Below are 57,671 nucleotides of genomic sequence, written 5' to 3'. Positions count from 1 at the left end.
TCACTGACCGTAATGGTAAATGACTCTTGAAAAGAAGAAGTACCATCATGAGATTGCACACACACAATATAACTGCCAGCGTTGATTGCTGCTTGTGTTTCTAATATGCTGCCATTTATCTGGAAACTGCCGTTGCCACTATTGGCTGTACACGTCCCGCTTGTTGACGTACCAGCATTAACTAAACTGTATGTATGACTACTATCATCCACATCCGTGCTACTTAATGTGCCAACATCAGCCCCCGCACTGGTGCTTGATTGAGTCATACTTGATGAAGACAGTGCAATATCGGTTGGCGTATCATCCACTGCAGAAATCGTGACAGTCGCTTGGTTTGTCCCTGTACTATCAGATGTACCATCATTAAAGGTGTAATCTAATGTCACACTACTTGACGGGTCTTCAGACGTATTAGCATAAGTAAGTGATGAAATAACCGAATCAACAATACTTGACGTTGCACTGCTATTAAATGTGAGTTTAATCGTACCAACAGAATTGGTCGTTACGGTGCCGACTGACACACTATTATAAGTAAAGCTATTACCTTGTGTCAGTGCCCCTAATAAGCCAGTGTTAGCAAATACATCCGTGCTATTTGCACCACCATTTCTTGTTATTGTCAAACTGGCATTATTATAATCGCCTGTATTGCCGTTGAGCGCATCAAGTTCTGTATCAGCAACGGTTACATCACTGTCTATCGTGACTGCACTGCCGTTTTCTGTGTATGTTGCCCCTCCATTTAGTGAAGAAAAAACAGGCACATCATTGCTCGCAATAAAAGTGATCACCGTATTCGCGCCACTGTCTGCCACAGTAAATGATAAATTTGATGCCGGCGCATTTGTCAGCGACAGTGTCAACTCAGATATATTAAAATCCGTTGCATCGGTATCAACTTCTAATGTACTTGAGCCATTAAAGCGTACATTGTTAGTCGATAATCCAGTGACACCTGTTATCGTGATCATGTCCCCAATTGCTAAATCTACGATGGTATCACCCGACAGGTCAGACGCACTGCCTATGAAGTTGTCATTGCCACCGTTACCCGTCATTGAATCCGTACCGCCTCCAGGGCGAATCGTATCGGCGCCAGAACCACCCGTGTACGTGTCTGCACCATTTAAGTCAGTCGCTGATATGGTTAACACATCGCCACTAAAAGCACTTGCATTTAAGGTAATAGCGCCCGTTACAGCACTGCCAGTTGCATTGGTTATATCAACCATCCCCCCATCTGAAGCAAAGTTATCTGTTAAGGTAAGCGTAAAATTACTATTTGTCCCTATGGCAACGCCTTCAACAGATGAAACCGATGTGCTGCTAAAATCAAACGTGCCGCCATCCATTAATTTCAGTATTTCGCTGCCAGCACTACCGGTCATTGACGTACTAAAATTACCAATATTAGCAGCATCAATCGCAACGGTTGCACCGCTACTTAAGCTCAGAGTCCCTATATTAAAGTAGCTCCCACCAGAGACATCTGCGCCATTAGATGCAGATACAGTATCGGTTTGGCTTGCATCACCGGTTAATGTGCCCGTGTAAGCACTTGAGCCTATATCAAATGTTATTGCATCTGTTGATGAATTAGCTGTCACATTCGTTGTACCATTACTAATAGTAACTGTTCGCGTATTAGTACTATCATCACCTATGGTATAAGACTCAACGGAAGAAAATGTGGTTAAATTACCATCCCCACTGATAATAATTGTTTCAGAACCAGGCGCCGTAATTGTGCCACCAAACGCGTTGTGCTGACTGGCAGTCATAGTCACTGAGGCGCCCGACGCTAAGGTGAGGTTGTTCACATTAGAAATAGACCCTGCTGATATATTCGCACCACTGCTTAAGCTGAGCGTATCTGCAACAGTATTGTCACCCGTAATAGTGCCTGTAAACGCAAGCGTGCCTAAATCAAATGTGATTGCATCAGTCGCTGAGGTTGCAGTAACAGAATGCCCTGCGCTGGTGACCGTCACCGACCGAGCGTTCGTACTGTCATCATTTAAGGTATAATTCTCAATGGCCGATACGGTACTCACATTACCATCACCAGAAACAGATACTGTTTCTGTACCGCTGCCAGAAACCGTTCCAGTAAAACTAGACAATTGGGCTGCATTAATTGTTACAGTACCACCAGCAGCAACCGATAAATTCTCAAAGCCACTGACGGTCGCACCCGATATATTTCCGCCGTTTGTAACAGCCAATGTATCTGTGCCACTTCCACCCGCTAAAGTCCCTGTCGCACTCAGTGCATTCACATTAACCGTGTCATCGTTACCACTACCCGTTAGGTTTTGTGACGCGCTGCCTAAAGTAAATGTATTCGCTGTACTCAACACATACGTTTCAACCGCACTGTTCCCCGTTAAGCCATCTGTCGCTGAGCTTATGGTGATTGAATCAGTGCCGCTTGCAGTTACTGTTGAAAAGCCATCGTGTTGCGCTTCTGTCATTGTGACCGATGCGCCACCGCTCAATGTTAAAGATTCGAATGCACTGACTGTTGCATTGCTGATACTAGCCCCTGTACTCATTTGCAGCACATCTGTATCGCCGCCGCCATCTAATGTCCCCGTTGCCGTTAACCCAGAAACATTAACGGTATCTGCACTACTACTACCGGTAATATTTTGCGCCGCACCAGATAAGGTAATGTTAAAGGCCGCATTTAAAACATACGTTTCTATGTCTGCATCAGCAGTAACCGTGCCATCTTCATCTGCACTTGCCAAGGTAAATGTATTAGTACCAGTGCCATTTATGGTTGTAAACGTATCGTGTTGAGACTCACTGAGCGTTAATGAGCCATTATTAAAAGTCGAGAGGGTTTCAAAGGTGGTTAAACTGGTAAATTGCGTCAGATCACTGCCATCTATTACAACAATTTCATCCGTCCCACCACCACCTTGCGCGGTTGATCCTGCAATATGACTAGCGGATGCTATGGTAAGTGTTTCATTGTCACCACTAAATGTTATAGCAGGGCTTAAGTTAGTGCCCGATGTGGTATTAAATGATGCTGCAGAACTACTTGCCGCGGTTACATTGGCCACACTGATTACAGCAGTGCCTGTCTCACTATCGACTGTGCCATCATTAACAACAACGGTGACAGTTCGCGATGTGGTATTAGGTGTATCACTCGAGTTATTATAAGTTATTGCTTGTAAGAATGTTGCCACTTCAGCGGTTGTTGCAGTTGCATTCTCCACTTTTATTTCAATTGCATTTGAAATATCCGACTCGCCTGATACGCCAGCTAAAGCATTTTGCGCACTCGCCGACACATTTATCCCTTCATCTTCATCACCTTGACCATTCGTGAGCGTAACTGTAATTGTTGTTATCGTGTCGGTATCTGTAACCGTTGGACTGGTCATGAAACTAACGGCACCTGACCCTTCAGAAAATGAGGCTGTTGTATCATTACCTGATGTGCCGCTATTTAAATCAAGCGCAGGCGGTTCGTTTACCGTAGTGAAATTAAAGGTGGTATCATCACTTATACCTGCAAAACTATTGCCTGCTGAGTCATCTACTGCGGTTGAATCTACGCGCAGTGCATATTGATTGCTCCCAGTTAAATCATTCGTCGGATTTATATAAATCTTGTCGTTGACAATACCAATGCGGCCCGCACTTGGGCTGGTCGTTGCGCCATCACTTTCAGTCGCAACGTTAAACACCTCAAAATCACTTGACCCAGTGACATCTCGCACCGTTATATTACCCGTGCTTAACGCAATATTTTCACTAAAATCGATGACGATATTATCAGACACCGAGACATTAGTACCATTATCTGTTGGCGTTGAGTTTGCGCTGTCAAATGTCGGCGCCGTAGCATCGGTGCCCGTACCACTTAGAGATACGTTATATGAGCCTTCATCAGCATCATCACTCGTTATTCGCAAGTTGCCTGAAACAGCGCCTACTGTCGTCGTTTGTAACTGAACAACAATCGTGCACTGCATGCCAGATGTTAAAGGTTGCCCATTACGAATACATGTACTTGCATTAGTAATAGAAAAGTCGCTACTGCCACTCGTTATCGAAACAGCTGATGTAGTTAAGGTACCCGTCCCTTCATTTTTAACGGTAAATGTCTTTGTAGTAGATTCAGAGCCATTTGCTGCGACATTACCAAAATCTTCACTCGTTGTTGTTGCCCCACTTTCTTCAACATCTATTTCTGGAGACGCGCCACAAGCGCCAGATATAGCTCCAGGGATAGCACTACAGGCAGTTGTCTCGAAGCACAGACCATTTGTTGTTAAGCAATTTCCACTCGCAAATACTTTTCTTATGAGTAAATCACTTTTTACCTGTGTATTGTCGCCAGAAACAATACTCACTTTCTGCTCATGAGTTTCAACTAACCCCTGCTTCTTTAAAAAGCTTAGTGTATTAGTGCTGTCTGAGTTGACTAAGGCAGGTTGAGTTTCTAGTGCTCGGCTAAATACTGAAAATGGGTTGACTGGTCCAGTAGCCATTTTTGCAACGCTTGCTTCTCGTACCGGTTTTTTTAAGGTTTGCTCTGACTCTAACTGGCCATTCACCGTTTCTGCGTATGCCCCATTCGCTATTATCGCAGGGATGGCAGCCCCTAAAAGAGTTTTATTCAAACTTAAACGTTCCATGGTATTTACCCTCGACAAAATTCAAAAATATGGCTAGACAACGCGTCTGCGCTTTGAAGTAGCTCTGGCTTTTTACTGTTCGGCACAACTGCAATATCGTAAATCTGTTCAACATCACCTAAAAACGTCAAATTACCAATCACCTCACCTGTATTTACATCCACTAACCACACTCCACACTCACTCTGTCCATCTAGTAACCTCGGATGTGCTTTAAAACGAATATGTTCTTCTGATTTACGTAAGGTGCTCGTACCCACAAGCATTAAGTCACCAAAGAACGTCATCCCTCGAGTGAAACCTTGAAGTTCACACAAAACTCGACTAACCCCAAGTTTTGGATCGTAGACGTGAATATCCCCATCCCCAGATGCGCAATAGTATACTTTGCCTGCATGGCACCGCGGGGAGTGTGGCATTGAAATACCAGACTTAACGACTTTATTTGCAACAATATCTATCAGAACCCCATTGCTTCCTAACTCATCTCTCCAGCCTTCTGGCGTATCCGATTCACCAAACGCAGTTGCATAACGAGGCTCACCCTCGAGCATTGCCATTCCATTTAAATGGCATCGGTTATCAGGTTTTAGCTCTGAAATAAATGATGGTGTCCATGCGGCAACAAAACTATGATTAGGACTTAATTTACAGAGGCACGAAAACATTGAATTAACTACCCACAAGCCATCATTTCCCCAACCAATATCATGAATATTAATCATACCGGTTGACAGCGTGGCTCTTTCCATAAACAAACTATCGGCAGCCTTTACGCTTTGAATTTGCTCATCCCACTGTTCTCGAAACTCGGTTATATCTTTAAGTTCACTATCTTGTAGCTTTTTTGGTAACGCTTCGTAGCTATCTAAGTTTCCATTGACTACATCTGCATAACCATTGTCGGTTCTTTGAAAATCGATAACTTGGTTTAGTGTTCCAAGGGTAATTCTATCGCTATCTGCATAAAGTCCCATTGGCCTTGGAAATGCTTTTAGTTTTGTTTCTAATTTACCATTATTTGAGCGTACCAAAATAACACGCTGCGACTGGTAGCTTGTTACAATCAACGATATTCCCAACTCAGATAGTATTTTAGGAAAATTATCGCTATAGGTACTGCTAAAGTCCAAAATATTCAACTCAGAATCCATGAATCTTACTACCTTTAATTCTACTCAAAACCACATACTCACTTTTATTTTTTTTCAACTGTATGCGCAGGATATATATTTTCAATCATACTTAAATTTGCCAACGAATATTCAATTCCACATGCCTTTAACTGCGCCACAATGCCAGAGAACATAGCTGCTGATGATGAAGTTCCTCCAAAATGAGCGTACCCATTCAATGAGGTTGATTCAATTGAAGAAGGGACATAATAGTCAACACATTTTCCATAATTAGAAAACTTTGCGCGCTCACCATTATTAATTGATCCCACAGTCACGGTTGTTGCCAATTTCGACAGTTTATTAATCTCACATGCCTTTTTACCGCTATTACCCGCCGCTGCTACAATTATCGGATTATTTGGCAAAGCAGAAAAATCTTCGATCACTTGAGCTGTTATATCAGACAAAAATGATACAACCCAACTGCAATTAACCACATCTGCATTCATCATTTTTGCAACTTGAAACGCCAATATTAGTGAAGACGTCCAAGTAGATACTTGTCTAATGGCAATAATTTCACTTGTCGGTGCAAGTCCTTCAATACCCCTATTGTCGCGCTTAGCCGCAATCACACCGGCAACAAGTGTGCCATGAAAATCAATTGGCGCCTTTGCTCTCGCTGTCATAACTTTCTGATCTGCATCATACTCAAGCAATACTTTTAACTTATCGAACTCTGGGTGTGTAAAATCGAACCCATCATCAATAATCGCAACCCGAACTCTGTTTACGGGGTGTTTGCACAATGAAAGCTTTTGTAGTTCTATTGCACTACTATCGATTTGTAGCTGTTTTTTGCTTGAGCTAATAAGCTTTCTGACAGGTGCAATATCAGGCTCTATCGCCAGTACTCCTTTATGTTCTTTCAACATGGTGTAGACTTCAAAAAATCTTCCTTCATTTGGTGTAACCCAATAAACAGGCTCCTTACCTATATTCGCAATAATTTGAACTTCATTTATTTGACCATGTATTGATAAAACGTCTTCTACTGACAACAACGACTGTATTATTATCTTTTTGTTATACGTGTACTTATTCCCTTCGTTATCTATTAAAAAATCATCATCATATTTAGTAAGAACAACATTATTTTTAGAATATTCAAATTGCACCTTATCAAAACTTACCTCTGCATATACTCCTTTGACAAACAAACACCCACTTGAAATTAAGCAGCAATAGACTATACGCCAGCTTAGATATTTCAAAATTAATGCATAACTACCCACACAACACCTTAAAAAGATATACATCTTATTTCCTATACGAACAGCGCCTCTTTGTCCGTAATACAAAAAAGCACAGGTTTTAAAATGAAAACCTGTGCTTTTTGCATCAATTTCTTGGTGGATAAATCCCGTCTAATGCAATGCAAAAATTCAGAGCCAATGCAGGTTGCATATTCTCATGCGGCTGACTCCCACCAGATGCAGCTAAGCTGCTACTGCTCATAAGATTTGTATTGTTATCCAATGGCGCTGTATATCGTAGTACGCCACCAGAAGAACCTACATCAATCGCTAGTTGGTTATTACTTGGCTGCTCTGTATTCCCAGCTTGAAACACACCTGAAATAGCATGGTCATGTTCAGGAAGCTCTAAAGGAGTAAGCGAAACTTGACTAACGCCGCCATAAGTAGAGAACACTCGATCTCTCAACCCTAAACCTTGCCCTGCTTGCAATGGCGCTCTTCCCCGTAAATCTGGAATCTTAAATGATGTTCGTCCGTTACCACCAAAATTTGTTCCAAGCAAACTAAATAACGCACTAAACTGCGCTATGCTCATTAATTGACCAGCACAATTAGCCCAAGACTCTGGACTATATACTTGACCAAAAATTCGAATTTCTGCCATAAATGGGTCAGCCATACTATGCCTCCTTTAATTTCTTGATGGAAAAGTACCTGTTAGGCAAATAATAAAGTTTATCGCCAAGTAAGGCATCATATTGGTATGCGCTTGACTCGCTCCGGCAGATTGAACTGCGCCCTCGTTAAGTGCCTGTGTTGCTCCCGTAGGGGTGCCAGATATATAAGTTGATTCCGAAGTTGGGCTCATTGCTAATACGTTCCCAACCGCAGTTGAAGTATTCGCTTGATTATTACTCGCTTGCAAACGATGCGTATGAGGCGGTATTTGCGCTGGCTGAAGCGTAACATTCTCCACTCCAGTTTTTGCCCCAAGTGGATAATTTTGTAGTCCAGGACCTTGACCGAAATGAACAGGCACACGGCCTCTTAAGTCTGGTAACTGAAAAGATGAACGTCCATCACCCCCGTATTGCGCCCCAATTAATGCAAATAAGGCTTGATTTTGGTTGATTCCAAGTGTCGCCCCACTGCAAAATGCCCATTGCCTCGGTGCATAAGTCGTGGCTATCATCTTTATTTCGCCAATAAATGAATCAGACATGCTTTCTCCTTATTAATTTCTTGGTGGGAATATACCATCAAGAGCAATACAAAAGTTAAGTGCTAGTAGGGGTTGTATATTAGTGTGTGATAAACCGCTGCCACTGCTACTAACGACCTCCTGAGAAAGCTCTGTTAAGTTTGACGGTGAGTTATATACAAACGGTTCTGTCGATGTACCTTTCCTATCCTTTGATTCAGAAAAGATACGATCAGTAAACGCAGGGCTATCGGCAGCAATAGTGGCTGTAGCGAGTACTCCATGAGTATGGGCAGCCATTTGGTCCAGCGTTAACGTTACATTTTCCACTCCAACACTCGTTCCGGCTTTAAAAAAACGTCTTTCAGGCTCCGAAACCCCATCCCCGATAGGGGTCCGACCGCGTAGCTCTGGTAAGTTAAAGTTACTTCTACCATCACCACCAAATTGAGTCCCCAACAATGCAAACAGTGCCGCGTTTTGCGAGATCGCGATTACCTCACCATTACAGAAGGCCCAGTCTTTTGGCGCAAAATTGAATGCAAATGGCTTTATTTCTGACATATACGGATCTGCCATATAAATCTCCTTACTCACTTAATTAAACGGATTGCTTAGTCTATTAAATACTGAATACGGCAAGCTACTTTTGTGTCGTAATGTATATCTCATACTCTGTTTCATTATTTGGAGATAAAAATAATTCAGCTTCACCAAATGAATCATGTGTTAATCTATATGTGCCTTGCTCTAAAGGTTCATCTGCTTTGCCTTTGAGTATGACGCGAAATGCATCCCATTGCTCTCCATTGAGTTTCGTTCTATCAACTGTTGATACCTCTAACTCTACTTCACCATCTTGACCAGCTACTTTTACAACTGCTCCCTGTGCACTTTCAACATTTTCAAACGTAAATTTATCCATATTAAACCCCTATGCTTACTTTTACTTAGTTACACACCGCTCATTAACTTCACTGGGTGCGGGTACCACACCATAAATTCATATGGTGGGCTAATAGATTCAACTTGAAACCCTAAACGATAATATAACTGCTTTGCTGCCACATTATTTTGTTCAACAGAGAGCGTTAAAGGTGCACCCGACTGTAATGCCGCACTTTGAAATGATTGAATGATTGCGGAGCCAAAGCCATGTCCACGGGCGCTGGGTAAAAACCCAATGTCGACAATGCGGATTTCGTTTGGGCCAAAATCGATTGTTGCTTTACCTATCGCTTCATGGTGCTTTTCTATAATAAAGTACATTGCATTGGGAAACTTATCTCCATATCCTTCGGTTTGAGCCCGAAATTGCATTTCCACAATCGACTCTACGAAATCTTTTTCTCCATCAATTAGCTGTAAATCCTGGCGCATAGAATGGTGCAGCTTTTCTAAAAAAGGTTTATCTGCTGTATTAGATGGCCTTATATTGAGCCCTTTTGGAATATTAAATTTCATTACCTCGTTATCTCCTTAACTTACTTTTTTACAGCAATATGTTTTGTTTTTAGAGTTCATAATCAAGTTAAATAGCCACTCATTAACATTGCAATCTATGACAAGGTTAATCCTTGACGTATCTCCGGTGTTTTTCACTGAATGTTCCGCATCGGCATTTATATACCAAACACTATTTACAACCATCGGCACAGTTGCGCCGTCTACTTGAAACTGAACTTCTGGAGAAATCTCTAAAGGAATATGAATACGCGCTTGTGATGAAGCCTCAAGACTGAGCCCTTGATCTCTATGAGGTTTAATATATGAATTAGCATGTAAACGCATCAGACGTACAGACAAAACGTCACATTCGAACCGATCAATAAGGGCCCTAATAGAGGGCAAATGTTTCAAATACTGACTTTCTACCCAAGGGCTTTCACAATTGTGTGAAAATGCTTGTAAAATGATATGGCTATCTAGGTGCTCTTTGGGAATTATTAAAGGCAATACATCCCAATCTCCGTCATAGCAAGAGGTATTTACGTGGCTTACCCAGTCATGGCTTTTTGCAGCTTCAATATCAGATGATAGCTCCAAGCCTTCTAACAATAGGTCTAACGGTGCAAACGCCAAGATAGGCTCAGACATCCAACTTCCTTATAATTATTTGTGAGATAATGTATGCCTCTACATAATCTATCCATAATCATACAATACGATTAATTGCTTTAATATAAATAATTACACAGTTTGGCGTAATTCCAAATTACAGCGCATTACACTGGCAAAAACTGCCCAAATATGTGCTTAACTCTTTCTCAATATTACAAAAAGCGTATTGCTATCTTTTAGTAGCTGCATCAAAATATAGCCTACTTCTAGCCATTATCAACTATTGATAGTCCATTTCAATCGCATGTATTTCTTGCTCCGACACCGCTTTCAGTAAGCCACTTAGTATCACTGCCTTTTCATGATTTTGATCTGAATAACCTATAAATTGTCTTTGTGAGTGAACCAACTCAGGTAGAATTGAGACAGGTAAATTAAATTGAGAGATGATCTTTTCAGCCCAGCGTCTGTCTACTAACACCGCACCTACACGATTAGATGACAAAATGTCAAACAGTGCCTTGGCGTCTTCATCTGAACCTTCATAGTAAGAACGTTTAATAATAACCGCGTTGATATCCGCCAAGGTCTTTAGCGCTGCTTTTGGGTAGGGGTATTCTTGTGCTATTACTACACTGAATAAAGGTAACGACTTAATTTTTTGTAACGTTAAAAACTGATTATTAACGTTTACCGCCAATGCCATTTCCCATACAGATACGCCATGCTCTACGAGATTTAAAGAGTCTGAATGGTCTAGATGTAACGTAAAGTCATATTTACCACTTAAAACATCATCAATACAACGCTTGTAAGGAAGTTCAGTAAACGAAACAGAAATGTTGTGATTGTTTAATACATACTTAAGTAAATCAACTTGAATGCCTTTAGCTTCACCTGCGTCTTCGACAAAGCTAAATGGCCACCATCGCGAAAAACAAAAGCTATACGTGTCTGACTGGGCAATTACATTACAATGAAATAGCCAAATAAAAATTACCACCCATTTCATGCCTAACAACCTATGAACTGCGCTAATACTTAATTAAGCGTAATCGGTTTTAGACTAGGTGCAAATAAACACACTGTATTTTATTTCAATTACCCCAACCTTCAAGGCTAGCGTATGATCGGCAGGGTATTACTTAGCAGCACACATAACACAACACCCAGTGACATAATAAACCATAGCTTTGCAAATTTTGTTTGTTGACATGCATTGTAATAACACTGGGTGGGGTTATCCGGGTCAATCAAAATAAACGTAGGTTCGTTGGCACTAAATGAGTCACATAACTGGGTTCTATAAGCAGTTTGACAACTATATTGTTTCTCTAAAAAAGTAAATTCAACTAATAAACTTTGCTCAGACAACATTTCCATCGGACCCGTTTTATGCTGCTTCACTTTTATTAAATTATTGACTTGTACTTGTCGCCACACGCGTTTTTTTAATCGCTTTCTTTTACCTTGCCAGTATAATAACGACGCCATAACCAGCATTACTGCGCCTAAAACCAATAACCAGTTCATAAAACCAACCTATACACTAAATGCGCCGTTAGCAAATCACTTAACGCCATCCCGACTGATTTAAACACAGTAATATCATCACCTGAACGTACAAAACTGACATCATGTAGCTCACTTAGTTCAGCAACAACAAACGAGCTATCGATCAGTCCTTCCGAAATCGGAATGAGTACTTCCCCCGCTTCATTAAGCACGTTTACGCGGCTATCTACAAACAATTTAGAGCGGGTAACCGTTATCGAGTCACATTCTCTGTGTTGTTTATGGTGATTACCTATCAAATCAACATGGGCTCCAGGCTTTAACCAAGCGCCATCAAAAAGTGGCTCATGAGATCCGGTTGCACAACTGACTATATCTGCACTGTTTATTGTGGCTTCGTTTGCATTTTCAGATATAAATTCAATACCTTTAAACTTGATAGAAAGCGTTGAAATTAATGATGCTACTTTTGCTTTATCACGAGCAACCAAGGTCACTTTTTCTATCGGTCGTACGGACAAATGCGCTTCTATCATATAAAGTGCCAAATTACCGGAGCCAAAAAATACCAAATGACGGCTGTCAGGGCGAGAAAGGTAAGAAGATGCCAAAGCAGACACGCTTGCGGTACGCCAAAACGTCACGCTTGTACCGTCAATCAATGCTAATGGTTCACCATGTTGTCTGTCGAAAAGCATAATTTTCGAGTATAAGCTTTTAAAGCCTTTCTCTGTATTACTTGGAAAATAAGTGAATGACTTAACCCCAATGACTTCATTGTTCCATGCCGGTAACACCGCAAAAGCATCATGATTGTTCGCATCTTCTGTAAGAGGAAACACCTGTCTTGGTGGCGTACCAGCAGGCTTTGCAAACCCTATTTTTAGTGCTTCAATCACAGCCTTAAAACTTAAACTGCTGTGTACTTGTTGCTCTGAGATGATATGCATATCTCTGTTACTCCACTATAAATTGTTTCGGTGCATGAGTTAAACACTCAAACCCCTCGTGCGTTACCAAAATGTCATCTTCAATCCTAACCCCCCCTAACTCTGGAATGTATATCCCGGGCTCTATCGTAATTACATTTCCAGCCTGTAATACAAAATGTGTTTTCGGTGTGATAAATGGTGTTTCATGCAAATGTAGTCCTAAACCATGTCCGAGCCCCTTACCTGCATACTCCTCATAGCCTGCACCAAACAAAACGCGTTCTGACGCTGCGTTCAATTCAATACAATTAGTGCCAGATTTAACCAGTTCAAGACTGGTATTTTGCGCCGCAATAACCGTGTCATACATATGCTGCTGCTTAGCTGTTGCTGATTGATAAACATAGGTGCGAGTCATATCTGAGCGATATCCATTAACCACAGCGCCAAAGTCAATGAGGATCATGTCACCCTCTTTAAGCTGTGTGTTGCCAGGCTTGCCATGAGGCAATGCACTACGAGATCCAAATAATAATATTGTATCAAAGCTAACACCGTCAGAGCCCAGCTTCTGCATCTTATAGTCAAGCTCAGTGGCAAGATCCTTCTCTGTTACACCCAAACGCACATGCCCTAGCATGTCAGCAAGTGCAAGATCAGCTATTGCAGCCGCTTTTTTAATGTTTGTGACTTCCCATTCACATTTTACCGTTCTAAGTTGCTCTATCAGACCTGTTATCGGTCTAAGTACCCTATCTAGTGTGGTTGCGATTTCTTGCCATAAATTCACTGTAATATACGCGGCATCAAACCCTGTATCGCCGCTGGGTAAATGACGTTGAATACACGCCCCCAATGTTTCACTACTGCGATCTCGGCACACAATATCGCAATGCTGGCACTCCTGCTGAGCTCGCTCAAAGTAACGGTAATCTGTGATTAAAATGTATTTTTTTGGGCTAGCAATCAGATATGCTGCGTTACCGGTAAACCCTGTTAAGTAGTTAATATTTTCAGGGCCAAACACCAGCATGCTATTGAGCTTACCGTCGTTCAAAGTTTGATTAAATTTGGATTGTCGAGAAGTGTACCTTGAGATCATTGCGCTATTAGAGTCGTTTTCCATGCGACACAACATAGCGCAATATTAAATTGCATACAATATTAAATATTCAATAAATTTACATATTTGTTATTTTGTTTGCTCTGTTTTTAGTAATAATTGCTTAATGTCATCTTTGGCAGCACTAATATGCAGTTTCAAGTACTGGCATGCTTTTTCTGCATCTTTAGTTTTACATAATTCAAGTAAAGTACGGTGCTCTTCCGGTGCCGTTTTAATACCACCCGCCAATAATATATGCATGCGCACGTAACGCTCCGAGTTTTTGCTATACATAGCAACTAGCTCCGCCGTTTGCGGACGATTCGCTCTGCTATACAACTTTACATGAAACTCGGCATTAAGCTTACCTGTTGCTAATTGTGTATCACCAGCTTCTGTGGCTTCTTCTAAGTCGTATAATATAGCTTCAGCTTCAAGTAAGTCTCGAGGCGTTAAGTTAGCGATTGAATGACGTAATAGCTCTGCCTCCAACAATGCCCGTAAATCAAAGATTTCATCAATTTGATCTGCGCTCAGCATTGTCGCCGTTGCACCTTTATGCGCTTCAAAATTAACTAACCCTTCTGCTTCCAGTTGTAACAAGGCCTCTCTAACAGGAATGCGACTCACGTTTAACTCGTCCGCTAACGCAGCTTGACGTAATGGGTCGCCGGCTTTAATTTCTCCTGAAAGAATTTTCTCTCTTATTGCTTCTGCGACAAGTTGTGTACGTGTTTTATGCTCAATTCCCATGAGTGCCCCTATATTTTGCATTTAGCATACATTATACATATATCAGCTATTGCTGCTACATTTGACTGATAAACATCACAAATGCTGTATGATTTAATTATTCTTAAGCTACAACGCGCTGGCTTAATTTATCTTCTGCCAAACCTCTCGTTCAACCAGTTTACCATTTTTATGAAGTGTATGGTGCCACAAGTCTTGCTCTATTTGATACGTAAATGCCATCGACTTACCTATCAAATTGTTTACATTGCCATATTCAACGTGCTCGGTGAAATGGGTATTATCCAATTGGTACGATCCACCTCCTGCATACAAAAATTTTCCGTTATTTTGTGTTATGTAACTAAAGTGACTTTTTGAAATTATCTTTACGGAGCTTAACTCAGGCGCGCGTGCTGTAACCAGCCCTTTATCAGTTGCGTACTCTCCTTTAACAAACTGCCACGTGCCTATTAATGGATTTGCTATCACAACATTGATATTTAAAACAACCGCTGCCAGTCCTAACTTTAACCTTATCATAAATTAACCTCTTGATTTTATTAAAAAACAATCAAGATATTAGAGCATACTCCATCAATTTTATCACTTGAGATACTTTCATATACTAAGCAAGCTCTCAATATAATGTAATTTTTATATAAAACACAGGTCTATTATTAATTAGTCGTAGTTCAATTAACAATAGCGAAAAATAATGTATATGAACCTCAACAAACTACTCATGCTAGTGCTTTTTATCAGTTTTATTTCACGTGAGGCACTCAGTATAGAATTGAAGTATCAAAACTTTGATGCGCTATCTACTCAACAACAGTCTGTTGTTAAATCTTGGATAGAATATGGCGTACTGGCTAGCGAAAATACATTGGGACCATTATCCCAAGATTATGTTCCCGTTAAATTAAAACCACGATACTTTGCATTTGAGCCAGTTCCTTGGGCAACAGTAAATAGAGGTAATCCTGACGGTATTGAGCTACACTTCAATCGCTACGCAGCAGAATCTACCTTAAAAAAGGATTGGACGCTCTATCACGAAATTGCCCATTTGTATCATCCACTATTAAACTACGAAGACTTTTGGATAAGTGAAGGGTTAGCAACCTACTTGCAAAATATTACCATGTTAGAAAATGGCATTATTTCTTACCATGATTTTAAGAATCGCTTATGGTCTGGCCTCTCAAGAGGAAAACAACAAACTAAAAGTAAGCAAGGTAAATTATCCAGCGTATCAAGTAACATGTGGTCACTACGCGCACAGCAAAGAGTCTACTGGAGTGGTGTAGCATTTTTTATTGAAGCTGAAATTGCGCTAAAATCCAAAACACCATCAGCGCCCTCAGTTGCTCAACTGATCAAGCAATACCAACTATACCGCAAAGACCCCACCCAAGATACTAACCACTTTATTAGTAAGCTTGATCAGTTAAGTCACAGTGCTGTTTTTACAAACTTATATCGTAAATACATACACAGAAAAGACTTTCCAATCATTACTCGAACTCAAATTGATCAGTTGAGGCATTAATAAATGATAAAATATCATGGCTAAAAGCAGCCAACGACTGCCCCGAATCAGCACTTCTTTCGTATATGGTAATATTTATATAAAGAGTAGAGCGATGGATTATAAAGAACCAGACATTTCACGAATAATTGAAATGGCGTGGGAAGATCGTACCCCTTTCGAAGCAATTGATAATCTATATGGGCTATCTGAGCCTCACTTAACTCAGTTTATGCAAAACCACCTGTCTCGTCGCAGTTTTGTTACATGGAGAAAAAGACATCGAGGTCGCAAAAATAAGCACTTTCACCTGCGCCTTACAACAGTAACTCGTAGCCACTGTAAAACTCAATACAAATTAAAATAGTCTCTCAAAAAAATTCAGTTCAATGGCGCTTCATATTATTGACTGGCTTTTTTACAGATGGATTGCCTCTGAACAGCATCAAAGCATTCATTTTGAGTTCAGAATGCAATTTAAAAAAGATTGTTTCGGTCTATTACACTATAATTGCAACACTTTTGCTAAGATTACAATTAGTTGCGCTTCATTCAATCTTATATGGGTATCAAATTGGACTATTTATCAACTTTAAAAGTAAAAACACGATTGGGAATAGGGTTTGGCTTTATATTAAGCTTGCTGATTCTACTCACTATAATGGGTATCATTAAAGTTAACTTTATTGATCACACTTTAGCAGAGATTACCGATGTTAACTCTGTTAAACAACGATATGCCATAAATTACCGAGGCAGTGTACACGACCGAGCTATTGCAATCAGAGATATCGCGATGGCACGTTCACCTCAAGAGATAACACGTTTTCAAAACGAAATTAAAGAACTCGCCGAATTCTATTTAGAGTCTGAAGAAAAGATGTCAAAAATGCAAAGAGACGGCATACACTTTTCCAGAGATGAACTGCGCATCCTCAATAACATTGATAAGATCCAATCACAAACCTTACCTCTGATTGAAAGTATCATTAATGATAAACGCCGTGGAGAGGTCATGACGACCACCATTTTAGACTCGGCCCGTCCCGCGTTTATTGAGTGGTTAAATGCAATAAATGAATTTATCGATTTCCAAGAAGTTAAAAACCAACAGCTGACCCCTGAAGCTCGCTCCGTTGCTGGTGGTTTCCAAGAGCTCATGTTGTCCCTTTGTGCACTTGCCATCGCAATATCCATTTTCGTTGGGCTTATGATAGAGCGTAGCTTTAGATCTTCCTTGGGAGGAGAACCGTTTGAGGCAGAACAAGCCATAAAAGCTATGGCCAATGGTTCCTTAACACATACTAATACGGATCACCCTACAGGCAGTATTCTCCACTCTTTGTCCGAAATGAGTAAAACACTCACAACCACAGTACGCAACATCGTCACAGCATCACAAAATGTATCAGTGCAAGTCAATGATGTCGCTCAAGGTTCAGCTTCTGTGTTAGACGCGGCCCGCCAACAAGCATCCTTAACTTCCGATACGGCATCTAAGCTCTCTGACATGCGCCACAGTATTGACCAAGTCTCTCAAATAGCGCATCTAACGGAAAACAACTCCTCAATGACTACTGACAATGCCAAGCAAGGTCGAGAGCTCGTATTCGATGCAGCCCAAGAAATGGAAAAAATTGCCACGACAGTTGATGAAGCAGTAAACCAAGTAAAAAAATTGGAAGAAAGAACCAAAGAGATTGGCGGTATTGTTAATGTGATCAGTGGCATTTCTGAACAAACCAACTTACTAGCGCTCAATGCTGCTATTGAAGCGGCCCGTGCCGGAGAAACTGGTCGAGGATTTGCCGTTGTCGCCGACGAAGTTAGGCAGCTAGCACAAAGGACAGGTGAGGCAACCTCACAAATTGAAACAATGATCTCTGAAGTGCAAGCCGAGACAGCGGCCAGTGTATCTGCAATGGAAACAACCCAACCCCAAGTGGAAAGTGGTAAAGAACGTACAACTAAAGCAAGCGAGCTTCTCGCTAATATTGAAGAGCAGGCTGCTGATTCACTTAACAGAATAAAAGAAGTCGCCAAAGCCACTTCGGATCAAGTTAATGTAGTCAGTGATATAGCCACTGCGATGGAACAAATATCCGCGATGTCATCAGACGCTATTCATTCAATGCAAAATAATGAAAAAGCCGTAGATTCGCTGAATAACCTATCTAGTCAGCTTAAAGGGGAAGTGGACTACTTCAAAATTTAACATTCGACGCCTGAAATCTAAATAAGCATTCAGGCGTCTTTTTCCACTATACTTGGGTCTAAACAACCTAACTGGATAGACTATGGGATTGAATTGGATACCTTGGGTTATTTCAATGACGCTTTCTCCTGCACCATTATTTAATGCGCTAAATGAAATTAAATCGCTTAACCGTACCGAACCAAATAAAGCGCTGCAATACTATGAAGAAATCATAGACCGCATTCCAACTATCCCTTCAAAAGGTTCAATGGAACTTCACTTAGCTGGACTGGAAGCCGCGATTCGAACCAATAATAGCCAACTCATCTCACATTCGCTGGATATCATTACTCAGAGCCGCTGGCTTGATACAACTGTACATAGCCATTTTCGCATATTCGTACCAATGGCTATCCATCATCGCAGAATAGGTGATTATGACTATGCAAAATATTTAAACTTATGTGCACTTAATTGGGCTGCAACAGCCCGTGACTATACCAAAGTAGTTGGTAATTTGACGGTTGTATATCGTTATACAGGACAACATAAAGAAGCGGTCACATTACTCAAAAAATCACTACTTCGCGCCAGCACTCAAACTGTAAAAGCTGGAATTTATAACAACCTCGGTAACTTTTATCTGCTTGAGAAAGACTATAAACAAGCCGAGTCTATGTATAAAAAAGCATTAAAAATTCATAATTTAGAGAATGATATCTTGCTATCGTCAAGTGTCGGTTTAAACCTTTTATACATCATGACCCAACAACAAGATTGGCAAAACTTTGCGCGTTACAAAGACGCTATACAACAAACCGTTACACACAGTGAAAAAGCTGATTTTATTGAGTATCTAAATTGGCTATTACTCGTATTTCGCACGCGCGGTGATGGCGCATTATTAACAGCTGATGAAGTTGACAGATTAAATACACATATGCCTATGTTAGTCACGACTGAAATTGCACCGTCAATTGCCGAGTTTGTATTATTGTTTGACCATAAAAAGTTAAACGCGGCGTGGGACCAAGTCTACCCTTTACCTATCAACAAAATAATTAGCACTGGCAAACGTGCTCCTATTGAACTCTCATGCTCACCTCAGGCCCAGTGAATTACTGCTATAACGGTTTCAATAATCATAAATAGTACTTATAATTACATTAATTTATTTAAAAACTCAGTGAGCAAAGATGAACAACAAAGATCTATACCGGAGCAATCCATTAACCGGTGTTAAACTTGACCAAGTGATTAACGAACTTGTCGAGCAGTATGGTTGGGAGCTTCTTCACGCTTATTTACAGCTTAACTGTTTTAAAAATAACCCGAGTACTGAATCAGCCGTAAAGTTTTTAAAAAAAACAGTATGGGCACAAGAAAAAGTGGAAAATTTTTACTTGTACCGCTTAAAAAACCTACCTAAGCCTGATGATGTACAATACGAGCTGCCGCCACGCGACCGTATTATTCCTGAAGGTCATGTACCAGGCACACCGTGCGAGTTAAGCTTTTCGGATGCAAAGCGTATCCAAGAAAAAAAAGCAGCTAAAGATAGAGCTCGTACAAGAAAGCAACGTTCGTCTGCACAAAACCCTTGGGGTAACTAATCATGTATCGCTGGGCAGCTGCCCAGCTTATTTTTGTATTAATGTTACGTTTTATAAAAGCAGCAGTATTTAGCAAAACCTCACCTTTTACCCTTGCTCATAACGTTCCACTAACTCATCAATTTTAGGCTTTAAGCTCTTGATAATATAATTAATTTCTTCAATTTGCTCTAAGGTGAAACGCTCTTTCCTAAGTAGGAAGTGCACATCATTGTCATGTACTTGATATGGCCAAACTTTCAACTTATCTAGTGCCAGTTTACTTGCTATGTATTGACCCGTAATCTTATCTTCAATAATGTAATCCACTCGTCCTATCGCTAAAAGCTCTGCTCTGCGTTTAATGCTAGCAATCGCAATAAACTGCTCTTGATATTTATCTTGATTAGCCAAATCTTTGACTTCTTCTCCATAATACGAGCCTAAGCTCACACCGATACGAATGTTTTGCGTTAGAATTTGTTCTAAAGAAGTGATATTAACCGGTGAATTAATTGAAAATAATCGCATTTTTTCTGTGCGATAAGGCGCGGAATAGAGCCCGAGTTTTGCCCTTTCTTTCGTATAACTGGTCATCAGAACAACATCGACGGAGCCGCGCTCAAGTTCATTAAAACTGCGAGCTGAAGAGGGCAATTTTACAAAAAATGTGCACTGCCCCCATTGCTTGAAAACCATTTTTGCGATATTCACATCTAAACCATCAGCTCCAGATGCCGTCAACATGGTGAGCGGAGGCCACTCTACCACAAACCCCACTTTAACCGAGTCAATACATTCCTTTGCTATATTTACAAATGAAACACACAAAAGCAAAGTTGCAATAATAAATTTAAATATATATGTAGTGATTCGCATAGCTTTAGATACGAGGAAAAGCGACGCCGCTTTTCCTCACAGTACCTTAAAACTGCTTAATTACTTTAACTTGATCTGTCACTGCACCTGAAGAAACAAATCCGATTGTATCAGGGTTAGCGGCAATCATTTTCAGCACTTCGGCATCATTAGACACCTCTTTTGGCGGCGTTCCTTTACCAGTAAAAATTAATTTTGACCAATACGCTTTAAGTTGCGCTGAAGATTTATTCAACACTTTATCGTTAAACTCATCGGTTACCGCGCTCCCCGCCCCTTGCGAAATTGGGATAACTTTATTGCCATTAGAAAAAGACTTCTCTTTACCTGTATAAATACGCTTAATTGTCGAAGCCTCAAAACTACTTCCGTTACTTGGATGAACAATAACAGACACATCAGCATATGCATTGATTGCACCGGTTAATAGCAGTAAACATGTTAACTTTTTCATGAACTATCCTCCTAAAAAACCACATCGATACCAAGTGTCAGCGCTTTACTGTCACCTGCAACAGCCAGTGATACTGAGTCATCGTTAACTTTATCATATTGGACTTTAAATGCCGCAGATGGGTGAAAATCCCACCGCACACCGACAGCTTGCGTATCGTGCTTTTCTGCATCTTGACCTTCACCTTCAAAGTTAGAAACCATCACATATGGGGTGAAATCATTGATACGATACCCAGCACTAATCATGTAAGTATCTAAATTGCCGCCTAGATCTAATCGATTAAATTCGGATAAGATAAAGAAATTACCAAAGTCAGCATTAGCAGCTAGCCCATAAAACTTGCCATCTCTTGAGTCTTTGCCATCCCACATGGTCGCTTCACCGTTACGGAATCGTTTGTTGGTATATTGCATATGGGTAAATCGTAGCTCTAACCAATCGTAGCTTAACTGGACCACGCCTCCCAAAATATCTTCCCAGATTTCTCGCGTTGGCGTTTGAAAAAAGAAATCAGATAGAAGTTTGTTTTCGCCATCATCTTCACGCCCAGTATAAACGTTTGCAGATATCCCCCAATCTCCAATTGAGCCGTTATAAAGTACGTTAATCCCTTCATAATTAAATATTTGCCACGTATAATTATCAGCTGGCGCGCGCATCCAAACGTAAGCATAGCCTACATCGTAAAAATCTGAATAATAGAACAAGGGTAAGCGCTTTTTACCTGCCTGAATTGTCCAATTATCATTAATATCGTAAGACACATACGCCCATTCAAACTCGGCGTCATAGTCATTGGCACCACGCGCAACAATTTGCCCTGTTACACTTAAACCATCTCCTAAATCACCGCTAACTTGTAAGCCTATCAGTGATTCTGGCGAAAATGAGAAATCCTCTTTATATGCACTAACTATTGGATAGTCAGCAAGAAATGTGGGTTCTAAACCGAATTGAGGAACCCCTGTTCCACTCAAAACTTTACCACCATTGATACTTGCAAACCCGGATATATTTACCTCTGCGTGAAGCGCTGTTGAGGTCAACGCTGCGAGCAAGAGAGTTGATTTTAATTTCATAGATAGCTCCGCTAATCTAGTGTTATTGGCAGAGCTAAGTATAGTTAAACATCCGAAAAAGAAAGTTTTATTGATAAAAATTGGATTGGGACTAAGCTTTATTCAGATGACGGATACATCCGATATAGGCACTCAGCCTTATGGACCGACTCATCTGGTCGTATATCACAACTAATATGTTGTAATATTGTTAGCTAATAAGGTGTTATATGTCTTCACTATTGCATTTAAAAAATCTTAGTATCTCCAAAAAGATACACGCAATAACGATCGTGGCTGTGACGGCATTTGTCGTACTGGTTATGATTAACTACAACTCTATGCAAGCAAATCAGCACTCATTGGATGAGCTTGAAAACCAAACCTATAAACTCCTCATACTCACATCAAAAAATGTGACAACGATGCAGGCGTTAGATGAAACCTACACGCAATCAGTCACCTTTGGTGATGCCGAATTGATTGATAAAGCGGAGGGAATGAGCGATACGTTGCTTGATAATTTAGAAGAAATACCAGCACTTAATCGTAATTTTCCAACAACGAGCACCATTAATGATATTAAAAAGTATGAGGTTATCGCAAAAAACATAGCGAATAGCATGATCGATGGTACGGCAGACTTTGCCACACTTCCTCAAAAAGCAAAACAAAAAAGTGATTTGTTTGACGAGGTGATGGCCCAGCTCAGCAGTGACCAAAAAAGAGCTGATGAGCGATTTTTCGAGCTGATCAATAATACCAAAGTTAATGCTGATAGCGCACTGACGAAAATGTTTATCGTCACGATTATTTCTTTAATTATTGTTATTATGCTGGCTGTCATGATTGCGAAAGGGATCAGTTCTGCTGCGAAAGAGGCAGCCGGTAATTTGAACTTGCTCGCTGAAGGAAAAGGTTCTTTGAGCTCTCAATTAACTGTGCACTCAGCCGATGAAATTGGTCAAGTCTCTCGCAACTTCAACGCTTTTGTAAACTTGTTACGCGCAACTGTCGTTGACGTGATAGCCGTTGTTGAACCACTTACACAAAACTCAACAAGGCTAGTTGAAGGTATGCAATCTGCAGAACACGCCACCCAACAACAATCGAGTGACGCTGAGGTTGTACGTCAGTCTATGGAGGAAATGAAACAAAGCGTTGGGGATATTTCACAGTCTGCAGCAAATGCATTCCAAGCTGCTGAGCTCGCTGAAAATGCAGTTGATGAAAGTATGAAACAAATCAATGTATCTGTGGCTCAGTCTCAGGATTTAAGCGAGGAAATTAATAAGGCAGCGAATACAATCAACAAGCTTGCTGACGACACCCAAAATGTTACTCAAATCTTAAACGTGATCACTTCAATTGCCGAACAAACCAATCTACTTGCTTTGAACGCAGCTATTGAGGCTGCTAGAGCCGGTGAGCAAGGCCGAGGCTTCGCGGTGGTTGCTGATGAAGTTCGAGAGCTTGCATCTCGTACAGCTAAATCAACCAACGAAATACGCGAACTGATCAGTATTTTGACCGTCGCAGCGTCAGATTCAGTTACAGCAATGAATAGCGCAAGAGATATGGCAACAAACAATGCTCAGGCTGCAGAAGCAACAGGGACATCAATACAGTTAATTTCTGAACAAATTTTAGCCATTAACGGAATGAACTCTCAAATTGCAACGGCCACTGAAGAACAAACATCTGTTGCCGCAATGGTGGTCGATAACGTATCGAGTATGCATAGCTCTTTTGAAGAAACAATGAACTCTCTTTCTCAAGTTGGTGATGTGGCTCAAAACCTACATAAGCTATCTGACAACCTGCTCGACTCTACATCTAAGTTCAAAATTTAGACTATTTTTATTAACTAAAACCCCAGTACTTTTATCTGGGGTTTTAATTACGAAAATTCAAAGTTTATGCCGTTTTCTATCGTGTTATCATCAATACTAGACAAACGATTGATTGTATTCCCAATGCATTTTAAAAATGATCACCTAAGTGTCAGGCTGCATCAATCACATTAAACATAGACACTCTATTTGCACGATAAACATCGTATAATCACCAGGAAAAAGTTGGTTATAGATAATGCGTATTGATACTACTGTTATCCGCACCCACAAAAAATGACATTTTTGAGTGTATTTTAATCGACCAGTCTCTTACTCTGCGAACGATTTAAGCATGCTGTTGTCATCCATAAAAATAAACAAAGATAATAGTAGTGAAAAATTTTAAAAGAAGTTAATCCAAAAGTGATATTAAAGAAGTAGAATTGAAACGGGCCTAAATAAATGGATTAAGCCCGTCAAATGCGCTGTTTTTATTACTTGATTAGGTCTAAACCACCCATATATCCACGTAACGCTTCAGGCACAATAATACTGCCGTCGGCTTGTTGATAATTTTCTAAAATTGCAACAAGTGTACGACCAACAGCTAAGCCAGAACCATTTAAGGTATGTAGCAACTCTGGCTTTTTTTCACCCTGTCGACGGAATCTAGCCTGCATGCGACGAGATTGGAAATCCCACATATTTGAGCACGAAGAAATTTCTCTGTAGGTGTTTTGTGCTGGCAACCAAACCTCAAGATCATAAGTTTTACACGCGCCAAAGCCCATATCACCGGTACACAATACAACCTTGCGATAAGGAAGCTCCAGTATTTGCAAAATTTGTTCTGCATGACCGGTTAGCTCTTCTAAAGCGGCCATTGAATCTTCAGGCTTAACTAACTGAACAAGTTCTACTTTATCGAATTGGTGCTGACGGATTAAGCCTCGTGTATCACGGCCATAACTGCCGGCCTCACTTCTGAAACACGGAGTGTGGGCTGTCATTTTTACTGGCAGCTCCTTTTCGTCAAAAATTTCGTCTCGCGCACAGTTGGTCAGCGGCACTTCCGCTGTTGGGATCAAACTAAAACCATCCTGTTCAACGCCATCATCGCTAACCAATCCTTTCGTGTGAAATAAATCTTCAGCAAATTTTGGTAATTGACCTGTACCTAGTAAACTATCTTTATTAACTAAATAAGGCACATACATCTCTGTATATCCGTTTTTATCTGCGTGAGTGTCTAGCATTAACTGTACTAACGCACGATGCATACGGGCAATACCACCACGCATTACCGTGAAACGAGAGCCGGTAAGTTTCACACCAGCTTCAAAATCTAAGCCCTTACCTAAAGCTTCACCGAGGTCAACATGATCTTTCGGCTTAAAGTCATATTGCTTAGGTTCACCCCACTTCAATATTTCAACATTTTCATCTTCATCTTTACCTTCAGGTACATCTTCAGCTGGTAAGTTTGGCAACGTCATTGCTATATTGTTTAACTCAGCCAAGATCTTATCTTGCTCTGCTTTTGCAGCGCTCAGCTGGTCTCCAAGGTTTGCAACAGCATCAAGTAACGGCTGAACATCTTCACCTTTGGCTTTCGCTTGGCCAATTGCTTTGGAGCTACTATTTCGTTCACTTTGTAATTCTTGAGTTTTTGTTTGCAGTGCTTTGCGCTGTTCTTCCAACGCATTTATTGTTACTACATCCAGATCATAGCCACGCTTCGCTAAGCGTGCAGCTGCTTCTGTAATGTCTTGACGTAAATATTTTGAATCTAACATTTGCTATTTCTAACCTTTTTGCATGACCAAGCAAAGGCCTAACCAAGCCATAAAAATACACACAACCACGTTGAGTGTGACATTAAGAGCCATTTTCATAATGTGCCCTTGTTGTAATAACAACACAGAGTCCATCGAAAATGTTGAAAACGTTGTCAATGCGCCTAAAAAGCCAATCCCGAGTAAGGATTTAGCTGGGCTTACAGTAATTATTTGTTTTTCGATAAGACCATATAATATACCCATCAACAGTGAACCAAGAATATTAACGGTCAACGTGCCAAAAGGGAATCCCCTTCCTAGCAGTTTTAAGGCCATATCACTAATGAAAAACCGTAAACACGCACCAAGCGCGCCGCCAAGTGCTATTGTAAGGTACATTTTAATCATCTTGATATCTTTTTCTATTACTTTGCAAATTTTGTTGCCGTAAATATTCTAATTTCGATTTTATTTGTTTTTCTAGCCCTCTATCAGTCGGCTCATAATAAGTTCTATCTTTAATCTCTGCAGGAAAATAGTTTTCCCCTGCTGCAAATGCCCCAGTTTCATCGTGCGCATACCGGTATTCTTCACCAAACCCTAATTCTTTCATAAGCGCCGTCGGAGCATTACGTAAATGCGCGGGAACTTGAAAGTCTGCATCCGTCGTTGCATCCCTTTTCGCTTGTTTGAATGCAACATAAACAGCATTGCTTTTGGGGGCACTGGCTAAATACAAAGTCGCTTGTGCAATAGCGCGTTCACCTTCACTTGGGCCTACTCGTTGATAAATATCCCAAGCATTTAACGCCACTTGCATGGCTCTTGGGTCCGCATTACCTATATCTTCTGTTGCAATTGCAAGTAAGCGACGAGCGACATAGAGCGCATCGCCGCCTCCCGCTAATATACGGCACAGCCAATACAAAGCAGCATCTGGGCTGCTTCCTCTGACAGACTTATGAAAAGCAGATATTAAGTCATAATAAATATCGCCGCCTTTGTCATATTTTGCCAAATGGGTTGGTAAGATGTGGGTCAACACTGCTGAATCAATAAAAACGTTATTGCCGTTACGCTGCGCTAAATCAACCGCTTGTTCAAGTAAATTAAGTGCTTTACGGGCATCGCCCCCGCTGGCTTTTGCAAGCGCATTTACGGCTAACGAGTCAATATGAATATCCAATTGACTCAACTGACTGTCCTCTACTATCGCGCGTGATAGTACGGTTTCAAGTTCTGAATCTGTTAATGGTTTTAGCGTATAAACACGGGCTCTAGATAGAATTGCATTGTTAAGCGCAAAACTGGGGTTTTCTGTCGTTGCTCCAATAAAAATAAAGGTGCCATTTTCTATGTGAGGTAAAAAAGCATCTTGCTGTGATTTATTAAAACGGTGTACTTCATCAACAAACAACAAAGTACGTTTTCCTTGCATTAACCGCTCTTTGGCTAGATTCACGGCATCGCGTATATCCTTAACACCTGCCGCCACAGCCGAAAGTTGCGTCAACTCAGCATCCGCATGATGAGCAATAATTTCAGCCAGTGTGGTTTTACCAACACCCGGAGGACCCCAAACAATTAGACTATGACAACGACCTGAAAGTATGGCTTGATACAAAGGTAGCGCTGGATCTAAAATATGATTTTGCCCTATATATTCATTGAGGCTTGTAGGCCTCATACGCGCAGCCAATGGCCTTACATCTGGTGCAAAGTCAAAACCAAGATTTGTCACAATCCGCTACTCACTGCTTGTTTGATCATCGATTACCACCCCTTCAGGGATCTCAAAGCTGAACAGTTTGTCCGTTAGCACTTCATTTATTTGACTGTTTTTAAAAGCAAACTCTGATATTTGACCTGACACATCCGTGACGCTGACTGACTGCAAAGTATCGGACGCGGTAAACGCAATATCCAATATTTCAACTTGCGATTCAACACCCGTCTTCGGTGTTATTCTAAATCCTTTTTTAGTTTTACTAATTTGATACTTTTGCCATTGTTTTTCATCACGTGTCGTTAATAAAATAAAGGGTGTGGTATCAATAAGCCCATTGGTGCTCATTATCGTTACTTGCTCAGCAAACGCATCATAGTAAAATGTTTTTTTACCATCAGAAACAAACAATGTTTCATCTGGCGAGGCTTGTTGCCAGCGTATTTTTAATGGATGAGCTAATGCAATATTACCTGCCCCAGATTGCAGTACTTCACCTTGTTCGTCTTTTACTTGTTGTAAAAATTGTGCTTTAAAGCTATTCATCGACGCCAATTTGGTTTTTAAGTCACCAGCTGCGTCGGCCCAAGACTGTGAACTTAACATCAAACCAACAACAAGTACTGTTGGTTTGATTAAAAAAGAGTTTAAAACTTTAGATTGAAAGGTCATTAATTTACTCCACCTTTTGGCACCAAAACTTCTCTGGCACCGTTATGACCTGGTGAACTAACCACACCAGATGTTTCCATTTGTTCCACTAATCGCGCCGCTCTGTTGTAGCCTACACGCAATTTACGCTGCACGCTCGACACTGATACTTTACCGGTTTCAATAACAAACCCTACCGCTTCGTCATAAAGTGGATCAGATTCATCATCGGCATTTTCTGGTGCCTCTCCAGGTAATAAAATATCTTCTGTCGCATCTCCGCACAATATTTCTTCAATATAATTGGGCTTGCCACGCGCTTTCCAATCACTCACCACCGCATGTACTTCATGGTCGTCAACAAATGCGCCATGAACTCGAATAGGTACACTGGTACCAGGTGGCAAATACAACATATCACCCATACCTAATAAGTTCTCTGCGCCTTGTTGGTCTAGTATGGTTCGCGAATCAATTTTACTCGAAACCTGAAACGCCATTCGTGTCGGTATATTTGCCTTTATCAAACCCGTTATGACATCAACTGAAGGTCTTTGCGTTGCCAACACTAAGTGTATGCCAGCTGCTCGGGCTTTTTGCGCAATACGTGCTATAAGTTCCTCCACTTTTTTGCCAACAATCATCATCATATCGGCAAACTCATCAATAACGACCACGATACTCGGCAATTTATCCAGCTCTTGTGCTTCAGACGCCATACCATCAGTGTCTTTAAACAGCGGATCTAAAATCGGATGGCCTGCATTTTTAGCGTCTTTAACTTTCTGGTTATATCCCTTTAAATTTCGAACGCCCAACGCAGACATCAACTTATATCTGCGCTCCATTTCCCCTACACACCAACGCAATGCGTTAGACGCTTCTTTCATATCTGTCACAACTTCACATAACAAATGGGGGATCCCTTCGTATACTGATAGCTCCAACATTTTTGGGTCAATCATGATCATTCGTACATCTTCGGGCGGTGATTTATACAGTAAGCTTAATATCATGACATTAACGCCCACTGACTTACCCGAGCCTGTTGTACCCGCAACAAGTAAATGTGGCATTTTACCAAGATCTGCCACTACAGCTTCACCTGCAATATCTTTACCCAAAACCATGGTTAGAGGTGACTCATTATCAGTGAATTTTGGCGCACCGATAACTTCAGATAGGCGCACGATTTCACGATGCTTATTGGGGAGCTCTAAACCGACATAAGTTTTACCAGGGATCACTTCAACAACTCGTACACTCACAGCTGACAATGAACGAGCTAAATCTTTTGCAAGACCAGTGATCTTCGCCACTTTAATACCCGGTGCAAGATCTAGTTCAAAGCGTGTTACAACCGGACCTGGATAAACCCCCACAACGGCTGCCTGAATATTAAAATCAAGTAACTTTACTTCTACCAACCTAGAAACAGCCTCTAGTTCTTCTTTAGAAATAGGGTTCTCTTTTTTGTCTGGCCTATCTAATAATTCTAACGAAGGAAGCGGTGCCATTGGCGGCCGCTCTTCTAGCAATGCTTCAAACTGTTCTTTAGCCGTTGGGGGTGGCACATACTGAGAAATTACATTTGGCGCTTCAGTGAGGTTTACCGTTTGTTTTATTGGTCGAGCAGGAGATACCACGGTTGTTTCTCTTGGTACTTCTCGCGATACAACAGGGGCTGCTGATTCATCAAGGGCATTTAATGCAGCCGCCGTATCAAACCCCTCATCATCGATTGCTGAAAAGTTAATCTCTTGCTCTAATATATTATCAAGTTCATCAAATACCGAGGCGTCTTCAATTACTTCAGGCTCTATATGAACAGCCGGTGTCGATTCTTCATTATTCTTTGTATTATTGTTGCCAAATAATTTATCTTTCAATTTTCGAGTTTTGGGATGAGTTGACTCGTTTTCAGCATTTTTTTCGAGCTCTTTATCAGCACCAGCTTGCTCATCTGACACTGTACTAACTGACTCAGTTATTCCTATATCAACATCATTTTCATTTTTTGGCGGTATTCGCTCTGCTTTTGACTTTTGTGTAGCTAAATCGACTACACTCTCTACTTGCTCATCAGACACAGCGTTAACTTCATTGACTCTATGTGCAGAAGCTTTTTGCGAGAGCTTTTTTGACAACCATTTAAAGAACCAAACGACCTTTTCACCCAAATAATCAACAAATTCGACCCACGAAACCCCAGTTAGTAAGGTTAATCCGGCAAAAAAGAAACACAATAGTAAAATGGAGGTCCCAGTAAAATTGAATGCAGGCATCATCGCGTCGGCAATAACGTCGCCAATAAAGCCGCCTGATGGAAACTGAAAAATATCGTCGAAGTTAATACTACTTATGGCACTCGCTGACGCCACAAACAAAGTCATGCCAATAACACGCAAACCCAGCGTGGTATAATCTAATTGCAGTATTTTATGTGGCTTTTTAAATAACAAATATCCAAACGTTTGGATAACCGCGGGAACTAAAAAGGCAAGCCACCCAAAACTCAGCAATAATATATCCGCAATCCACGCGCCCGCAGTTCCTGTTATGTTTTTAACTTTTATAAACTCACCGGTTTGAGACCATGAGGGATCGACGGGATCATAACTGATCAACGCGCATAAAATGAAAATGGCAGCAGCGGTGCTTATAATTAAGCCAGTTTCAAGGAGGCGTTGTATACCATTTAAACGCATACGAGCGTATTCCTCTATTTTATTCTTTTATTCATCATTTTAAGACACACCTTAGCAAGAATTTCCTTATGGTGCACAAGGTTTTATAATTTCCCCTTCCTCTCCTTTTACTTCTTCCATGACTACATATGTTCGGCTTTCACTCACATTGGGTAATTTTAGCAAAATATCACCTAAAACACCTCGATACTCAGACATATCTGTTACCCGTGTTTTTAACAAAAAATCAAAATTACCTGACACTAAATGGCACTCAATGATTTCATCATGCTGTCTAACCGCTTGATTAAACTTATCAAAAACATCTGGAGAATTCTTACTAATGGTGATTTCTACGTATACCAATAAGCCCTGCCCTACTTTAGCAGGATCCACTACTGCTTTGTATCCGCGAATAAACCCTTCTCGCTCTAACTTTTTTACACGCTCTAAGCACGGAGTTGCGCTTAAACCAATGCGTCTAGCAAGTTCGACGTTAGAAACCCTTCCGTCTTTTTGTAATTCAACTAAAATACTTCTATCGATTCGGTCTAATTGTTGATGCATTTTACTAGTTACTTAAACTACACATTCCATAATTAAAGAGTATATCACTACAAAAACACTTTAAAAAGGTGAGACACACTAGCTGGGCAGGAATATAATAGTCGAAAATTTTATCCCGTTCTATTTTAAGGCGATTTATTATGATTATCGGTGTACCTAAAGAAATAAAAAACCACGAGTACCGCGTAGGTATGGTTCCAGCAAGTGTTCGTGAACTAATTAACCATGGCCACCAAGTTTTTGTTGAAACTAATGCAGGTAATGGTATTGGTTTTACTAACGAAGACTACATTCAAGCAGGTGCAGAAATTTTAGATACTGCTGCTGATGTGTTTGCTAAAGCAGATATGATCGTAAAAGTAAAAGAACCTCAAGCTGTTGAACGCGCTATGTTACGTGAAGGACAAATTTTGTTCACATACCTTCACCTTGCACCAGATCTTCCACAAACTGAAGACCTTGTTAAAAGTAAGTCTATTTGTATTGCATACGAAACGGTTACGGACCCGCGTGGCGGCTTACCGCTTCTAGCACCAATGTCAGAAGTTGCTGGTCGTATGTCAATTCAAGCTGGTGCGCAGGCACTTGAAAAATCTAATGCCGGTCGCGGTATGCTACTAGGTGGTGTACCTGGTGTTGAGCCTGCTAAAGTGGTTGTTATCGGCGGTGGTATGGTTGGTAACAATGCAGCTCAAATGGCTGTTGGTATGGGCGCAGATGTTGTTATCCTTGATCGTAACACTGACGTACTTCGCCGTATTGATGCACAGTTTGGTAACCGCGTTAAAGCGATTTACTCTACTGCAGATGCATTAGAGAAGCACGTTTTAGAAGCTGACCTCGTGATCGGTGGTGTGCTAATCCCAGGTGCAGCAGCGCCTAAGCTAGTTACAGCAGATCATATCAAACGTATGAAGCCTGGCGCTGCTATCGTAGACGTTGCTATCGACCAAGGTGGTTGCATCGAAACGTCTAAAGCGACAACACACGCTGACCCAACATATATTGTAGATGAAGTTGTTCACTACTGTGTTGCTAACATGCCGGGTGCTGTACCTCGCACGTCAACATTTGCCTTGAATAATGCAACTCTACCTTACATTATTAAACTGGCGAATAAAGGCTACAAAGCAGCACTTCTTGAAGATCAACACTTCATGAATGGCCTAAACGTACTTAACGGTAAAATTACATGTAAAGAAGTTGCTGAAGGCTTCAACATGGAGTTCGTTGAGCCTCGTGCTGCACTAGAAAACGCGTAATTATTATCGCATTTCAAAAACCTGCTTTCTACTAAGCAGGTTTTTTGTATTTGGTACAGCCATCATCATATCAATTAACTCCTCTAGATTCTCACAGAGTACCAATCTGCGTTCATACATACCTTCGAAAACCCGTAAACGCATTAAAAAATAAAACACAACGGTTATGCAGACTATAATTCGTAGTAAACTCACAGATATAATTGTTTATAGCGTGTTTGTACCTGAAAAAACTATATTTCTTTGTTTCTTATAAAAGAAACTCTGTTACAGTAATCACAGCGAATTGTTGCAAGTTTTTGTTAATGTTTTACATTTAAATGATGTCGAGTGTTGGAGAAGTGCCGTGAAGTTCAAACACAAAATAATAGTGGTATCATCTATAGTGTTATTTCTAGCACTAAGTGTATTGTCAATAAAACAATACTTTTCAATCAAAAGTAATCTCGAAACTCAGGTGGACCAAAGCGTTGCTGAGATTATTCAGGGTATTAGTAATACCGTTACGGCGCAAATGGATGGCAGCGCAGACTTAGCCTCTTTAGCAACCAGTTTAGTCGCTGATATTGACTCTTTGCAAAGTGCTGCACCTTTGTTGTCGCAACCAAAGCTCATCGAGCAATTTATTCTCATTGGATATGGCGAAGAAAATACGGGCAAGTATGTAGCCAGTGACCCATCATGGAACCCCGGACCAACATGGGACCCAAGAAAGCGTCCATGGTATACCGATGCAAAAAGTGCCAATGAGCTCATTGTGACAGCACCCTATGCTGATTCTGTAAGTAAAGAAATTGTCGTTTCTATCGGTACTCCAGTCAAAAAAAATGGTCGTTTTCATGGCGCTATATTTTTCGATGTGAGTCTGTCTAAACTTGGCAATATGATTAACTCGTTTAATCTTTTTGATGCTGGATTTGCATTTATGGTTAGTAAAGACGGCACCATCATTTCTCATCCAGACACTAAATTAAATGGTGAAAAAGCATCCAGTTTCCTAGGTAATCTTCCCTTTGACACAACATCTACTCAATCGCTTGATTTGAACAATAAAGAGCATATTATCGTGTTTCGAGAGGTCGCCGGCTACGACTGGTTAGTTGGTGTTGCACTTGAAAAAGAAAAAGTATTTTCAGCAATAGATAAACTCACCCAAGACTCTACCGTATTTACAGTTTTATTTGTCATCATTAGCATCATTGTCCTATCAATCGTTATCAATATACTACTTAAGCCACTTGCTGATATAAATGAAGCAATGGCGAATATTGCGCAAGGAAATGCAGACTTAACTGTACGACTAAATACAGAAAGTGAACCAGAGTTCGCTTCTTTGGCGACAAACTTTAACCTGTTCACGGCTCGGCTTCAGCAGCTAATCGCTGATATTCAAGTGCTTGGACATGAGATTCTTGCTGACGCTAAACAAACCTCCTCTGGGGCTAACCATGCTAGTACTGCTATATCAAGGCAATTAGAATCGTTAAGTGCACTTGCAATCGCCACTGAAAGCATGTCAACCACAGAACAGCGTGTAGCCAATACTGCGCAAGATGCCGCAGAAGCGATTCAAAACACTGACGGCGTCGCACTTGAAGGACAAAAGATTGTATCCGAAACAACCGATACTATTGCACATTTATCGGAGCAAATTACGACTGCGGTGACTGTTGTCAATGAACTAGAAGTTTCCTCCAGTGGCATTGAGCAAATATTATCGGTGATAAATGGTATTGCCGAACAAACCAACTTGCTCGCCCTCAATGCGGCGATCGAAGCCGCTCGTGCTGGTGAGTCAGGCCGTGGTTTTGCCGTAGTAGCTGATGAAGTGAGAACATTGGCCCAACGAACACAAGAAGCAACCACTGAAATAAAAACCATGATTGATCAACTACAATCGGGGGCTGTAAACGCAGTACAAGTCATGAAGAAAAGCCAAGCCGTGGTTGAAAAAACCGTTGGTAAAGCAGATGAAACCAAGTCATCTTTACAAGCAATACGCAGCGCAATAGAGCATATTGTTGAGCTCAACCTACAGATTGCTAGTATGTTAAATGAGCAGCGGCAGGTGGTTGATGAAGTGAATCATAATGCGTTAGAGATCAGAAATATCTCTGATATGGTATTCAATGAGGCAAACACGGTTGATCAAACCATGCAAAGTCAAGTAGACAAAATAGCCCATCAGGAAAGTATGCTAGAGCAATTTAAGGTGTAATCACGCTTTCCTTCTTATATGGATGCAAACCTGTTCTGAAGGCTTGCATCCTCCCTTCTCCCCTATCATGCGGACTTTTCGTCACGTTCAACAAGTTCTTGAATAATAAATCATGTTCTTTAAATCGCATTAAGTACCTAACCTCAGCTCTGGATAAGCGAATTTGCCCAATAAAGCTTATTTTTCTCACTCTCGGCGTTGCTTTCATTTTTAATAGCCCGCTATTGCTGCATAAAAGCGCCTGATATTGAACAAAATATCATCATTGGATTGTACGTAAGTTTATTTACAAAAACATTTTCTATTCTAAAACCCTTATCCAAACCTGAGGTTAACTATTATTCCAACAATACAATTGCGAATACTTATCATTATTCGTATAATCCGCATGAAAAATACTCTCAATCACATATCCTAGGTTGTAAAAATGCAAAAACTGAAACTAAAGTATCCAAAGCTCCTTGCTGCCTCTCTTGTTGCACTATCAAGCAACGTCATGGCGGAAGATGTTAAACATGATGATATAGAAAAAATTACCGTGAGTGCCAAAGGACTTATCTCATATGTCAGCGCATCGGCAAGTAAATCAGATACACCCATTATCGAAAGCCCTGTATCTGTTTCAGTGTTAACATCGGAACGGATCCAAGACTTAGGTGCTGAAAATTTGCAGGAAGCAATCGGCTATGTGGCGGGTGTATTTAACGGGCCATATGGTGTCGACACCCGAGGAGACTGGGCTAACATTCGCGGTGTTGCGCCTGTTCAATACCTCGATGGCTTACAACTCATGTTTGGCTATTACAACAATGCCCGTCCAAATACATACAATATGGAACGCATCGAAATTCTCAAGGGCCCTTCTTCAATGCTTTATGGGCAAGGCTCAACGGGTGGTATCATAAATATGGTGACCAAACGCCCTCATTCACAAACATCAGGTGAAATCGTTGCGCAAGTTGGTAATTTTGGCCGCACGCAAATTGCTGGTGATTTCAACACCACATTAACCACGGATAAATCTGTCGAAGCACGCTTTGTTGGCCTTTACCGTGATAGTGATACGCAAACAGACTTTGTAAATAACGACGCAAGCTTCTTCGCACCAAGTATTGCTTGGCATATTAGTGAAGACACCAGTGTGACCTTGCTTAGCAATTTCCAAAAAAATAAGTCTGGGTCAAGTACGCAGTTCTTCCCTCATGAAGGAACCATCTTACCCGCAGAACATGGTCAAATAGAGAGTCGTCGTTTTGTCAGTGAGCCAGGTTGGGATCAATACGATACAGAACAAAATGCTATCACATTAATTGTTGATCATATGCTGAGTGAAGACTTCTCTGTTAGCTGGACAGCACGTCACCTAGAAAGTGAAGCAATTTATCGCACTATGTATGCATGGCCACCAAAGCTGCAAGACGACAAGCGTTCTATTGTTCGCAATTTCAGTTTACAAGATGCTTCGTCAGAGACGGTGACATCTGACTTGCAACTACATGGACTGATTTATACTGGCGATTTCGAACATAACCTAGTAATGGGCGTTGACTATCAAAGTGCAGACACAGATACGGACCGTCTCTACCTCACGCCAGATTCAATTAAAGCGGCAATCGGCTTAGACGTAAACACCTCATTAGATTTATATAGCCCAGTATATGGTCAAACAGGGTTTTTACCAGGGTCTGAATTGATCCCCGACACCCCAGGGAAAAATGACCGTCAAGTAGGTCTGTACATACAAGATACAATTAAGTTTGATAATTGGGTCCTTAACGCAGCGTTACGCCGTGATAATGTACAAAGTCAAAGTGATGCACCAAACTCGGTGAAAACAAAACAAAGTGCAACAACAGGTAGATTAGGTATTTTATACAGCTTTGATAATGGAGTTGCACCCTATGCGAGTTACTCAGAGTCTTTTTTACCCATTTATGGCTCGCGCCCACAAGGTGGAGACTTCAAACCTCAAGAAGGTGAGCAAGTAGAAGTGGGGGTAAAATTCCAACCTCAAGGTACTGAACACTTGATCACTGCATCATACTTTGACATTACTGACAAAAATAAAAAACGCGTGGTTTCTCCTGAACTCACCGTACAAGACGGCAGTGTTGATATCGAAGGGTTTGAGCTTGAAGCACAACTAGAGTTTGATCAGGTTGATGTGTATTCTGCCTACGCTTACACAAAATCAGAGCAAAACACCTCTGATAAAACCCTTTCAGAGCTTGTGCAATTATATGCATCGGGCGAAACAAGCTACTTGAGTCAAGCGTTAACCGATACGGCAGCGTTATCTGCAACACCAAAACATATGTTAAATACTTGGGTTACCTATCGTCCAGAACAGTTCATCAACGGGTTTAAAGTGGGTGCTGGATTTAGATATGTAGGTGAAACATATGATGGTAGTCGAGCAATTGAGTTCATGGGTCAATCTATTAATAGTCCAAAGACTACCGATAGCTACACCTTATTTGATTTTATGATTGGATATGAATTCGACAATATTGATGTCAATCTTAATATTAAGAACTTAAGCGATAAAACGGTTATCACCAGTTGTTTATACCGCGGAGACTGTTTCTATGGCCAGCGTCGCACTGTAACAGCAAACATTAAATACAAGTTTTAAGAACATGTAAAATATCAAGGGTATGGACCTCGCTTACGAAAGCACCATGCCCTTAGTACACTAAAGTGAAGTATTCGCTCAAACTGAGTCTATGTTAAACTGTCACATGCATTGAAGAGGATTACATCATATCTAACAGTCTCATGTATATCATTGTGTAACTCCCCCAAAAAAAGTAACGTTAGCTCAACGGCTAAAAAGCCAAACATATTTAAGGTATCAAAAAACATTTCTTCAGTTATATTCATATTTTAAACCCGCATTTCTAGAATTATGGAAGTTAAAATTCTGAATACTGGACGTGTCAACACACTTCCAGCCTTGTTTCAGCAGGGTTAATAAAGCAAAAGAGAGACGGAAGAGTTTTATATTGTTCGGTTGAATATGACAAGCTACTCTCAGTGGTCTCATTCTTACAAGATGAGTGTTACATTGAAGATACTAAATGATTAAAGATACTCGAATGAGGTGGGGATTATATGGTCAATTGGCATCACAGTGCTAAGTTGATCCAACTATCATCACCTTGCGTGTGATACATTAGCTTCAGCCATGCGATGTAGTTATAAAGATAGTCAGTTCCAACGCCATTAAATTGTCTAAGCCACTGTTTCCAGCATATCATCCAATTTTTGAGCGTTTGAATGTGGTAGATGCCATATATAAGTCGCTTATTATCAATCTCAAAAGGCAGGTTCTTGGTGATTGTTTGATACGACAAATTGCCGTCTGTACACAAGACACTCTCAGGCGTTTAGACAGTTATTAATAACCTCTGTAAAACGCAATGAGTGACAGCACCGTTGCGATCTAATGTAAGAAGAACGGGTACTTTAGGTATATCATTACTATTAACTCCGCGCTTACGTGGTCCCGTTTCCAACAGGCGCTTACCTTTAAATGATTCATTAAGAAAGGTTTCATTTATGCTGCACGATTGCTTGTTGGATTATACTTTCACCAACTCGAGGTAGTCACATTGAAAGTCCATCACCTTCAATGTGCTACTCAAAAATAACTTAAAAGGTCGCTTTATCCTTTTTATCATCAGCTAATTCTGCATCCATATTTTTATAATATTCGTAAGCCTCGTCACCGGGTTTTAATAGAGTCAAAGCTGACTTTATCAATGAGTGGGCTTCTTCTCGTTTATTTATTGACTGATACACATCGGCTAAACCGCCATAAGCATACGTGTGGTTAGGGTATGTTTTAAGGTTATACTTAAAAAGCGCGATAGCCGTCTCTAACTCTCTTCTTTGAAAAAACTCGTATGCAATGCGGTTAACAACCATCTCTGGTGGAACGATAATTTTACCTCTTTGATGAGAAACTTTAGCGTAATACTCAATGATAGATTGTACCCCATTGGTTACTTTGATCGTTGGCATTTCAATTGGAAAAAACAAATTATGATAGGCGTTAAACTGCCCCGCTGCCGAAGTTAAGCCATGAGGTACATCTGGAAAAGCTTGATTAACAAAACGCATGCCCTCAGGTTGATTGCTCTTCATAAATGACAGTAAATCTTCGTAAACTTCTCTCATCTCACCCGATTCATTTCCCATATTCATATACAAATAGGACTTGTAGGTTTTATTGTTTGTCAAAAACTTTTTAACCCTCTTCGCAGTTGTGCGGTCTGCCCACCAAACCGCAGGGCTGTATGCAAAATGTGCATCAAATAAAAACGGTTGTGACTGCATAGCATGTAAAACAAACAAACCGCCAATAGAGCCACCTGATATCATTTTAAAATCATGAGTTCGATAATTGTCATCGATGTACGAAATAAGTTCTTTTTCAATAAAGTTTAAAAACCCATCAGCTCCACCGCCTTGGCCTACAGGCCCTCTCGGGTCTTGATTGACTGTTGGTGTTAAGTCCCAGGTCCTATTTTTACTTTCTATGGCAACAACAATGGCTTCTGGTGCGCCTTGAATTTTTTGCATCCTATCAAGTACACCTTTTACTAAAGACAGGTTCAAATCTCCATCTAGTAGGTAATGTACCGAATACTTTCTATTGCTGCCATCCTCATAACTTTTTGGCAGATGAACTACGAATGATCTATCTTGCTTTAAAATATTAGACTTCAGAGTATGGTGAATTTCTGACTGAGGGTTTGCAAACGCCAATGACGTAACTAGTAGTAAAGAAAATACGGATAAAGTCGATTTAATTGATATCAAAACAGTTCCTTTTTATTGTTATAAATTCATGGTGATGGATGATAATATAAATAATAAACCATTATAGATTTTTCAGAATAAAAGTTCACTGACATACAGGTATTGCTTCAACTGCTAATTTTAAAAAGACTTATTCGCCTGAGTTAATAACTGCCTAACGCAAGCTAAAAACCCAAACTTTAGGGTTTAATAAATTACCCCCCTAAAAAGCCGAATATTATTACTTAAACAGCAAAAGAGAAGTATTTGTTAACCTTATCATTGGCAAACGCTTCTCACTTATAAAATCTTGGACTTTTAAGGCCTTAACGATAAGAGATTAACCGTTTAATATTTAAGTTAAGTCAAACTTAAATATAACTAGACTTTTATTAAAGCACTAATGCAACAAACATCTTTCCATATTCCATTTAACAAGTGTCACTAATTTACCCTCCACGGTGGGTTTAAACGATTTTCTCCAGCCCAATATAACTTTATTTTATTCCCTGATGGATCATATAGCACGGCTTCACGCCACAGGTAACTTTGATCAACTGGCTGCTGTTCAAAAGTGATGCCCTTGTTCACAAGTTCCTGATACCACTCATCTAACCTATCTGACTCAAAATAAATAACAACGCCGGTATTATGAGCTGATGTCTCTAATGACAAAGAAAATGTTGCACCACCATCAGGGCATTCAAATCTCGCATAATGTCCTGTATCAACAATTTGATTAAAGCCGAGGAGACTATAAAAATCAGTTGCTTCATTCATATTCTTAACAGGCAAAGTTACTTGATTCAAATTCATATAATACTTTCCTTAATTCACTTATAAAACTCATTTTATGTTAAATAGTTACACTATTGCACAAAGCGGAGACGGCCCTACCAGAGATGTGTACCTTATCATGATTAACGCTACAATGAAGGACCCCTCCGCGTTCAGAAGCTTGATAGGCAATCAATGCGTTTTTATTGAGTCGGCGAGCCCAAAATGGCGCAAGACCGGTATGAATTGAACCTGTTACAGGGTCTTCATCGCCTCCATTTGCAGGCCAAAAATAACGCGAAACAAAATCATATTTTTGTGATAAAGCAGTCACAACCACATCTCTTGGAGCCAGCTTAATCAGTTCACTCGTCATATATTCCAACGTCTGTACATCGTGCTCTGAATTATAAATTGCAAAGTACGCTTGGGCATTGCAGTAAACCTCTGCCGGTTCAATCGAAAGCCCCTTTAATAAAGGACCCGGTGGAGTAACAACTAATTCAGGCTCTTGATTTGGGAAATTCATAAGAATTGTGCCATCGGCGTGCTTTTCAACGGTCATATCACCAACCGCTTTTGCAGTGAATACTACTTTTTTTAACTTTATGTCTTCTTCAAATAAGTAATGGGCCGACGCAAGTGTGGCGTGCCCACAAAAATCAATTTCAGTTAATGGTGAAAACCAACGGATCTCATATTTATTTTTAGTACGCAGAATAAATGCTGTCTCAGATACATTGTTTTTCGTTGCAATTTCCTGCATTAGTTGTTCGGCTAATGGTACCTTGACTTCAATAACAGCCGCAGAATTCCCTTTGCAATCATACCCTGTAAATGCATCGATAAATCGTACTAATAATTCCATTACTGAGCCTTTCTGCCTTTATTGGACTATAAATACATAAGTTACCATAAACCGACATAAATATAACGCCAACAAATTATAATAATTCAAATCTCTTTTTATAAACTCTTTTATATGCAATAAAGTAAACGCTAGGTCATTGTAAATGATGGACAGCAAACATGAGATTAAATCTAAAAAAGAAAAACATGAAAAATCTATCGATGGATAAGAGCATAGACAAAGCGCAAACTCCCGAAGTTGCTGGTGCCCTTTAGAGGCCGTCAATCCAATAAATGCCACCAAAGCTGGGAATGCAAATCTGATTACGATGGTTGTACAACGGTGACTTGCTTCTAGCTAAGGTTGATGGTGATCCACTTTAAGACATAACAGCACTGCGTAAAACATCACTGATCATTAAAAGTGAACAAGTATTCAAGCCGGAACAAATTTATAACGCGATTGGTGTTAAACCGCTTGTCCTAGCAAGAAGCAACATCACACATTAAGCAAAACTGAAATAGAACCGCTTAGGTCCTATAACTAAGCGAATTAATCATTAGGGTTGGGGGTTATTTTTCACCTAACCCTAATGATTAACCAACTGTATAACTTAAACTTATGGCCTGCATATTTAAAACTTTAGTCTAACGAGTCCCTTCATCAGCGCACGCGTTTTCCCGATTTTTATTAACATTGATTCTCCCGTATTCGCCATCGGTGTTCAACGCTAAATTCACGCCATCACGCACTATATCAAGACTTCACGTCAATGAGTCATTCGCATAGTCTATAATTCAACGCTAACAAGCATGGTCTTTGACTTGATTGATAAACAATCAAACCGAGCTGTAACTGATAAGCAAATCCGTCGCTATTACAGTACAGCTCAATTAAATGATTACTCGGCGAGGCAAATCAGGTAAAATAAGCCGGTTTTATATATGAGCATTGTATAGCAAAAGAGGTTTCTATGAGTTTGTACACAGAATACATGGATGAAATCCAAAACCGTAAGCAAGAACTTGGGTTGAATCCAAAGCCAATCGATAGCGAAGCGTTACTATCAGAGATTATTGGCCAAATAAAAGATACGGGTCATGCGCACCGCGCAGACTCATTAAATTTCTTTATCTACAACACACTACCAGGAACCACCAGCGCAGCCGGTGTAAAAGCAAAATTCCTAAAAGAAATCATTCTTGGTGAGTCTGTTGTTGAAGAAATTACGTCTACTTTCGCTTTTGAATTACTATCTCACATGAAAGGTGGTCCTTCTATTGAAGTACTACTTGATCTAGCGCTAGGTGATAACACTGACGTATCTGCTCCAGCAGCCGATGTGTTAAAAACGCAAGTATTCCTTTACGAAGCAGATACTGAACGTCTAGAGGTTGCATTCAAAGCGGGCAATGCAATTGCAAAAGATATTCTAGAAAGTTACGCACAAGCAGAGTTTTTCACTAAGCTACCTGAAATTGAAGAAAAAGTTGACGTTGTTACTTATATTGCTGGTGAAGGCGATATCTCAACTGACTTACTTTCTCCAGGTAACCAAGCGCACTCTCGTGCAGACCGTGAATTACACGGTAAATGCATGATCACACCTGAAGCACAACAAGAAATTGTAGAGCTACAGAAAAAGCACCCTAACGCAAAAGTTATGCTTATTGCTGAAAAAGGTACTATGGGTGTGGGTTCGTCACGTATGTCTGGCGTTAATAACGTGGCTCTTTGGGCTGGTAAACAAGCTAGTCCATATGTCCCATTCATTAACATTGCACCAGTAGTTGCTGGTACCAATGGTATTTCACCTATTTTCTTAACGACGGTTGGCGTAACTGGCGGTATTGGTCTTGATCTTCAAAACTGGGTTAAGAAAACAGATGAAAATGGTAACAATGTTACCGACGCAAATGGCGACCCAGTACTTGAGGAAGCTTACTCGGTTGCAACGGGTACTGTATTAACAATCGACACCAAAGAGAAAAAGCTTTACAACGGTGACAAAGAGCTTGTTGATGTGTCTTCTGCGTTCACACCTCAAAAAGTTGAGTTCATGAAAGCAGGTGGTTCTTATGCGGTTGTATTCGGTAAGAAGCTACAAACTTTTGCAGCTGAAACATTAGGTGTTGAAGCACCTGCTGTATATGCAGCGTCAAAAGAGATTTCTCATGAGAACCAAGGCCTAACTGCAGTTGAAAAAATCTTTAACAACAACTCAGTTGGTGTAGCATCAGAAACTGCACTACACGCAGGGTCAGATGTGCGCGTTAAAGTAAACATTGTAGGCTCGCAAGATACAACTGGCCCAATGACATCACAAGAACTTGAAGCTATGGCTGCATCTGTAATATCACCAATTGTTGATGGTGCATATCAGTCAGGTTGTCACACGGCTTCAGTTTGGGATAGTAAAGCACAAGCTAACATTCCAAAACTAATGGCGTTCATGAACAAGTTCGGTTTAATCACAGCACGTGACCCGAAAGGCGTTTACCATTCAATGACCGACGTTATTCACAAAGTACTGAATGACATTACCATTGATGACCGCGCGATTATTATCGGTGGTGACTCGCATACTCGTATGTCTAAAGGTGTCGCATTTGGTGCTGACTCTGGTACTGTTGCTTTAGCATTGGCTACAGGTGAAGCGGCAATGCCTATTCCTGAGTCGGTAAAAGTGACTTTTAAAGGCCGCATGAAAGGCCACATGGACTTCCGTGATGTAGTACATTCAACTCAAGCGCAAATGCTTAAGCAATTTAGCGGTGAGAACGTTTTCCAAGGCCGTGTTATTGAAGTACACATTGGTACTCTCATGGCCGACCAAGCGTTTACTTTTACTGACTGGACTGCAGAGATGAAAGCGAAAGCGTCAATCTGTATTTCCAATGATGAAACGTTGATAAAATCTATCGAGCTTGCGAAGAGCCGTATCCAGATCATGATCAACAAAGGTATGGAAAACGACGCTAAAACACTTCAAGGTCTTATCGATTTAGCTGACAAGCGAATTGAAGAGATCAACTCTGGTACTAACCCTGCCCTAGCACCTGATGACGCAGCGAAATATTATGCCGAAGTTGTTGTTGATTTAGACCAAATCAACGAACCAATGATTGCTGACCCTGACGTAAATAACGAAGATGTATCTAAGCGTTACACGCACGATGTGATCCGCCCAGTATCATTCTACAACGACAAGCCAGTTGACTTAGGATTTGTTGGGTCTTGTATGGTACACAAAGGCGATATGAAGATCATCGCGCAAATGCTTAGAAACCTTGAAGCTAAAAATGGTGCAATTACATTCAACGCGCCATTGGTTGTAGCGCCACCAACATATAACATTGTTGATGAGCTTAAAGCAGAAGGCGACTGGGATATTCTTGCTAAATACGCTGGTTTTGAGTTCGACGACGAGAAGCCTAAAACAGCAGCTCGTACTAAGTACGAAAACATCATGTATTTAGAACGCCCAGGTTGTAACCTTTGTATGGGTAACCAAGAAAAAGCAGAGCCTGGTGATACAGTTATAGCTACCTCTACACGTCTTTTCCAAGGCCGTGTTGTTGCTGATACGTCAGAGAAAAAAGGTGAGTCATTACTGGGTTCTACACCACTTGTTGTGCTTTCAACTGTATTGGGTCGTTTCCCAACAATTGAAGAGTACACAGCTGCAGTTGATGGTATCGACCTAACCGCATTTACGCCGTTAGAAGAAGAGCTAACAACAAAATTCAGTGCTGAAAAAGCAGTACCTGTAAAGGTTGTTGACGCTAACTAATAGCCGCTGAATTAAAAGCGTACCAGATTACGTTTTTATAAGGTGTTTAAAAGGCTTATGTTGTTACTGATATTTATATCATAACCTATTAAGCCTTTTTTATTTACGCTGAGTAATGCTGAGCCCGCTGCTTATCACTATCTTTATTCGGCTCCATTAAATATCACATACATAATTCCATCGGCTGATAGACAAGCCCTGATGACTCTTGTATTTCACCAATGCAGTTAAATCCATACTTTTTATAAGCGCCCACAGACGTTAATGACGCACTGACTGTTAAAATATCAGCTCTCACATGGTTGAGTATCGCGTGTAACAAAGTACGACCCACCCCATTATTTTGAAATTCAGGGTCAACAAAAAGCATTGCCACATGACATCCAGTCTTAAGTTCAATCATACCAACTAGGGTACCATTGCACTCCACGGCCAAAAGTACATTGTCTTGCTGCATCCTCTGTAAAAACGCGCTGTGTGCCACAATACTTTTAAAGGTATGAATGCCTTCATCATGCAAGCTACTTGCAATTGATTTTTTAAATGCTCGGATACAAATCGCTCTCACCCGTTCAAGATCGTGCTCTTGGACTTTCCTAACCTGCATCACTCTCCCCTTCACTATACCCCGTGTCATTTCTGACTCTAAGCTGTACATAACCATTGGGTGAAAATAAGCTAATCAGTGACAATACCCTCACCAATAAACTCGCCCTATCGCGGTCTAAACTTACACCCAGATATAAGCACTTTGTATACTTTGCCAAATATGGACTATGTTACATGCGTACTACACCTAAGTAAAAATAATGCGCGTTGACCCCCATAAAACGCACGGAAATAACTTGCCGTATAGGAAAAAAGAAATTACATACATCATTAAGTATGCACACTGCAAAGTCATTATTTGACGGAGAAAGTAATTATTTAAATATTACTAGGTACAATAATTAGCATGTTTTATTTCATATTTAGCCAAAACCAGTCTCATGTGCATGATTTATACGTTAAGCAACCAAAATTGGATGTATTTTTAGCTCTAGCAGTGAAAATAATTAATTCCAACAAATTATTTTTTCAATGATTTTTTTGTCATGTGAAAGATGCCCTTTGTCACAGTATGTTTAGCCATACGCCTTTGTAATACAAAAATACGTCCTATCAAAAAATAATATATAATATTTTCAATAGCTTAATCGGCATATACTAAACTATTTAGCCACTCCATTCCTACTCCACGCAAACAACGTGCAGTGATCTCATGCCGTGAAAAACAATAAAGGTATAAAGATAGAAGAAAGTGTTATAGGCAAACCCATTGAAAAATATACTGTATACAATATATTCATATTGGTTATTTATACATCAAGATAATTACAGAAAAATTACATTAACTTCACAGTAAAAATACAACATAAATAAGTTACAACATGATAAAGGAGAACACGATGAAAATCGTTTCGTCACATTGGACCAAGTTAATGCTCGGTTCAGCAATACTGCTTTCACAACAAGCGTTGGGTGCAACTCTGCCTGATGTATGTGCGACGCAGGGACCTTCAACCTCGATAACAGACGGCACACCAATTTGTGTCAATGACAACGGAATAGCCTATTTGAGCTTGAGCGGTGCAAATGAGCATAACAGTGTTGCTATCAGTACAGGACATGGTACTGGAGACCTAAGTTTATATGTAGATCAAGGCCGCTGGCCTAGCACAGGCTCTAATAGTAATGCTTATAAATCAATTACTTCTGGAACTAATGGTGAGTGCGTCGTAATTAGTAATCCTAGTCAGTACTGGTTGATGATCGCAGTCACTGGCACCCGCAATAAATCATCTCTTGCTGTTGATTTTGGTGCGACGTCTTGTCGAGATATAGATGGTGGTGGAGACAACCCTGGAGATGGAAATACAGGGAGTATCGTTGCGCCTAGCAATCTAACGGGTACAACGACCGAATCGAGTGCTATCGTCTCTTGGAGTGACAATTCTAACAACGAAGATAACTTTATTATTCAACGTTCATCAGCTGGTGTATCTTGGCATACCGTAGCGACTGTTAACGCGAATGAAACCAGCTTTACTGATACAGGTTTAGTACAAGACAAAGTCTATTACTATGTAATGTATGCAAAAAATACGACAAATACATCTGGTTGGAGTGCGATATTAACGACTAAAACCAAAAAGTCAGGGTCAACTACCCCACCAGGTGATGGTGGCGATTTAGCCAATATTTGTGCAACCAGTGATCCTACTACTGAAACTGCGCTCACAGATGGTGTACCTGTATGTGTACCCGCCGCTTCGCAAGGCACAGGCTTTGCTATTTCAACGTTTAATCAAAATGTAACGAGTATCGCAATTAGTTCATCTTACGGTCTAGGTAACTTAACATTGGCCGGCAGAACAGATGGTAAGTGGCCAAAATCTGGCGACGACAGTATCCGTTCGTCTAAAGTCGGGAATACCGAATGTGTGGTATTAACCAACCCTCGCAATGGCTGGAACAATATTCGTTTAGAAGGTTTGTTTAAAGGTGCAAGTGTTGTTGCGGACTTTAACAAAACCAGCTGCCGAGTAACTCCTGGCGATGATGACCCTGGCAATGATGGATATGATCATAATGGTGTTCATGTATTGGTTTACCCATTTAGGTTTCCAGATCAAGATTTAGAATTTACCACGGATCAAATCAATGCTGAAATGCAGAAGACCAAAGATTACTTCACCGAGCAATCATATGGGAAATTCAACTTTACTTGGGAAATTAAGCCAAAAATTACCATGCCACAGAGTCACAATTACTATAACAATGACAAAAAGTTATGGAATCCAGGCTATAAAGAGCAACTTGTTAATGTTGGAGTAGATCCAAACTTCCCAGGTGAAGCGACAATTATAATGGTGACTGCACCGCCTGTAGGTACTGATTCAACTTATTTCATTAACTCTCAAGCAGGTCCACCGCTTATGGAGATTTATACTTATGCGGCAGGCACAATTGCACATGAAACTGGGCACGCTTTAGGATTACATCACTCAATGTCAATTGAAGGTGGTAATAGCATGCTTAATGGCAATTCAAATGATGTTGTCACCAATTATGGTAATGTATTTGGCTTAATGGGCATGGGAGCTCACTCGTTAGAAGAAATGAACCTAATGTATAAAGGTTACTTTAATAACTGGATTTCTGACACCGACGTACCCACTATAACAACATCGGGTAAATACCGTATTTACACATATAATCATGGCACATCATCAGGGCACAATGCACCTGGTGCTATTGGTCTTAAAATACCATCAGGCGATAAAACGTTTTGGGTTGAATATTTAACACGCCAAAAGAGTGAAGCAAATTCATCACCGGATCAACAATTACGTACACCTCTTTTACAAAATGGTATTGTGATCAACCTGCAGAATTATATGGATAACAATGCAGCACCTTGGTACAACCATAACTCATTACTATTAGACTCTACTCCAAACTCTCGCAGTTCAAATTGGGCGCTAGAAGACTTTAATGATGCCCCTTTACAGAAAAATCATACCTTCACCGACCCTTGGGGTAAATTTAGCATTTACCCTGTAGAAACAGGTGGCACTCTGGGCACGGCAAATGCTTGGATTGATGTACAAGTCACGTTTTTCTAATCGTTATTAGAAAGTCATATTGAAAAGTAATATGAAAAAAATAAAGCACCGCTAGATTTAATGCGGTGCTTTTTATCTGGCCTTTAAAAAATAGTGAACAACCATACTTTTATACATCAACTACCTATGTTATTCGCCAGCCAAGGTTGCTCAGTTATACCGCGTCTTTTTTTACGCTTTTAAAGCGTAGCAGTAAGGGCTTAAAGCAATAGTGAGACAGTACCGACACGGTTGAAAATAAAACCACACCAATAAACGGGATCACAGGCCCTGTGAAAAATGCCGCGCCCATAACATAACCCAGAATACACTCAGCTTTGTGTAACGGTATAAACAGTGCTGTGATCATCAGGCCCATCAGCATATAAACAGCAATATTTTGTAAACCAAAACTGAACGCGAGCGACGCCAACAAGCTCACCAACAACATTCCCATAAAGCCAATCAGTATATTACGATAGAAGTCGCTTAAGCTCAGCGCTTCATGCGCGCGCGTTAATAGCCTTCTCTTAATACGTATAAAAGTGATGAACACCAAAGACGGTAATATAATTAACCCCCACCAATTGGATATACCCGGCAAGTCTGAGCGCATCAGAATGTGATGTGTGACAATTCCTCCATTAAAATATTCCCATGACAAGTGACAGATTTGAAAAATCACGACGATGATGAGTAAGCTATTTCTAATTCGTTCTAATTGCCTATCTTTCATACCAACTAATTCCTATTACCAAGTTAATGTAGTTATAATTAATAGGTATTCTGCAATAAACAAACCAAATAAAAACCAATAAATTTCAACAACTTAAAAATTTAAAAAATCAACACTTAACAAATTAACTCAAATAGTAGTGTTTATCACTAAACAATCACAAATTTTCCTATGTACAATAACAGCCATTATATGAGTGGGAAGATAATAAATTTATCCATTCTCACTTGCTGTGGTTTCAGCCCCATTATGGTCAGTTGCCGGTGCAGTAGCTGTAGATCTTTTGTGGTCAATACCAACGAAGCTTCATTTGGATGATACACAGACCCTGAAGGGTAATCTTTTTTCGCACATGCTGACATTTCGATGTGCGCGCCTAAAATAGCTGAAACAGGGTTCATCTCACTGAATGCCACCAGCCTTGCTATGCTGCTTTTAAATGTTAACCAATCACGAATGTATAGCCTACCTGGATAAAAGGTATCGCCAGTCAAAAGCCACTGTGTTTGATCATCATATAAACTGATAGCCTCTCGTTGATGCCCTGGTGTGGGAATAACCGAAATATTTCTCCCACCTAGCTTAAACACACTAACCGAATTGGGCCAGTCGCTTAGCTGCAACGTTTTTTGCAATACGGTTAGTTGATGAGGAGGCACAACGGATACGCCTTCCACCCCATAAAACTGTGAGTCAGCTGCTATATGGTCGTTATGACTATGCGAGTGTAATACATGTAAGGCATAATCTTTTGGTTGACGCTTTATGCGTATTAAATGTTGTTGAATAATCATTTGCACTGTGCGCGCAAGGGGGAATAGTTTGGCACTTGTTGTGGCCCCAGTATCAAGTAATAGTGCTTTTCGATCACCTAATAATAAATAGATAAAAGGCGCTTCATAATGCACGCATTTACTCTGCCGAATGATGTAGGTAGTCAGATTAAACTCAAGCACTTCCATACTAGGGCGCGTATCCAGTTCACACTCTTTACTCCCCGCAAACCACTGCTTTTGAGAAAGGTTTGGGGTTGCTTTCCCATATGCAACAGTACAACTGATTACATAAAGTACACATGCTACTAAAAAACGCATCACGCCATTCATAAGGTAAAATCCTGTGTTTCCAAATAGCGTATATTTTTAATACCGCACTGTTCCAACGCGTTTGAGATAGCAACGTGGCTCAATATCTTGGGTTTATTGCATTGATACATGGTTTGTTTATGCTCTTTGTCATTTTGCATAACAGCAATGGCATCGAACGACGGCGGCTGCTGTATTTTATGGACGAGAAGATAGGTATGGTTGTTTAATTTAACGTTATAAAAAACCTGATTTTGTGATTGATAATTACGCGTTATCGGTTCAACTAAAATGGCTTTATGAAAATCAATTTTCATTTTGTCAAAGTGTATTCCGCCTCTCTCAAAATGACCTGTATAAAAGTCAGCGCCAATTGTGAACACCTCTCTGGTGACCAACCTATTCAAATCAAACTTACTCGGTAATAGCGTAACCATGCCTTGGCGTAATTCAGCTAATACCTGCTGCTCGTTTGGTACAATGATTTGGTAAATTATCTGGTAATCGTGCGGCGTCGAATAAAGGGGTAAATGGCTGGCGTATATATTTTCTTGGTCATCAGTAAACAATACCATACCATGAGCCCCATAGCGCTGATGCATTTGATGTGACTGGGACTCTGCGAACACTTGAGGTGATACGCCGATGAGTAGCACGCATATAAGTAGCACACAGCGCGTACAATAGGTAAATAGTAGAAAAAGCAACATAGCCATCTCTTGATGAAAAATTGTAGCTACTTTACACTGTCATTCATTGAATTTTTATCGATTAAATATCATTAATCATTTACCTTTTGGAATCAATATGAACGTTGAAGACCTGCGAAAACTGGCGCATTTAGCACAAACTCAAAACCTTCATACATCTGCCGTGGCGCTTAATATTACCACTGGCGCTCTGTCGAAAACACTTAAGAAAATTGAAACTCAACTTAATAGTAAAATTTTTGACCGGGTCGGTCGGAACATTCAGGTCAACACCAACGGTAAGAAATTTACGCTGTATGCTAATGAACTTATCAATCAATATGATCAAATGCTCAGTGAATTCATAAGTACACAAGCCAAACATTCACTCAATATTGCAGGCCCATCCGTGTTACTTGATCACGTGCTTGATAAACTCCTCCCTCACATCAGCACTGCGCAATTTGAAGTAAACTTACAAGCTGTTTTTGAAGGCGATGCCATTAATAAACTTAAAAGCGGCGCCGCTCATCTAGCCATCGTAACCGATGACGCTTTGCCTGATTGGCAATCAGCAGGATTTCATGCCCTCCCTCTAGGGGTTACCACATTTGAACTGGTTGCCGCCACCGACCACCCCATTCATCAAATTAAAACGCCAACACTTGCAGATATAAATAATACATTTTTTGCTTGCCCGAGCAGCTCGTCATTTTGCGGCATTGTGCGTGGTGTTGGCTCTGATGGGTGGCCAGATCATATCCACCCCCGCCATATTGCTTTTCGCTGTGATAACTTCGCTTCACTGCTTAGTGTAATTAAAAAGCACCCTGCGTTGGCTTATCTGCCTGATATTGCTATTGATGAGCAGCTTAGCGTTATCAAACTTAGTAATTTTGCTGCACGAAATCAGGAACGTATTAACCTCGTTTATAAACCGAGCTTCTCAACTGGTTGGTTGAACCAGCTAATTGACCGTATTAGCGCGAGTCATACTCAAACGCCCAGCTTAAAATGAATAAAAACGATACCTTAAAAGAAGTAACAATAACGCACAGCCTAAGCAAATACACACGGTAATCTAAAATCCATGATGCCTGCGAATATGCTTGATTAACCCTTTATCGTTGAATTCTAACGACACAATATTGATAGATTCGTAGTCAATGACTTTACTTGAATGACTCGGTTTTACTTTACCTACTTCAATCATTTTAATAAATACGACATTTGAGCCGACCATCTTTTCCACAATGCGAATAGAACTAAAGATGACTTTATCTGTCATCTTCGCAATCAGGCTATTTCGAAGTTCAGTTTTGCTGTTGATCACCACATTGTACTTAATGTGTTCATCAATAAACGTATCTGCCAGCAACGACAAATAATGATCGATATCTTCAATATCTGTATCTGGTTGTTGTCTGGCATTTTTGGCTGCTACAAAGGCATTAGCAAGTTCCGTTAACTGTGCTTCACTGAATACCTTCGCCAAAGATGGCAGTGAATATAATAATAATGTGACTATTAGTAGTAATTTATGCACGTCGGTCTTCCTTTTATTGTAAATCCAGTGCGTTTTAAATGGCTTTACTGGTAGGCTCATCTGGCCCTATATAAAGCTAAAATCACCACTATTTCACCCTGCGTTACGACTCTGATTTTGCCAAAACAACTCCCATACTAATAAATAACGTGCCAAATAATTTGTTGAGAAATGACATTACTCGCTGATTTGATAAATACGGTTTTACGCATAACCCCAACAATGAATAACCCAGCATTACAACACTATCGATCACAATAACCGTTACACCCAAAATCATATATTGTTCGGAAAATGAGTGATTAACATTTACAAACTGCGGCAAAAATGCCGCAAGAAACACAATGGACTTCGGGTTGAAAAGGTTCACGATAAAACCTTGTTTGATAAGCTGACCATACACAGTTGACACTTGGGCAAGTTCGGTGTTCATCGTGCCTTTTTCTCGCCACTTTTTAATGCCAAGAAAAATTAAATATGCAGCACCAATATATTTAAACACCTCAAAAAAGGTCACTGAAGATGCAAGCAAAGCCCCTAAACCAAAAGAAACAACCATAATGTGTAATGCTAGCGCCAATTGCAGTCCTACTAGCCCTTTGATAGCGGCAATTATGCCCCCTGTCATTGAGTTATTAATCGACGTAATTGTCCCAGCGCCAGGGGCCAAACTAAACACAACACACGCAGCAACAAATGTGAGCCAAATACCGATATCCATAACTTTCCTCAAAACATTTTATATTTTTGCTACCAAAGAAGGCCACCACTATCTCACAGTGATTTATTCCAAAATAGTACTTATCGCTTTCTAAACAGAACAAGTTACATAACACGATACAAATTATGCTAGTCTAAGTCTCCTCTTATTTTTCATAAATAAAAGCCGGCGTACCTAATGCTGACCATACCTCGGCCATAAAAGTATCGTTTGTCTGCCTTAAACGCGCTTGATTTAGATCCACAAATATAGGACAACCGCCTGTAGCGTAGTGACCTGCATCTGTTAAATGTCCGAATACAAGAAACTGATTGCCTATTGTCGGTGACAGAGCGCCACATGAGTTACTCTCAACCTCAGTTCGAATAAACACCTTAGGCGTTACACCCAGACCCTTCCACACCTTTTGAACTTTCATTTGTGTTTTGTAAAAGGATGGCCTCACACCGTTACCGTTTATCACTTTATGGGTTTCTAATGTGGCACCACTGAAAATCACATCATAAAACTCAAACCTTTCTTTCATACTTTGCGCGTCACCACCACAGGAGCACGCTGAAACCCACAATGGTAAAAGCGTAAAAATCAATAATGTGGCTTTGAACACAATCGGAACTCCATTAGATAATAAACATGATGCCTTTTATATACTTAACGCTTATCAGGCTGTTACTATAAAGTATAGCGCTTCACATAAGCGAAATACTAAGTGCCAGTCCCTGATGAACCATCGCAAATAAACACGTTATAGTTCGAAAAACCCCATGTAATCTTTTCAAGCGACTAATTACCGTTGGCTTAAATTGTATAACGAACCGAAACAGAGCAACCGGCTGGTCACTCCACATTAAACTTTTGTTGATATAGACTCAACTCAAGCTAACTTGTTGCATAAATTAAGAACTTGATAAATCAGAATCGCTTACTATCTTGCCTAACAGCTCTCCCACCCTTTCTTTTTGATACTCCTCCATAGATACATAAAGCGCACTCCCAGAAAGTAATAAAATTGAAACTGAATATACAAAAACTTTCTTTAACCTTGTATTCATATTAATAATCCTTGCACCAATGCTAATAGAAATTTTATGGGTCGGTAGAACGACCCAGCTTTGTAAATGAACCAACCATAACTTAGTTCCTATTTTGATTCAATCGTGTAGTAACAGGCTTTGATGATGATTATCGCGCTTAACTGTGTCGAAATATTCAAAGGTTTTCGCTTTAGCCCAATCAATGCCTGCCTTTTTAAGCAATGTGTTAACTTTGGTCCTTAAGTTAGTTGGCAGCTTGTTAATGCCGCTTTTAACTGTTCGTTCACTCATTGCAAACTCACTAAGCCGATCATTAAGCAATGCAGGAGCATGTTCACTAAAACCCTGATAAGTACCTAAGTTGTGTTTATACTGCGCTGGCACTTCTTGCTGCTCGTACCAATTTTACGCTGCATTGCTCACCTGCTTCACGCAAATCTGCATGTATCCAAGGGCTACCATACGTACCGCCACTGACTACATAAAACGCTTTAATGAGTTTTAACAAGCGACGATCTTCAAGTGCTCTATCACTTAAGGGCTTTTTTAACCACGCATAAAAACCACTACGATGTAGTTGAAACAGGCGGCACATAGCAAGGATAGAAAACTCATCTCGATGATCACGAATGAAGCCGTACTTTATTCGGGGTGACTGGCAAAGTACCTTGCGGCCTTTTTTAAAATGTCTCGCTCCTCCGTCACACGTTTCAATGCAGCCTCTAATGTAGCGATCTTCAGTTTTTCATCGAATGATTGAACAGATTTAGGTTTATCTGATAACTGGCTCCGCCAGTGGTATAACGTTTTGGTACAAATATCTAATCGCTCAGCGACTTCTGCAACTGAGTATCCACGGTCAGTAATTTGTTTAACAGCTGCTTCTTTAAACTCTTGGGTATAGCGTTTGCCTTTGCTCATAAAACACCTCTTATTAGAAGTCACAATGTAACTCATTGAGTGTCTAGCAAAGTCTGGGAAGTCCAAAAATGAATTTGGCATTTTCTGACTTTTGCACCCTTTTCATGAAGGTTGCTAAAGCCGATTCATTATTTACTAAAGCATTTCTATTCAGCTCAATCTTTCCCAAGAAGTCATCAAAAAAGAAAACCGTTTGGCTACCTTGGTTAATCTTTGCATACCCTTGTTCTAGTGAATTTATTGCACAAAAACTCCATCCATCTTTTAGGTATTGATAACAGACCATTTTAGCTAAAGTTGTTTTACCTACACCTGGAGCACCTGAGATAATAAGAGTATTTTTTGATTCAAGCTTTAAAAATGCATCATCATAACTTGGGTTTCTTACATAGACCTTAGATTCATCTGCAATCTCATCTTTGGTTATTTGAGTATAATTTTCTAACCCTGAATGTAATACTCGATCCAAAATGGCAGAATCCGTTAGCCAGAGCTTGAAGTGAGACTTCAAAATATCTGGATGTCTTCTTAGTGCAGCTCTTATATCTTCGGCTCCCCAAATATCATCACTTGAACAAATGTAAGGTCTAAAAATATCAGTCAGTTGGTCACTTAGGTTTGGTGTCAATGTATAAGATGTGAAAAATAAATAGCGAGCAGGATTTATTTTATTTAGCTTTAGAACTTCTTGTCTTGCAGTCCTTAAAAGATCTGATGCTCTCGATTTTGTATAGTGTTTACATTGCAATATAGTTAATTTATCACTCTTGGAGTGACGACCATCAATTCCACCATCAGGCCCCGCACCAAATGAAGAAAACTTTTCCCCCGTCTCTTTCTGTACTATATCAATGCACAAATCTTCGAAATCGATATGTGACAAGTTACACAAATTTACCATTAGCTAGAAACCCTCATTCGAAAAACGAATCTTAAATATTTACTGTGATTGAAGACTGATAGCTGCCAGCCAACTCATGACCTCGCCTTCAGCATCGACTTCCTCAAGGCGTGCCAAGGTCATATTTTCAACAGCTCCTCGATTTAAACGCTTTTTGGCTTTGCTCTCTTTCTTACTTTGCTTCTTATCATCTAACTCCTCCCAAGATTTTGAAGAGCCAGAAGCACCATATACTGCCTTAGCTACTAATGTTGGTACATCATCAAATGGCTGGAATTGTTCCGCAAATTGGGTGCCAAACTCTTCGTTGATCGCTTCAAAACGGATATAGTTTTCCATCTCTCTTCTATTAGTGATAAATGAAGTGCAATTTTCACCACGTGGACTAAGAAGGGACAGGCACCTATGGTGCTGGCATATGTAAGTTCTTGCAAGGTAAACACATTACAGTTTTTGAAGTTAACCGACCTAATCGAGCAGTTAGAAGGCTAAGAGGAAAATCCGGTCCTACTGATGCTGAAAAAGCAACTCGCTCTGTCGTGGCCAATGAATCTACTGCTATCCCCAAGTTTCATGATCGCAAAGTTGAAGCTATGAAGTTTTTAGTTGTAGCAAGGAAAAGTTCAGTAAAGTCTAAAGCACAAGCAATCAACCAAATTCAAGCTTTACTTGTTACTGCGTCAGAACATATTCGTCAAAAGTGCTATGTCCCTTCGAGTTACCAATGCGGCCTTGCTTGTAAGGCACTAGAAATGAATTCAGACAGCATACTGGAAGAAACTGCTGAACCTGCTAGCAAAGCGATGGGAAGTGTTGTCACACAAGCTAAAACGATTGATAAACAACTTAAAGCATTAACCAGCTCAGCAGCTTCTACATTACTAGAGCAATATGGTGTAGGGAGCTATGTTGCAGCGACATTGCTTGTTGCTGCTGGTGACAATCCTGAGCGACTAAAAAAAGAATCATCCGTTGCTGCCTTATGTGGTGCTAGCCCCTTGGATGCATCTTCAGATAAAAAGCAACGCCACAGGCTAAACAGAGGTGGTACAAGAGATGTTAATAATGCACTTTGGACTGTAGCTTTAATTCGAATGCGTAATGATTTCAGAACAAGGCAGTATGTAGAAAAAC

At 40.3% G+C, this 57,671-nt stretch carries 53 protein-coding genes (1 of these 53 running past the window's edge); 13 read left to right on the top strand and 40 right to left on the bottom strand.

Going from position 1 to position 57,671, the window contains the following annotated elements:
* The 15 genes from J8M01_RS22320 to J8M01_RS22250 form a co-directional block, all read right to left on the bottom strand.
* Positions 1-4,667: part of an Ig-like domain-containing protein coding region (locus tag J8M01_RS22320; RefSeq protein WP_211059384.1), annotated on the bottom strand (this coding region is incomplete at its 3' end). The annotated region extends 1,032 nt beyond the left edge of the window; the window shows 4,667 of its 5,699 annotated nt.
* Positions 4,668-4,672: 5 nt separating this feature from the next.
* Entirely contained in the window at positions 4,673-5,821 is a 1,149-nt protein-coding gene (locus tag J8M01_RS22315; RefSeq protein WP_211059383.1) for a TIGR03032 family protein, read from the bottom strand.
* Between the two features lie 44 nt (positions 5,822-5,865).
* Complete coding sequence (locus J8M01_RS22310) at positions 5,866-7,104, bottom strand: S8/S53 family peptidase (RefSeq protein ID WP_247671235.1); 1,239 nt, start codon at positions 7,102-7,104, stop codon at positions 5,866-5,868.
* A gap of 82 nt (positions 7,105-7,186) precedes the next feature.
* Positions 7,187-7,723: a tail fiber protein gene (locus J8M01_RS22305; protein WP_211059382.1), complete on the bottom strand. Its 537-nt coding sequence runs from the start codon at positions 7,721-7,723 to the stop codon at positions 7,187-7,189.
* Between the two features lie 12 nt (positions 7,724-7,735).
* Positions 7,736-8,266 (bottom strand): tail fiber protein, encoded by a 531-nt coding sequence (locus J8M01_RS22300; protein WP_211059381.1) that lies wholly within the window; start codon positions 8,264-8,266, stop codon positions 7,736-7,738.
* Positions 8,267-8,278: 12 nt separating this feature from the next.
* The gene (locus J8M01_RS22295; RefSeq protein WP_211059380.1) at positions 8,279-8,824 is read right to left on the bottom strand and encodes a tail fiber protein; all 546 of its coding nucleotides are present in this window, start codon (positions 8,822-8,824) and stop codon (positions 8,279-8,281) included.
* A 64-nt stretch (positions 8,825-8,888) separates the two neighbouring features.
* Positions 8,889-9,170: a hypothetical protein gene (locus tag J8M01_RS22290; RefSeq protein ID WP_211059379.1), complete on the bottom strand. Its 282-nt coding sequence runs from the start codon at positions 9,168-9,170 to the stop codon at positions 8,889-8,891.
* A 29-nt stretch (positions 9,171-9,199) separates the two neighbouring features.
* Positions 9,200-9,709 carry a GNAT family N-acetyltransferase gene (locus tag J8M01_RS22285; RefSeq protein ID WP_211059378.1) on the bottom strand — a complete coding sequence of 170 codons (510 nt, stop codon included), beginning with the start codon at positions 9,707-9,709 and terminating at the stop codon, positions 9,200-9,202.
* Between the two features lie 15 nt (positions 9,710-9,724).
* Complete coding sequence (locus J8M01_RS22280) at positions 9,725-10,342, bottom strand: aspartyl/asparaginyl beta-hydroxylase domain-containing protein (RefSeq protein ID WP_211059377.1); 618 nt, start codon at positions 10,340-10,342, stop codon at positions 9,725-9,727.
* Positions 10,343-10,586: 244 nt separating this feature from the next.
* Positions 10,587-11,318, bottom strand: a complete 732-nt coding sequence (locus J8M01_RS22275) for a transporter substrate-binding domain-containing protein (RefSeq protein ID WP_211059376.1) — start codon at positions 11,316-11,318, stop codon at positions 10,587-10,589.
* A gap of 107 nt (positions 11,319-11,425) precedes the next feature.
* Complete coding sequence (locus J8M01_RS22270; protein WP_211051022.1) at positions 11,426-11,839, bottom strand: hypothetical protein; 414 nt, start codon at positions 11,837-11,839, stop codon at positions 11,426-11,428.
* On the bottom strand, positions 11,836-12,771 hold the full coding sequence (locus tag J8M01_RS22265) for an ornithine cyclodeaminase family protein (RefSeq protein ID WP_211059375.1): 936 nt from the start codon (positions 12,769-12,771) through the stop codon (positions 11,836-11,838). Before J8M01_RS22265 ends, J8M01_RS22270 begins: the two co-directional genes overlap by 4 nt.
* A 7-nt stretch (positions 12,772-12,778) precedes the next feature.
* Entirely contained in the window at positions 12,779-13,879 is a 1,101-nt protein-coding gene (locus J8M01_RS22260; protein ID WP_348772773.1) for a Xaa-Pro peptidase family protein, read from the bottom strand.
* A gap of 66 nt (positions 13,880-13,945) precedes the next feature.
* Complete coding sequence (locus J8M01_RS22255; RefSeq protein ID WP_192507350.1) at positions 13,946-14,611, bottom strand: GntR family transcriptional regulator; 666 nt, start codon at positions 14,609-14,611, stop codon at positions 13,946-13,948.
* A 123-nt stretch (positions 14,612-14,734) separates the two neighbouring features.
* Positions 14,735-15,133 (bottom strand): hypothetical protein, encoded by a 399-nt coding sequence (locus J8M01_RS22250; protein WP_211051024.1) that lies wholly within the window; start codon positions 15,131-15,133, stop codon positions 14,735-14,737.
* 175 nt (positions 15,134-15,308) lie between these two features.
* Between J8M01_RS22250 and J8M01_RS22245 the strand changes: the two genes are divergently transcribed.
* The 5 genes from J8M01_RS22245 (at position 15,309) to J8M01_RS22225 (ending at position 19,934) form a co-directional block, all read left to right on the top strand.
* On the top strand, positions 15,309-16,145 hold the full coding sequence (locus J8M01_RS22245; protein ID WP_247671234.1) for a hypothetical protein: 837 nt from the start codon (positions 15,309-15,311) through the stop codon (positions 16,143-16,145).
* Positions 16,146-16,239: 94 nt separating this feature from the next.
* Positions 16,240-16,491 carry a TIGR03643 family protein gene (locus J8M01_RS22240; protein ID WP_211059374.1) on the top strand — a complete coding sequence of 84 codons (252 nt, stop codon included), beginning with the start codon at positions 16,240-16,242 and terminating at the stop codon, positions 16,489-16,491.
* Between the two features lie 195 nt (positions 16,492-16,686).
* Positions 16,687-18,339: a methyl-accepting chemotaxis protein gene (locus J8M01_RS22235; protein ID WP_210998162.1), complete on the top strand. Its 1,653-nt coding sequence runs from the start codon at positions 16,687-16,689 to the stop codon at positions 18,337-18,339.
* Positions 18,340-18,421: 82 nt separating this feature from the next.
* A complete protein-coding gene (locus tag J8M01_RS22230) occupies positions 18,422-19,438 on the top strand; it encodes a tetratricopeptide repeat protein (protein ID WP_211059373.1) in 1,017 nt (338 codons plus the stop codon).
* Positions 19,439-19,517: 79 nt separating this feature from the next.
* Complete coding sequence (locus tag J8M01_RS22225) at positions 19,518-19,934, top strand: VF530 family DNA-binding protein (RefSeq protein WP_210998164.1); 417 nt, start codon at positions 19,518-19,520, stop codon at positions 19,932-19,934.
* 87 nt (positions 19,935-20,021) lie between these two features.
* Here J8M01_RS22225 and J8M01_RS22220 read toward each other — a convergent pair whose 3' ends face one another.
* The 3 genes from J8M01_RS22220 to J8M01_RS22210 are packed head-to-tail and all read right to left on the bottom strand — an operon-like array spanning position 20,022 to position 22,328.
* Positions 20,022-20,792, bottom strand: a complete 771-nt coding sequence (locus J8M01_RS22220; protein WP_282100542.1) for a transporter substrate-binding domain-containing protein — start codon at positions 20,790-20,792, stop codon at positions 20,022-20,024.
* Between the two features lie 46 nt (positions 20,793-20,838).
* Positions 20,839-21,246 carry a phosphate ABC transporter substrate-binding protein gene (locus J8M01_RS22215; RefSeq protein ID WP_211059371.1) on the bottom strand — a complete coding sequence of 136 codons (408 nt, stop codon included), beginning with the start codon at positions 21,244-21,246 and terminating at the stop codon, positions 20,839-20,841.
* A gap of 11 nt (positions 21,247-21,257) precedes the next feature.
* Complete coding sequence (locus J8M01_RS22210; protein ID WP_210998167.1) at positions 21,258-22,328, bottom strand: porin; 1,071 nt, start codon at positions 22,326-22,328, stop codon at positions 21,258-21,260.
* Positions 22,329-22,537: 209 nt separating this feature from the next.
* On the opposite strand from J8M01_RS22210, the gene J8M01_RS22205 reads away from it, so the two are divergent.
* The gene (locus tag J8M01_RS22205) at positions 22,538-24,160 is read left to right on the top strand and encodes a HAMP domain-containing methyl-accepting chemotaxis protein (RefSeq protein ID WP_211059370.1); all 1,623 of its coding nucleotides are present in this window, start codon (positions 22,538-22,540) and stop codon (positions 24,158-24,160) included.
* 476 nt (positions 24,161-24,636) lie between these two features.
* On the opposite strand, the gene serS is transcribed toward J8M01_RS22205, so the two are convergent.
* From serS to lrp, 6 genes are all read right to left on the bottom strand, one after another.
* Positions 24,637-25,938 (bottom strand): serine--tRNA ligase, encoded by a 1,302-nt coding sequence (gene serS, locus J8M01_RS22200; RefSeq protein ID WP_211059369.1) that lies wholly within the window; start codon positions 25,936-25,938, stop codon positions 24,637-24,639.
* Positions 25,939-25,947: 9 nt separating this feature from the next.
* Positions 25,948-26,328, bottom strand: a complete 381-nt coding sequence (gene crcB / locus J8M01_RS22195) for a fluoride efflux transporter CrcB (protein WP_192507338.1) — start codon at positions 26,326-26,328, stop codon at positions 25,948-25,950.
* Complete coding sequence (locus J8M01_RS22190) at positions 26,321-27,661, bottom strand: replication-associated recombination protein A (RefSeq protein ID WP_211059368.1); 1,341 nt, start codon at positions 27,659-27,661, stop codon at positions 26,321-26,323. The genes crcB and J8M01_RS22190 overlap by 8 nt, the downstream gene beginning before the upstream one ends.
* A 6-nt stretch (positions 27,662-27,667) precedes the next feature.
* Complete coding sequence (gene lolA, locus J8M01_RS22185; RefSeq protein WP_211059367.1) at positions 27,668-28,318, bottom strand: outer membrane lipoprotein chaperone LolA; 651 nt, start codon at positions 28,316-28,318, stop codon at positions 27,668-27,670.
* The gene (locus tag J8M01_RS22180; RefSeq protein WP_211059366.1) at positions 28,318-31,005 is read right to left on the bottom strand and encodes a DNA translocase FtsK; all 2,688 of its coding nucleotides are present in this window, start codon (positions 31,003-31,005) and stop codon (positions 28,318-28,320) included. Before J8M01_RS22180 ends, lolA begins: the two co-directional genes overlap by 1 nt.
* A 66-nt stretch (positions 31,006-31,071) precedes the next feature.
* Positions 31,072-31,551, bottom strand: coding sequence for a leucine-responsive transcriptional regulator Lrp (gene lrp, locus J8M01_RS22175; protein WP_192507334.1), 480 nt, complete (start codon positions 31,549-31,551; stop codon positions 31,072-31,074).
* Positions 31,552-31,691: 140 nt separating this feature from the next.
* Between lrp and ald the strand changes: the two genes are divergently transcribed.
* From ald to J8M01_RS22160, 3 genes are all read left to right on the top strand, one after another.
* Entirely contained in the window at positions 31,692-32,813 is a 1,122-nt protein-coding gene (ald, locus tag J8M01_RS22170) for an alanine dehydrogenase (RefSeq protein WP_192507333.1), read from the top strand.
* Positions 32,814-33,159: 346 nt separating this feature from the next.
* A complete protein-coding gene (locus tag J8M01_RS22165; RefSeq protein ID WP_211059365.1) occupies positions 33,160-35,031 on the top strand; it encodes a methyl-accepting chemotaxis protein in 1,872 nt (623 codons plus the stop codon).
* Between the two features lie 427 nt (positions 35,032-35,458).
* On the top strand, positions 35,459-37,666 hold the full coding sequence (locus tag J8M01_RS22160; protein WP_211059364.1) for a TonB-dependent siderophore receptor: 2,208 nt from the start codon (positions 35,459-35,461) through the stop codon (positions 37,664-37,666).
* Between the two features lie 493 nt (positions 37,667-38,159).
* Here the strand turns inward: J8M01_RS22160 and J8M01_RS22155 are convergent, their stop codons facing one another.
* From J8M01_RS22155 to J8M01_RS22140, 4 genes are all read right to left on the bottom strand, one after another.
* Positions 38,160-38,387: a hypothetical protein gene (locus J8M01_RS22155; protein ID WP_211059363.1), complete on the bottom strand. Its 228-nt coding sequence runs from the start codon at positions 38,385-38,387 to the stop codon at positions 38,160-38,162.
* Positions 38,388-38,685: 298 nt separating this feature from the next.
* Positions 38,686-39,858, bottom strand: a complete 1,173-nt coding sequence (locus J8M01_RS22150) for an alpha/beta hydrolase-fold protein (protein WP_211059362.1) — start codon at positions 39,856-39,858, stop codon at positions 38,686-38,688.
* Between the two features lie 423 nt (positions 39,859-40,281).
* Positions 40,282-40,653 (bottom strand): VOC family protein, encoded by a 372-nt coding sequence (locus J8M01_RS22145; RefSeq protein WP_192507329.1) that lies wholly within the window; start codon positions 40,651-40,653, stop codon positions 40,282-40,284.
* 40 nt (positions 40,654-40,693) lie between these two features.
* A complete protein-coding gene (locus J8M01_RS22140) occupies positions 40,694-41,482 on the bottom strand; it encodes a PhzF family phenazine biosynthesis protein (RefSeq protein WP_211059361.1) in 789 nt (262 codons plus the stop codon).
* A 955-nt stretch (positions 41,483-42,437) separates the two neighbouring features.
* On the opposite strand from J8M01_RS22140, the gene J8M01_RS22135 reads away from it, so the two are divergent.
* The gene (locus tag J8M01_RS22135) at positions 42,438-45,257 is read left to right on the top strand and encodes a bifunctional aconitate hydratase 2/2-methylisocitrate dehydratase (RefSeq protein WP_211059360.1); all 2,820 of its coding nucleotides are present in this window, start codon (positions 42,438-42,440) and stop codon (positions 45,255-45,257) included.
* Between the two features lie 163 nt (positions 45,258-45,420).
* Here J8M01_RS22135 and J8M01_RS22130 read toward each other — a convergent pair whose 3' ends face one another.
* The gene (locus J8M01_RS22130) at positions 45,421-45,864 is read right to left on the bottom strand and encodes a GNAT family N-acetyltransferase (protein WP_211059359.1); all 444 of its coding nucleotides are present in this window, start codon (positions 45,862-45,864) and stop codon (positions 45,421-45,423) included.
* Between the two features lie 841 nt (positions 45,865-46,705).
* Between J8M01_RS22130 and J8M01_RS22125 the strand changes: the two genes are divergently transcribed.
* Positions 46,706-48,925 carry a hypothetical protein gene (locus tag J8M01_RS22125; RefSeq protein WP_211059358.1) on the top strand — a complete coding sequence of 740 codons (2,220 nt, stop codon included), beginning with the start codon at positions 46,706-46,708 and terminating at the stop codon, positions 48,923-48,925.
* A gap of 154 nt (positions 48,926-49,079) precedes the next feature.
* On the opposite strand, the gene J8M01_RS22120 is transcribed toward J8M01_RS22125, so the two are convergent.
* From J8M01_RS22120 to J8M01_RS22110, 3 genes are all read right to left on the bottom strand, one after another.
* The gene (locus J8M01_RS22120; RefSeq protein ID WP_247671233.1) at positions 49,080-49,640 is read right to left on the bottom strand and encodes a hypothetical protein; all 561 of its coding nucleotides are present in this window, start codon (positions 49,638-49,640) and stop codon (positions 49,080-49,082) included.
* Positions 49,641-49,828: 188 nt separating this feature from the next.
* A complete protein-coding gene (locus J8M01_RS22115; protein WP_211059357.1) occupies positions 49,829-50,746 on the bottom strand; it encodes an MBL fold metallo-hydrolase in 918 nt (305 codons plus the stop codon).
* Complete coding sequence (locus J8M01_RS22110) at positions 50,743-51,396, bottom strand: hypothetical protein (RefSeq protein WP_211059356.1); 654 nt, start codon at positions 51,394-51,396, stop codon at positions 50,743-50,745. The genes J8M01_RS22115 and J8M01_RS22110 overlap by 4 nt, the downstream gene beginning before the upstream one ends.
* A 136-nt stretch (positions 51,397-51,532) precedes the next feature.
* Between J8M01_RS22110 and J8M01_RS22105 the strand changes: the two genes are divergently transcribed.
* A complete protein-coding gene (locus J8M01_RS22105) occupies positions 51,533-52,432 on the top strand; it encodes a LysR family transcriptional regulator (RefSeq protein WP_211059355.1) in 900 nt (299 codons plus the stop codon).
* A gap of 63 nt (positions 52,433-52,495) precedes the next feature.
* On the opposite strand, the gene J8M01_RS22100 is transcribed toward J8M01_RS22105, so the two are convergent.
* The 8 genes from J8M01_RS22100 to J8M01_RS22065 all read right to left on the bottom strand — a co-directional run bounded on the left by J8M01_RS22100 (position 52,496) and on the right by J8M01_RS22065 (position 56,876).
* The gene (locus J8M01_RS22100; RefSeq protein ID WP_211059354.1) at positions 52,496-52,960 is read right to left on the bottom strand and encodes a nuclear transport factor 2 family protein; all 465 of its coding nucleotides are present in this window, start codon (positions 52,958-52,960) and stop codon (positions 52,496-52,498) included.
* A 103-nt stretch (positions 52,961-53,063) separates the two neighbouring features.
* A complete protein-coding gene (gene rhtB, locus J8M01_RS22095; RefSeq protein ID WP_210998184.1) occupies positions 53,064-53,681 on the bottom strand; it encodes a homoserine/homoserine lactone efflux protein in 618 nt (205 codons plus the stop codon).
* Between the two features lie 145 nt (positions 53,682-53,826).
* The gene (locus tag J8M01_RS22090) at positions 53,827-54,288 is read right to left on the bottom strand and encodes a hypothetical protein (protein ID WP_211059353.1); all 462 of its coding nucleotides are present in this window, start codon (positions 54,286-54,288) and stop codon (positions 53,827-53,829) included.
* 544 nt (positions 54,289-54,832) lie between these two features.
* Positions 54,833-55,099, bottom strand: a complete 267-nt coding sequence (locus tag J8M01_RS22085) for a hypothetical protein (protein WP_211059352.1) — start codon at positions 55,097-55,099, stop codon at positions 54,833-54,835.
* Complete coding sequence (locus J8M01_RS22080) at positions 55,083-55,310, bottom strand: IS3 family transposase (protein ID WP_211059351.1); 228 nt, start codon at positions 55,308-55,310, stop codon at positions 55,083-55,085. Before J8M01_RS22080 ends, J8M01_RS22085 begins: the two co-directional genes overlap by 17 nt.
* 47 nt (positions 55,311-55,357) lie before the next feature.
* Positions 55,358-55,636, bottom strand: a complete 279-nt coding sequence (locus J8M01_RS22075; RefSeq protein WP_211059350.1) for a transposase — start codon at positions 55,634-55,636, stop codon at positions 55,358-55,360.
* 43 nt (positions 55,637-55,679) lie between these two features.
* On the bottom strand, positions 55,680-56,519 hold the full coding sequence (locus J8M01_RS22070) for an ATP-binding protein (protein ID WP_247671232.1): 840 nt from the start codon (positions 56,517-56,519) through the stop codon (positions 55,680-55,682).
* 57 nt (positions 56,520-56,576) lie between these two features.
* Complete coding sequence (locus J8M01_RS22065) at positions 56,577-56,876, bottom strand: hypothetical protein (protein ID WP_211059348.1); 300 nt, start codon at positions 56,874-56,876, stop codon at positions 56,577-56,579.
* A gap of 89 nt (positions 56,877-56,965) precedes the next feature.
* Between J8M01_RS22065 and J8M01_RS22060 the strand changes: the two genes are divergently transcribed.
* The coding region (locus tag J8M01_RS22060) for a transposase (protein ID WP_211059347.1) at positions 56,966-57,671 on the top strand (706 nt) is incomplete at its 3' end.

This window comes from Pseudoalteromonas sp. MMG005, from assembly GCF_018101015.1.
Lineage (GTDB): Bacteria > Pseudomonadota > Gammaproteobacteria > Enterobacterales > Alteromonadaceae > Pseudoalteromonas > Pseudoalteromonas aurantia.
Note: the sequence above shows the minus strand (reverse complement) of the source record. Positions and strands in the feature narration are given on the sequence as shown.

What these genes read in the sequence shown, in the direction of transcription:
- J8M01_RS22315 (WP_211059383.1), bottom strand. Translation starts at nt 5,821, where the DNA reads ATGGATTCTGAGTTGAATATTTTGGACTTTAGCAGTACCTATAGCGAT.
- J8M01_RS22310 (WP_247671235.1), bottom strand. Translation starts at nt 7,104, where the DNA reads ATGTATATCTTTTTAAGGTGTTGTGTGGGTAGTTATGCATTAATTTTG.
- J8M01_RS22305 (WP_211059382.1), bottom strand. Translation starts at nt 7,723, where the DNA reads ATGGCTGACCCATTTATGGCAGAAATTCGAATTTTTGGTCAAGTATAT.
- J8M01_RS22300 (WP_211059381.1), bottom strand. Translation starts at nt 8,266, where the DNA reads ATGTCTGATTCATTTATTGGCGAAATAAAGATGATAGCCACGACTTAT.
- J8M01_RS22295 (WP_211059380.1), bottom strand. Translation starts at nt 8,824, where the DNA reads ATGGCAGATCCGTATATGTCAGAAATAAAGCCATTTGCATTCAATTTT.
- J8M01_RS22290 (WP_211059379.1), bottom strand. Translation starts at nt 9,170, where the DNA reads ATGGATAAATTTACGTTTGAAAATGTTGAAAGTGCACAGGGAGCAGTT.
- J8M01_RS22285 (WP_211059378.1), bottom strand. Translation starts at nt 9,709, where the DNA reads ATGAAATTTAATATTCCAAAAGGGCTCAATATAAGGCCATCTAATACA.
- J8M01_RS22280 (WP_211059377.1), bottom strand. Translation starts at nt 10,342, where the DNA reads ATGTCTGAGCCTATCTTGGCGTTTGCACCGTTAGACCTATTGTTAGAA.
- J8M01_RS22275 (WP_211059376.1), bottom strand. Translation starts at nt 11,318, where the DNA reads ATGAAATGGGTGGTAATTTTTATTTGGCTATTTCATTGTAATGTAATT.
- J8M01_RS22270 (WP_211051022.1), bottom strand. Translation starts at nt 11,839, where the DNA reads ATGAACTGGTTATTGGTTTTAGGCGCAGTAATGCTGGTTATGGCGTCG.
- J8M01_RS22265 (WP_211059375.1), bottom strand. Translation starts at nt 12,771, where the DNA reads ATGCATATCATCTCAGAGCAACAAGTACACAGCAGTTTAAGTTTTAAG.
- J8M01_RS22260 (WP_348772773.1), bottom strand. Translation starts at nt 13,879, where the DNA reads ATGGAAAACGACTCTAATAGCGCAATGATCTCAAGGTACACTTCTCGA.
- J8M01_RS22255 (WP_192507350.1), bottom strand. Translation starts at nt 14,611, where the DNA reads ATGGGAATTGAGCATAAAACACGTACACAACTTGTCGCAGAAGCAATA.
- J8M01_RS22250 (WP_211051024.1), bottom strand. Translation starts at nt 15,133, where the DNA reads ATGATAAGGTTAAAGTTAGGACTGGCAGCGGTTGTTTTAAATATCAAT.
- J8M01_RS22245 (WP_247671234.1), top strand. Translation starts at nt 15,309, where the DNA reads ATGTATATGAACCTCAACAAACTACTCATGCTAGTGCTTTTTATCAGT.
- J8M01_RS22240 (WP_211059374.1), top strand. Translation starts at nt 16,240, where the DNA reads ATGGATTATAAAGAACCAGACATTTCACGAATAATTGAAATGGCGTGG.
- J8M01_RS22235 (WP_210998162.1), top strand. Translation starts at nt 16,687, where the DNA reads ATGGGTATCAAATTGGACTATTTATCAACTTTAAAAGTAAAAACACGA.
- J8M01_RS22230 (WP_211059373.1), top strand. Translation starts at nt 18,422, where the DNA reads ATGGGATTGAATTGGATACCTTGGGTTATTTCAATGACGCTTTCTCCT.
- J8M01_RS22225 (WP_210998164.1), top strand. Translation starts at nt 19,518, where the DNA reads ATGAACAACAAAGATCTATACCGGAGCAATCCATTAACCGGTGTTAAA.
- J8M01_RS22220 (WP_282100542.1), bottom strand. Translation starts at nt 20,792, where the DNA reads ATGCGAATCACTACATATATATTTAAATTTATTATTGCAACTTTGCTT.
- J8M01_RS22215 (WP_211059371.1), bottom strand. Translation starts at nt 21,246, where the DNA reads ATGAAAAAGTTAACATGTTTACTGCTATTAACCGGTGCAATCAATGCA.
- J8M01_RS22210 (WP_210998167.1), bottom strand. Translation starts at nt 22,328, where the DNA reads ATGAAATTAAAATCAACTCTCTTGCTCGCAGCGTTGACCTCAACAGCG.
- J8M01_RS22205 (WP_211059370.1), top strand. Translation starts at nt 22,538, where the DNA reads ATGTCTTCACTATTGCATTTAAAAAATCTTAGTATCTCCAAAAAGATA.
- serS (WP_211059369.1), bottom strand. Translation starts at nt 25,938, where the DNA reads ATGTTAGATTCAAAATATTTACGTCAAGACATTACAGAAGCAGCTGCA.
- crcB (WP_192507338.1), bottom strand. Translation starts at nt 26,328, where the DNA reads ATGATTAAAATGTACCTTACAATAGCACTTGGCGGCGCGCTTGGTGCG.
- lolA (WP_211059367.1), bottom strand. Translation starts at nt 28,318, where the DNA reads ATGACCTTTCAATCTAAAGTTTTAAACTCTTTTTTAATCAAACCAACA.
- J8M01_RS22180 (WP_211059366.1), bottom strand. Translation starts at nt 31,005, where the DNA reads ATGCGTTTAAATGGTATACAACGCCTCCTTGAAACTGGCTTAATTATA.
- lrp (WP_192507334.1), bottom strand. Translation starts at nt 31,551, where the DNA reads ATGCATCAACAATTAGACCGAATCGATAGAAGTATTTTAGTTGAATTA.
- ald (WP_192507333.1), top strand. Translation starts at nt 31,692, where the DNA reads ATGATTATCGGTGTACCTAAAGAAATAAAAAACCACGAGTACCGCGTA.
- J8M01_RS22160 (WP_211059364.1), top strand. Translation starts at nt 35,459, where the DNA reads ATGCAAAAACTGAAACTAAAGTATCCAAAGCTCCTTGCTGCCTCTCTT.
- J8M01_RS22145 (WP_192507329.1), bottom strand. Translation starts at nt 40,653, where the DNA reads ATGAATTTGAATCAAGTAACTTTGCCTGTTAAGAATATGAATGAAGCA.
- J8M01_RS22140 (WP_211059361.1), bottom strand. Translation starts at nt 41,482, where the DNA reads ATGGAATTATTAGTACGATTTATCGATGCATTTACAGGGTATGATTGC.
- J8M01_RS22135 (WP_211059360.1), top strand. Translation starts at nt 42,438, where the DNA reads ATGAGTTTGTACACAGAATACATGGATGAAATCCAAAACCGTAAGCAA.
- J8M01_RS22130 (WP_211059359.1), bottom strand. Translation starts at nt 45,864, where the DNA reads ATGCAGGTTAGGAAAGTCCAAGAGCACGATCTTGAACGGGTGAGAGCG.
- J8M01_RS22125 (WP_211059358.1), top strand. Translation starts at nt 46,706, where the DNA reads ATGAAAATCGTTTCGTCACATTGGACCAAGTTAATGCTCGGTTCAGCA.
- J8M01_RS22120 (WP_247671233.1), bottom strand. Translation starts at nt 49,640, where the DNA reads ATGAAAGATAGGCAATTAGAACGAATTAGAAATAGCTTACTCATCATC.
- J8M01_RS22115 (WP_211059357.1), bottom strand. Translation starts at nt 50,746, where the DNA reads ATGAATGGCGTGATGCGTTTTTTAGTAGCATGTGTACTTTATGTAATC.
- J8M01_RS22105 (WP_211059355.1), top strand. Translation starts at nt 51,533, where the DNA reads ATGAACGTTGAAGACCTGCGAAAACTGGCGCATTTAGCACAAACTCAA.
- rhtB (WP_210998184.1), bottom strand. Translation starts at nt 53,681, where the DNA reads ATGGATATCGGTATTTGGCTCACATTTGTTGCTGCGTGTGTTGTGTTT.
- J8M01_RS22080 (WP_211059351.1), bottom strand. Translation starts at nt 55,310, where the DNA reads ATGTGCCGCCTGTTTCAACTACATCGTAGTGGTTTTTATGCGTGGTTA.
- J8M01_RS22075 (WP_211059350.1), bottom strand. Translation starts at nt 55,636, where the DNA reads ATGAGCAAAGGCAAACGCTATACCCAAGAGTTTAAAGAAGCAGCTGTT.
- J8M01_RS22065 (WP_211059348.1), bottom strand. Translation starts at nt 56,876, where the DNA reads ATGGAAAACTATATCCGTTTTGAAGCGATCAACGAAGAGTTTGGCACC.